Consider the following 49,497-nt stretch of genomic DNA (forward strand, 5'->3'; position numbering starts at 1 on the left):
CAAGTCGTTCAACGACGGGCGGGGGCAGGCCCCGCACCCTACTTCCTTTTTCGCAAACCACTTCGCGACGAGTATAAGTGCCGTCGGTGGTCCGCAACGCCCCTAGCAAAACTTTGCCGCTATTGCTGGTTTTTAGCAGTTTGGGCCAGCTGCCCGTGCAACGACGAATCCCGCACCATGAGCATGGGTTTGAGCACAATGCGCTGCCCGGTGAAGGTATCCGTGCGCTTGAGCAGCTGCAGAAATAGCTGCACCGCCGCTTCGCCCATTAGCTCGCCGCGCTGGTCTACCGATGTGAGCCGCGGCCGCACCATGGTGGTGAAGGGCTCGTTGCTGAAGCCGGCCAGTGCCATGGTTTTCGGCACCTGAATGCCGCTTTCCATCATCACTTGCAAGGCGCCGGCCGCGGCAAAATCGTAGGCGGAGAATACCGCATCGAGTTGGATGTTGCTTTCCAGCAGGTGCCGCATGGCGGCCACGCCGCCATTTTCCCGGGAGTTGGCCAGCGGCACCACCAGCGCTGCATCGTAGGGCAGGCCGTGGGCCAGCAGGGCATCGTGGTAGCCCTGGTGCCGGTTGAAGGTGATGTTGAGGTGCTGCGGGCCCGCGAGGTGGGCAATGCGCCGGCAGCCCTGCTCAATGAGGTGCTTCGTGACCTGGTACGCCCCGAGGTAGTCGTCCAGCACCACGCCGCACACGTTCGGCAGTTCGGGCATGCGGTCAAAAAACACCAGCGGAATGCCCTTGCGCCGCACCTGCTCGAAATGCGCAAAGTCCAGCGTCGTGTTCGACATCGACACCAGCACGCCGTCGACCTGGGCTTTCAGCAAGGCGTTGATGTGCTTTTTTTCCCGGTCCACCTCTTCGCTCGACTGGCATATCATCACGTTGAAGCCCGCTTTGCTGGCCAGCTTTTCGATGCCGTGCACCACCGCCGGAAAAAACGCTCCGTTGATATGCGGCACAATCACGCCCAGCATGTTGCTGCGCCCGCTTCGCAAGGACGCCGCCAGGTTATTAGGCTGGTAATTGAGTTTTTCGGCCAGCGCCCACACCTGTGCCTTGGTCGCATCACTCACGTCAATGGCATTGTTCAGTGCCCGCGAAATGGTGGAAACCGAGAAACCCAGCTCCGCAGCTAAGTCGTGGATGGAGATACGTTTTTTGCCTTTGGCCATGTGCTTGTCTCAAAAATAGCTCGAAAGCCTTACTTCCCGGCCAAAGGTGGGGCAGTAGAACACGTACCAACCGGCCAGTCCCTTGGCGACCAGCACTGCAGCATTCCGACATGGTGGGAAGCAGCAGGCTTTCTCGATTTTATAAACAGCGCTGCTTGCAAAAAGGAACATCGACGGAATAACAGCGTCAAAAGCGGCCGGCTGTGGTTCAGACTCTGTTGGTGGGCTAAGGTAAGCGCATTTGCCGGGCCGGCCCAAGTGCCCACAAAGGAGCTTTATCGATATTCTGGCCGGTTCTGCCGATGAAGTAGCCGTGGGGTGTAGTGGCTACTGGTTGTAATACAGCGAGTTGGCCGCAATGGGCTAAATGCCCGCTCTTCACCCTGGCACAGGCCTTGCATTTGGAGTTGGCAGACGCGCCTACCAACAACCTCCCTTTACCGCCGCTTACGCATTGTGCTTCCCGGCTTCATCTCATCACTTCTTCCCCCATTCTTTTGTCATGAAAACCTCCCTGCTTTCGCTCGCAACCGCCGCCATCTTATTTGCTTCTACCGCTGCTTCGGCCGCCAGCCCTTTCGATCACAACGACCCCCGCCGCATGTCGCCTCCCGAACGGGCTCGTTACGAAGCCGCCCTGCGCAGCCAGCGCGAAAACGAGCGCCGCCTCGCCCTGGAACGGGCCCGCAACGAAGCCGCGCAGCGCCGCATCCAAGAGGAGCAGCAGCGCCGCCAAGCCCAGGAGCAGCGCGCCCGCCTCGAAGCCCAGCGCCGCGCCGAGCAGCAGCAAGCCGCCGAGCGCGCCCGCTATGAAGCCCAGCACCGCAACGACCGGCACGATGACCGCCGCGACTACCACGGCCGCTAGTCTTCGAAAGACCAATAAGCAAAAAGCCCCTTCCGAATGCCGGAAGGGGCTTTTTGCTTAGTAACCGCACGGTCATGCTGAGCGCAGCCAAAGCATCTCTACTGCACAAGTAATTCATTTGCTATTGCGGTAGAGATGCTTCGGCTGTGCTCAGCATGACCGTTCTTTATTGCCCGGTTGAGTCTGTTACTTGCCCAGCTTGGCTTTCAGGTTCTCGTCCAGCGCTTCCAGGAATTCCTCGGTGTAGAGGTAGTCGCGGCCGTGCTCCACCTTATTGCCGTGGATGCAGACGGCGAGGTCCTTGGTCATTTTGCCGCTTTCTACGGTTTCGATGCACACCTGCTCCAGCGCGTGGCAGAAATCGATGAGCTCCTGGTTGCCGTCGAGCTTGCCGCGGAACTCCAGGCCGCGCGTCCAGGCGAAGATGCTGGCAATCGGGTTGGTCGAGGTCGGCTTGCCTTTCTGGTGGTCGCGGTAGTGGCGCGTCACGGTGCCGTGGGCGGCTTCGGCCTCCATCACGGTGCCATCGGGCGTTACCAGCGTGCTGGTCATCAGGCCGAGCGAGCCGAAGCCCTGGGCCACGGTGTCGCTCTGCACGTCGCCGTCGTAGTTTTTGCAGGCCCACACGAAGTTGCCGTTCCATTTCAGGGCCGAGGCCACCATGTCGTCAATCAGGCGGTGCTCGTAGGTGATGCCGGCCTCCTTGAACTTGGCCAAATAGTCCTGCTCGTAAATCTCCTGGAAGATGTCCTTGAAGCGGCCGTCGTACTTCTTCAGGATGGTGTTTTTGGTGCTCAGGTACAGCGGCCAGCCTTTCATCAGGGCCTGGTTGAAGCAGGCGTGGGCGAAGCCGCGGATGCTTTCGTCGGTGTTGTACATGGCCAGGGCCACGCCATCGCTCTTGAAGTTGTATACTTCAAACGACTGCTCGGCGCCGCCGTCTTCGGGCGTGAAGGTGATGGTGAGCTTGCCCTTGCCCTTGGTCACGAAATCGGTGGCGCGGTACTGGTCGCCGAAGGCGTGGCGGCCGATGCAAATCGGGGCCGTCCAGTTCGGTACCAGGCGGGGCACGTTGCTCATCACAATGGGCTCGCGGAATACGGTGCCATCCAGGATGTTGCGGATGGTGCCGTTCGGCGACTTCCACATTTGCTTCAGACCAAACTCTGCTACCCGCTCCTCGTCGGGCGTGATGGTGGCGCACTTAATGCCCACCCCGTACTGCTTGATGGCGTTGGCCGAGTCGATGGTCACCTGGTCATTCGTCTCGTCGCGGTACTCAATGCCGAGGTCGTAGTACTTGATGTCGAGGTCGAGGTAGGGCAGGATGAGTTTGTCCTTGATAAATTTCCAGATGATGCGCGTCATTTCGTCGCCATCGAGCTCCACTACGGGGTTTGCTACTTTGATTTTGGTCATGTCCACTACGGGCTTGGGGGTTGGATGTGTAATGAGCGGCCGCGGCCACCCGGCTAAAAAACGGCAGTCCGGGCGTCGGCAGCAGCGGGTGGGCCTGCTGCAAAACCCTGCCTGCAATTACTAGCAAAGGTATTCACGGGGCGCGGGCATTCGCTATCGATTGCGCAGTCTTTCCGCACCTTCTGCCGCGGCGAGCAGTGAGCCGAGCGACAGCGGCTTTGGCAGTACTTGGCCAAAAACGGTGTAGCTTTCCCGACGGGAAAAATGCCTGATTGGCCGGCGTTGAGCGGCCGCGATAAAAAATGGAACGGGAAAAACTGATTCGTTTTCTGCTCAGCTCCGGCCTGATGAGCCGGCCCCAGGCCGAAGAAATTGCCGGGCAGTTCCAGCCCCGTACGCTGGAAAGGAATGCATTTTTGCTCCAAGCCGGCCGGGTGAGCGACGAGTACCTGTTTCTGGACCGCGGCCTGCTGCGCGCCTTCGTGCACGATGCCGACGGCAACGACGTGACGACCGGCTTCTTTTCCGGCGGCCACGTGGCCCTGGAATTCGCGTCGTTTTTCAACCGCACGCCTTCGCAGGAACACCTGCAGGCCCTCACCGACTGCGCCGGCTGGTTCATCACCTACGCCCAGCTCAATGCCCTGTTTCATGCGCGGCCGGAGTTCCGGGAGTTTGGCCGCTCCGTGCTGGTGCGCGGCCTCATCACGCTCAAAAGCCGCATGCTGAACCAGATAACCGAAACGGCCACGGCCCGTTACGAAAGCCTGCTCAAAACCAATCCCGAAATCCTGCTGCACGCTCCGCTCAAGCATGTGGCCAGCTACCTGGGCGTCACCGACTCGTCGCTGAGTCGCATTCGGGCCGGCGCGAAAGAGGCGGGCGGGACGTAATTTCTTGCCATTTGGCAAGGGCCAGTGGGGGAGGACCCCGGTTCCTTTGTAGGGCACTCAAAGCCCTGATTTCCTGATTTATGGAACACGTACCCGCTGCCCTCGGCCTCGCATTTGGCCTCGCTAATGCCCTTGCGGTGGTACTTTTTTATCGTGCTACCCGGCAGTCGCGGCGCACCTTGTATGTGCTGCTGGTGTGGCTGCTTTTCCAGGCCGGCCTGGGGCTGAGTGGTTTTTATGCGGCCTCGCCTACCACACTGCCGCCCCGGTTGCTGCTGGCGCTGGTGCCGCCTCTACTACTGATAATGGGCCTGGTGCTTACCCGGCCCGGCCGGGCCTACCTCGATGGCCTGCGGCCAGACCGGCTCACACTGCTGCACCTCGTGCGGGTGCCTGTGGAGCTGGTGCTATTGGGCCTGTTCCTGCACCAGGCCGTGCCGCAGCTCATGACGTTTGAAGGCCGCAACTGGGACATTCTCTCGGGTCTGAGCGCCCCGCTGGTGTACCTGCTGGTTTTCCGGCGCAAGCAATTGGGGCCCCGGTTTCTGCTGGCGTGGAATGTGGTTTGTCTGGGCCTGCTGCTCAATATCGTGACCAATGCGGTGCTCTCGGTGCCTTCGCCCTTGCAGCAGTTTGCGTTTGAGCAGCCCAATGTGGCCATTCTGCATTTCCCGTTTGTGTGGCTGCCGAGCTGCGTGGTGCCGCTGGTGCTGCTGGCCCACGTAGCGGCCATTCGGCTGCTTGTCCGTGAGCTGCGAGCAGGCCGGCCGCAAGGGTGAAGGGGACAGGTATTCCACGGTGAGCCCATGGTGGTTTTCTGGCTCGTGAACAGGCGGTGGACCGTAGCGCAAACTTTGTAGTTCGCGCACCTGAACGATACCCGAACAGCTTTAGCGGCGTGGCGACGCGAACTACAAAGTTCGCGCTACGGCCCCCACCGACCCTGAAACCGCTTTAACTTGCCGCTGTGAATGCTGCCCATAATTTGCTTCGACGCTCGTTAGTCGCGTCCCTTTTCTACCGTGTGCCCTTGCTGCTTTTTGTGCTGCTGAGCAGCCGCGCCACGCCACTACAAGCCCAGGCCGCCACCGACAGCATCCGGCTGAACCAGATAGGGTTTTACCCGCGGGGCCCCAAGCTGGCGGTGATAACCGGGGCAAAGAAGCCGGGCAAATTCTTCGTCACCACGCCCGACCACCGCACCCCCGTTTTTACCGGCACGCTGCAACTGGGCAAGCAGCTGCGCACCGCCGACTTTTCGGCCTTCCAGACGCCCGGCACTTACGTGCTCAGCGTGCCGGGGACGGGATTTTCCTACCCGTTCCAGATTCGGGCCCGTGTGCACGAGGCCGTGGCCAGCGCCGCCCTGAAAAGCTACTATTACCAACGAGCCTCCACAGAGCTACCGGCGCGCTACGCCGGCCGCTGGAGCCGTGCCGCCGGCCACCCCGACACACGGGTGCTGGTGCATCCATCGGCCGCCACCACCGAGCGCCCGGCCCAAACCGTGCTGGCCGCTCCCCGTGGCTGGTACGATGCCGGCGACTACAACAAATACGTCGTCAATTCCGGCGTCACGCTCGGCACGCTGCTGTCGTTGTACGAAGAATTCCCCGCGTACTGCGCCGCCCGCCGCACCAACATTCCGGAAAGCGCCAACGACCTGCCCGACCTGCTGGACGAAGCCCTTTGGAACCTGCGCTGGCTGCTGGCCATGCAGGACCCGCTCGATGGCGGCGTGTACCACAAGCTCACCAACCCCGCCTTCGATGCCTTTGTAATGCCCGCCGCGGCCCAGGCCCCCCGCTACGTGGTGCAAAAAAGTACGGCCGCCACCCTCGACTTTGCCGCCGTGATGGCCCAGGCCAGCCGCATTGCCGGGGGCTTTCCGCGCCAGTTGCCGGGCCTGGCCGATTCGTGCCTCCGCGCTGCTACGCAAGCCTGGCAGTGGGCCCAGATGCATCCGCAGGACTACTACCGGCAAAACGAAATCAACACGCAGACCGACCCGGACATCCAAACCGGCGAGTATAGCGACGACGAGCTGCGCGACGAGCGGGCCTGGGCCGCCGCCGAGCTGTTCATCACCACGCGCGATGCGGAGTACTACAAAGCCTTCCGGCCCGCCCTGGACCGCGCGCTGCCGCTGGCCTCCTGGGCGCAGGTGCAGGCGCTGGCGTTTTATTCGCTGGCCCGCTTCCGCGCCCAACTGCCCGCCGTGGCACGGCCCGATGCCGACCTCATCCGTCTGCGCCTGCTTACGCTGGCCGATACCCTGATTGCTGGTGCCGCGCAACGCCCTTACCAAACGGCAATGGGCCGCAGCACCGATTTTCAGTGGGGCAGCAACGGTTTGGCGGCCAACCAGGGCGTGGCCCTGCTCCAGGCCTACCGGCTCAGTGGCAAAAAAGCCTACCTGCGCAGCGCCCTCACCAACCTGGATTACCTGCTGGGCCGCAATGCCACGGGCTATTGTTTCGTGACGGGCTACGGCACCAAGTCGCCCCGGCACCCGCACCACCGCCCTTCCGAAGCCGACGGCATTGCGGAGCCGGTGCCCAGTTTCCTGGTAGGCGGCCCCAATCCCGGCCAGCAGGACGGCTGCAAATACCCTTCCGCCCGCCCCGAAAAGTCGTACACCGACCTCGTCTGCTCCTATGCTTCCAATGAGGTGGCCATCAATTGGAGCGCGCCGCTGGTGTACCTGGCGTTTGCCATTGAGGCGTATCAGGATGCATTGCCTTAAGGCGCTTGGTGCCTGAAGGCTCGTCATGCAGAGCGCAGCGAAGAATCTCGCGCCATCACTAGAGCGGTTTCGGGGCTGGTGTACCGTAGCGCGAACTGTGTCGTTCGCGTGCCAGAACGAGCTAGCGGCGCGGAGACGCGAACGACACAGGTCGCGCTACTGACCGCACGTATACTGACTGCGAAACGGCTCTAATTCTACGATTGGGTTACTCTCACATGCGAGATGCTTCGCTGCGCTCTGCATGACGTTCTGGTATTACTGACTACTGACCACGAAAAAAAATATGTCCGATTTTCGTTTGCGGGTGTTTCAGGCCGTGGCCCAGCACCTAAGTTTTACCAAGGCGGCGCAGGGCTTGTTTATCACCCAGCCCGCCGTCACCAAGCACATTCGCGAGCTGGAGCGGCAGTACGGACAGCGGCTGCTGGAACGCCGGGGCAACCGGGTGGCCCTCACCGAAGCGGGCCGGCTGCTGCTGGCGCACGCCGATGCCGTCATGGGCGCGCAACAGCAGCTGGAAGAGCGGCTCCATGCCCTGCGCGACCCCGACGAAGCGGCCGGCCGCCTGCGCCTGGGCGCCAGCACCACGCTCAGCCAATACGTGCTGCCTAGCCTGTTGCCAGCCTTTCAGCGGCGCTACCCCAAAGTAGAGCTGACGCTGCTCAACGCCAATTCGGAGCACATTGCCGAAGCCCTGCTGCACGGCAACCTCGACCTCGGTTTTGTGGAAGGCCGCTCCCGCTCCCGCGACTTGCACCACGAACTCCTGCTGCCCGATGAGCTGGTGGCCGTGCGCGCTGCTACCCCGGCCGGCCCCGCGCCGCTAGCGCTGGCCGAGGCGCTGGCCTGCCCACTGGTGCTGCGCGAGCGCGGCTCGGGCACGCTGGAGGTGCTGGAATTTGCCCTGCGGGAACGGAAAATCAAGCTTGCCAGCCTGTCGGTGGCTTTTTATTTCGACAACACCGAAGCCATTAAAAGCTACCTCGAAGCGGCGCCGGAGGCGTTGGGGTTTGTGTCGCGCAGGGCGCTGAGCCGCGAGCTGGCCACCGGCCACCTCGAAATAGTGCCCGTGACTAGCCTTCACCTCCCCCGTCAGTTTGACGCCGTGTGGGTGCAGGGCCAGCCCCTGACCCGTCCGGCGCAGCGGTTTCTGGTCTTCGTGCAGCAGCATGTCAAAGTCATGCTATAACTTTAAGTTATTTCATATAACATTTTAAGATAACCATGTAGCAGGGTGGCGCCGTAAATTCGAATGCTCATTACCATCCTCGCTATGCCTCGTCCCACCCTGTTGCCGCCCGCAGCCAAGCGTTTGGCCACCGCGCCCGTTTCTACGCCGCCTACTGGTTTCTTTGGCCGTTGCCATACGCCGCATCTGGTGCTGGGGCATGCCGTAACGGGAAGCCAGCTGGTATTTGGCACATTGCTGCTGTTTTGCCTCACGCCGTGGGCGTCGCCGCCCGTGGCGCTGGCCCTCGGACTGCTACTGGCCCAAACGGTGGGCAACCCCTTTAGCCGCCACACCAAGTGGTTCACCACCAGGCTGCTCCAGTACTCGGTGGTAGGGCTGGGCTTTGGAATGAATGCCCACGCGGCAGTGCAGGCCGGGCGCGAGGGCATTCTGTTCACGGTGGCGTCCATTGGCGGCACGCTGGTGCTGGGCTACGTGGTAGGGCGCTGGCTGGGGCTGGGGCGCCGTGTGGTACACCTCATTTCCTGCGGCACCGCCATTTGCGGGGGCAGCGCCATTGCCGCCGTGGGGCCGGTGCTGCGGGCCCAGGACGAAGAAATGTCGGTAGCGCTGGGCACGGTGTTCGTGCTCAATGCGCTGGCGCTGTTTGCCTTCCCGCCCATTGGCCACGCGCTGGCCCTGACGCAGCACCAGTTTGGCCTGTGGTGCGCCATTGCCATTCACGACACTTCGTCGGTGGTGGGCGCTGCCGCCGCTTACGGCGACGAGGCCCTGCAGGTAGCCACCACGGTGAAGCTGGCCCGCGCCCTCTGGATTATTCCGGTGGCCTTAGGTACGGCGCTCGCATTCAAGCAGAAAGGCGTGAAAGTGCAGCTGCCTTACTTCATCCTCGGCTTTGTGCTGGCTATGCTGGTTAACACCTACGTGCCGGCGGCCCGGCCACTGGGGCCGGCGCTGGTGGGCTTGGCCAAAACGGGCCTCACGGTCACGCTCTTTTTCATTGGCGCGGGGTTGTCGATGGCGGTCGTAAAGGCGGTGGGGGCGCGGCCGTATCTGCTGGGGGCGTTGCTGTGGCTGGCCGTGTCGTGTGTTTCTCTCTGGACAGTTCTGCGAGTCGTGTAGTACGCGCTAGCCGGTTAGCCACCAAGTGAACGGACCGAAGTAAAAAGGAGCAATAAATTATATGTAAAAAATTCTATCTGTTTTTGCTAATAATTGATTGTTAAGTTGATGTATTTATAATAATTAAAATTTGAAAAATAATAAATTGGCCGCTTAGTATAAATGATACTTTTTTTAATTACATTTATGTAAACCAATGGAATGCTATGATGAATACAAGGCCGTTTTACTCCAGTCATCCCGATGCTAAAGGGTCAACTATTTATCACACTCACCCGCTGTGCCGCATTGCTCAGCAGATAGCGCCCGAAGCCAGAATTGAGGGTATGGGCGAAGACCGGGAGCAATGTCCGTTTTGTTTTGTGCTGGGAGAGTTCCAGACCAACCGCGAGCAACGCCGACGGCAGCCCGTCGCCGCTTTGTATCATCCTGCCGTTGAGCAACGCGTAGCAGGCGAGCGGGCCGTAAACCGTCAGAACATGCGGCAAGCCCCAAGCCAGAGCAGCTCGTCCGGCTTCAACCAGCAGGCTTAGGCAGGGGGGCTGCGTAGGCTGGCCAGCTAGCATCTTTGTGGAGCAGTGGCTGGCACCAACTCCACTGCCGCACCTTTTGGCCTTTTTCTATACATTCTTTCGGGCACGCCGCTGGGTGGTGCGCCTGTTTTTTGGGGCTCTGGTGCTGCTGGGCATTGCCCTGCACCGAGACTACGGCATGAGCTGGGACGAACCCGCCGACCGACTCAGCGCCTTTGTAAGTGCCAAGTATGTAGCGTTGCGGGTGGCACCTGAGCTGGCGGCCCGGCAGCCGCGCTTGGCCGATATTCCGGACATCCGCTCGCACGCCGATGCCGACCACGGTGCCCTCTTTATGCTGCCGCTGGTGGTGCTGGAAGCCTTGTGGCCCGGCCCTGACCCCGCCGAATGGGCTTACCGACGGCACTTGGCGGTGTTCCTGCTGTTTGTGGCCGGGGCGTGGGGCGTGTACCGGCTGGGCCGCGAGCGGCTGGGTAGCTGGCGCTGGGGCTTGCTGGGGGCCGGCCTGCTGGTGCTGTCGCCGCGCCTGTTTGGCGAGGCGTTTTACAATGCCAAGGACCTGGTTTTTCTGAGTTTGTTCACGCTGGCCGTGCTCACGCTGCTCTGGCTGTTGCGGCAGCCCACGGGGGGGCGGGCCTTGCTGCACGCCGCGGCCACGGCCGCCGCGCTCGACGTGCGCAGCATGGGGGTAGTGCTGTTGCCGCTCACATTGGGGTTTGCGGCGTTGGAAATGGCGTACCGGCCGAAGGAGCGCCGGCCGCTGGCGGGCGCGCTGGCCCTGTACCTGCCGGCAGCAGCGGTACTGGTGGTGCTGGGCTGGCCCTACCTGTGGGAGCATCCGGTGGGCAATTTTGTGGCTGCGCTGCGCAGTTTCAGCCACTTTGGGCGATTGAAAATTGACGTGTTTTACCTGGGACAGTTCGTGTCGATTCGGGAATTGCCGTGGCACTACGCGCCGGTGTGGCTGCTCATTACCACGCCGTGGCCGTACGTGGCCCTGTTTGGGGTGGGGCTGGTGGGCATGAGCGGGGCGGTGTGGCAGGCGGGGCCGGCGCAGTGGCTGCGGCGCGCAAGCGCTCGATACGACTTGCTGCTACTGGCCTGGTTCTTCGGTCCGCTGCTGGCCGTGATGGTGCTGCATTCGGTGCTGTACGACGGCTGGCGGCACCTCTACTTCATCTATCCGGCTTTTTTGCTCATTGCCGTGCAGGGCTTGCAGTGGCTGTGGCGAGCTTGGCAAACAAGGCTCGACGGAGCGCCAACCGACCGAGCGCGGCGGGTGGCCCTCGGGGCCGTGCTGGCAGCTTTGGCGCTGGGTACGGCGCAAGTCGGCTGGCGCATGGTGGCCGAGCATCCGTTCCAATACGTGTACTTCAGTTTTCTGCCCGGCCGGGCCATTGAGCAGAATTTTGAGCGCGACTGGTGGGGGCTCTCCATAAAGCAGGGCCTAGAGTGGGTGCTGGCCCACGATGCGCGCCCGCAGGTGCCGGTGAGCATGGACGCCCGCACCGAACTCACCTTGCAAATCAACGCCAAGATGCTGCCTCCGGCCGCCCGCGCCCGCCTGCGGGTGGTGTCGCCCGATTCGGCTGTGGGCGGCTATTTCCTGAGCATTCACCGCTGGCATCCGGGGCCGTACCCCGCCAGCATGGGGCAGCCGGTGCACACCATTCGGGTGGGCGGGGCAACTATTCTGACGGTGCTGCGGCGGCGCTGAGTAGGCGGCGGGACGTTTCTTTGCGTTCAGGTTGTCCTGCTTTTTAGTTGTCAGTTGTTCGAGGTCGGTTGTTCGCTTCAACGTAAACCCCTCGACTGAAATTAACAACAGACAACGAACAACGAGCAATTATACAACTACCTTATGCTGCTGCTTGAAGTGACCAATGCCCGCCTGGCGCGACAATTTATTGAATTACCTGCCCGCCTACACAAGGATGTGCCTCACTACATTGGGCCGCTGGAAAACGAGGTAGAAGTCGTCTTTGACCCGGTCAAAAACCCAAAATTCACCAACGGCGAAGCCATTCGCTGGGTGCTGACCGATGCCGGTACGGGCGAGGTGGTGGGGCGGGTAGCGGCGTTTCTGAACCGCGACGCCGTGGACGTGCAGAACGCCGACCTGCCCACCGGCGGCCTGGGCTTCTTTGAGTGCATCGACGACCAGGCGGCGGCCAATGAGCTGTTCGACGCCGGGCGCAAGTGGCTGCTGGCGCGCGGCATGCAGGCCATGGACGGCCCCATCAACTTCGGCGAGCGGGACCGGTTCTGGGGCCTGCTCATCGATGGCTATGACCTGGAGCCGAACTACGGCATGTTCTGGCACCCACCGTACTACCGGCAGCTGTTCGAAACCTACGGCTTTCAGCTCTATTTCAAGCAGTACACTTGCTACCGCACCACCGAGGCGCCACTGCACCCCAGCTTCGCCAAGCGGGCCGAAGAGCACGCCGGGGCGTACCGTTTCGAGCATGCCCGCAAGCAAAACCCCGAGCGGCTGGCCCAAGATTTCCACCACGTGTATAACCTGGCCTGGGCCCGGCATTCAGGCGTGAAGCACATGACGCTGGACCAGGCCCGCCGCATTGTGCGCGAAATGAAGCCCGTGCTGGACGAGCGCCTGCTGTGGTTTGCCTACCACGGCCAGGAGCCGGTGGCTTTTTTCATCAGTCTGCCCGAGCTCAACCAGATTTTCAAGCACGTGGGCCGGCGCCTGAACCTGTGGGGTAAGCTACGTTTTGTGGTAGCCCAATGGCGTTTCATGCGGCGGCCCGACAAAAAAATGTTTGGCATCATTTACGGGGTGGTGCCCGAGCACCAGGGCAAAGGCGTGGACGCCGCGATGCTGGTATACGCCCGGCAGGCCTTCATCGACGCGGGCTATGCCGACCTGGAAATGAACTGGATTGGCGACTTCAACCCGCGCATGCTGGTGACCATCCGCTCTATCGGCGCCAAAATCATCAAAACCCACGCCACTTACCGCTACCTCTTCGACCGGGAGCGGCCGTTTGAGCGCATGCCCATCATTCGGTGAAATACTGCTTGGCAAACGTCATGCAGAGCGCAGCGAAGCATCTCGCGTGCAACAGTATTTCAATCACAAGAAAAGATTTAGAGCAGTTTCGGAGTCGGTGTACCGTAGCGCGAACGGTGTAGTTCGCGTCCCCGCGCCGTCTTATCGAAGCGACTGGCGCGAGGACGCGAACTACAAAGTTCGCGCTACTTCCAGCGCCTGTACACCGACTCCGAAACCGCTGTAGAGCAGTTTTCGGGTTGGAGTACGGATGTAGAGACGCACTATTTTGCGTCTCGTCGTTGAACGGAATCGTGCAACGTTACTCCCGCGAGCTGTTCAACGACGAGACGCAAAATATGGCGTCTCTATCCCGTTCAAACGACCATACACTGACTTGAAACCGCTCTAAATCAACAAAGCGGGAGAGATACTTCGCTGCGCTCTGCATGACCGTTTTTCAGGCCTTCAACCTACCATTCATTGCCTAGAATGGATATCCGATGGCCAGGTTGAAGCGGCCGGTGGTGCTGGCGGGCTTGCCGTAGGGGGCTTGCAGCGGAAGGGCATAGTCGAAGCGGATGACGAAAAACTGCACGTCGATGCGCAGGCCCACGCCATAGCCCACGGCCAGCTGGCTGAGGAAGGTGCTGGTGTTGAACTCGCCGCCGGGGCGGGCCTCATCTTTGTTGGCCAGCCAGATGTTGCCGGCATCTACGAACACGGCGCCTTTCACGTAGGGCACCAGGTCCTGGCGGTATTCCACGTTGCCCTCGAGGCGGATGTCGCCCACCTGGTCGTAGAAGCTGTTGAGGTTTTGCTCGGTGCTGACGGGGTGGTAGGTGCCGGGGCCGATGCCGCGCGCCGCGAAGGCCCGCACACTGTTGGGCCCGCCGATGCCGTATTGCTTGGGGTAGGGCAGCACGTCGGAGTTGCCGTAGGGCATGCCAATGCCGGCCTGGAAGCGGGCCACAATGCGGTTGCCGGACGTCGGGTTGGGGCTGATGCGGTAGTACTCGCGCACCTCAAAATCGAACTTCAGGTACTGGCTGAATTCCTGGCCGGCAATGGTGTACTTGCCGTTGGCATCCTTGGCTTGGCCGATGCTGCTGGCAATGCCCTGGGCCACGTTGCCGCTGCCCTCCACCTGCCCGCTGAAGTAAATCTGCTGGCGGCGCTGCTCCAGCACCTGCTGGTTGTAGGTGTAGCGGTAGGAGCTGGCCAGGATGAACTGCTGCTGGAACGCGCTTTTCAGGAAGCGGCGCTTGGCCAGCAGCGTGTCGAAGGCCGCCGTGGTGTTGGCCAGGCGCACATAGGTGATGTCGATGGGCCGGATTTCCTGCTCGTTGGTAATCTTGGTTTTGAAGCTGTAGCCGTAGTTCAGGTTGAAGAAATCCTCGTTGAAATACCCGGCCCGGTTCACCGTGCGGTAGCCGGCCCCGATGATGGTGCGGGGCTGGAAATCGGAGTTCGGCAAGTGCACATCAAGCAGCGGCAAATCGGGCACCACGAGGCGCGGGATGAGCAGCTGCGCATTCAGCCCCAGCTCGTAGCTGGTGAGGCCAATGCCCCCGCTGCCACTGCCCGTCTGGGTTTCGGTCGAGGCCACGGCGTTGATGAGCAGCTGCTCGCCACCGCGCAGGGCCGAGCGGTTGCGAAACGACACCGTGACGCCGGGGCCGGTGAAGCCGTTGCTTTTCGACACCAGCTGCAGGTCGGCCCGCAGGCTCTTCTTCTTGAGCTGGGTCATCAGCACGTCGGCATCCAGCCGGGCGCGGCCACCGGAGTCGCCGGCAACGGCGGGCTTCATCCGGATTTCCACAAATTTGAACGTGTTCAGGCTCATCAGGCGGCTGATGGTCTGGTCGCGCCGTTTGCGGCGGTACAGGCTGTCGGGGTAGAGGAAGGTGGCGCGGGTGATGGCGCTGGCCTTGAATACTTTCTCGTCGGGAAAGTACTGGTATTTTCGGAACATCAGCGGCTGCCGAGTGGTGGTATCGGTCAGCACGTAGTTGGTATTCAACTTTATTTGGTCGAGCCAATAGGGGCGGGTGGCCTTGGCGGGGGCGGTGGGCTTCACGCGCAGGTACACGTTCACCTGATTATGCAGCGTGCTGTCCACCTGAAACAGAATGTAATCGGGCGCGAAGTAGAAATAACCCTCGTTTTTCAGCACGTTGTCGATGCGGACCCGCTCGGCGGTGAAGGTGTTCAGGTTGTAAGCATCGCCCACTTTCAGCAGCGTGCCGGGCTGGGTGGCGCGCACGGCCGCGTTTACCACCGTGTCGCTCTCCGGAAAGTGGATTTCCTTGATGGTGTACGCCTGGCCCGTGGTGGCCGTGTAGTCTACCTGGGCCGTTTTGGCCTGGGTTTTCACCTCGTGGCTCACCGTGCCATGAAAGAAGCCGTTGTTATAAAGCCGGTTGGTAATCAGTCCCTCCGTGGCGCTGATTTTTACGTCTTTCAGCAGCACCGGCGCTTGCCCGAATTTATCGGCCAGGAACTTGCCGAAGCCTTTTTTCTTGCCCACGCCCAGATGCCAGAAATACAGTTTGGGCCGCAAGCCCAAAAAGGAGGAATTGGGCTTGGGCGTAATAACCGATTCCAGTTCGGTTTGCAGCGTCGACTTTTTGGATAGCTTCTGAGGGCTTTTGATAATGACCTTGCTGCCGGTGTATAGCATCTGGCCCTCGGGAATGTAGCGCAGCCCCGAGCAAGCCGATAATAGAATGAAGAATGAGAAATGAAGAATGAGGAATTGAGGGCGGAGCGAGCGGTAGAAGGAGGTGGCCGCGCCAAGCCGTACCCGTGCTTTTGCGCGCAGCAAAGCAGCCAGCAGCGCAATGCTACGGAATGAGTTAGTTAAACGGTACTTCAAGTTGTTATAATTCTTCATTCCTCATTCTTCATTCCTCATTCTTCATTCCTCATTTTTTAGTCGTGCGCGTGGTATCAACGCCAGCCACGGGTTGGGCTTGCACCGAATCCTTGGCCGCTTTTTTGTCGGCTTTTTCCTGCTTGCGGTTCTGCTTGCGCTCGGCTTTGATGTCTTTGGGCACCTTCGAAAACAGCTCCTTCAGGTCGCGGTAGTCGCGCTGGAACACCAAGGCCGCGCCCGTCCGGATGATGGCACCGTCGATGTCCTCGTAGCCGTTCTGGCGGAAAACGCGCAGGCGCAGGCGACCATCGCGCAGCACGGTGTATTCGATGCTCACATCGCCGGCAAGGTTGCTGGCGCTGCTCTGGCCGGTGGTGGCCTGAGTGCCGGTGTTGCCGCTCAGGTTGATGTCGGTGCCCACGCGCACGGTGAGGCGGTTGTTGAGCAGCTGGCGGCGCACGGCCACGTTCAGGTCGGTGCGGCTGCGGGCCTCGCCGGTGCTGTAGTCGGCTTGGTTGGTTACGCCCAGGTCGAGGCCTAGGCCGGAGAGGTATTTGTCGGTCAGGTTGTTGAGCTGGTCGGTGAGGACGGCGCTGGCGCTGCCGCGCAGCTGCGTGGCCACCAAGCCCTCGCCGCTGCTGGTCTGGAAAGGGTTTTGCGCCACAAACCGCCCCAGAATCAGCAGGGAGAATACCTGCTTGCTCAGTTCGGAGGTCTGGTTGGGCTGGCGCAGCTGGGCCAGCTTGGCCTCTACCTGCCCATTGAGGGCACCGCGCTGGGCTTCAGGCAGCGTAATATCGAAGCCGATGGTGGGCTTGCTGAGTTGGTCGGTTGCTTTCAGCAGCACGTTAAACGGCAGGCGGTTGCGCGAAACCGTTTGGCTGGTCGGGTCGTCCTCGCCCTGGCCGGCCAACAGCTCGGCCGGCGCGGCCTGCACCTTGTAGATGGCCGTAATATCAAGCGTGGCGTTGTACGGGTCGCCATCCCAGGTAATGCTGGAGCCGCGGGCAATGATGAAATCACGCTGGGCCAGGCTGTACAGCGACAAATGGTATTGCCCGCGCGCCACGTCCAGTCGGCCGCTCAGGGTGATGGTGCCATCGGGCGCAATGTTGGTGTTGAGCGTACCATCGGCCCGTACGCGCAGGTTGTCGCCGCTGGCCGGGTCGATGACGATGGTGAACGGCGTGCGGTTCGTCACGGTCACTACGGCCGTGATGTCGTAGCCGGTAGCGGACACCTTCATGGTGTCGAGCGGAAGCTTGCGGGAAAGCATTGTATCGAGCGGGGCGCTTTTGTCCACAAACTCCACGATGCCCTCGCGTTCCACCGTAGTGGGCGTGGCACTGGGCGACTCCACCGTGAGGTTAGAGCCCTGTACCACCGTCACGCGGGTATCAACCTTAATAAGGGTCATCGGCCCGGTCAGGCGCGTATCCGAGTCGAGTACCAGCCGGCCGTAGAACAGCTGGTTGTTGTCGCGGGTGTTGCGCACGGCCAGGAAATCCTTGGTCGTGGCCCGCATGTCAAAGGAGTAGTTAAGGAAGTCCTTGGTCAGCAGGTAGCCATTCACCACAGCCTTGTTCGAGGCCGAATCCAGCACCGTGAAGTTGTTGAAGGCAATGCCCCGGTCATCGAACGTGAGCGACTGGTTGGGCAGGCGGAAGGGCGAGCCCAGCTGCGGCACGATGAAGCCGGCATCGTCGGAAGTGTTGAGGGTGCCGCGCACCACCGGCGCGCTGGGTGCGCCCGTCACCGTGAGCTGCCCGCGCACGTAGCCCGTGGTATTGCGCACCTGCCCAACCGAAAAAGGCTCCACCAGTTTCAGGTTGAGTCGGTTGGCATCTACCGTCAGGTTGAGCGGCGTGGCACTGCTGGCAAGGTAGGTGCCGCGCACCTGCACGTCGTTGCCGGCGCCGCCCACCGTGCCGGCCGCGCCCCCGGTCAGGCGGGCATCAATGTCGTAGCGGCTGGGCGCGGGGTTGGTGGCGTTGAGGGTAATATCACCGATGGACGCTTTCTGGAAAACCAGGTTTTTAATTGTGGCATTGGCTGTAAAAGCCTGGTTGGGCTTGCCCAGATTGTCGATGCGGGCCGTGCCGTTCAGCTGGCCGGCCACCAGCGAGTCCTGCTGCTGCACAATTTTGGCCAGCTCGGCCAGCTCGAAATTGGTGAACGTAACGCCCAACGGCGACGTCGCCACCTGCGGGTTCTGGCTTTGCAAGGCCAAGCTGCTGCGGCCGTTGGTCAGGCGCAGGCCATCGGCCACCACTTCGCCGCTGGGGTAGTAGCGCACGAAGTTGTTGGCGCCGGCCGTCCAGTTTTCGTAGTTAATCACCTGCTGGGGGGCGGCCTGAAACTCGTACACCACGCTGCTGTTGCGGCCACCGCCCTGGGCCAGGGCCTGCACGGTGCCAGCCAGCGCCAGTCGCTCGCGGTTGGCTGAATCGCCGAGGATGGCCGCGCGGGTAAACACCTTGTTGTTGGCAATGTTGCCCACCAGACTGGGCCGCCGCAGCCGGAGCGTAGTATCCTGCGCGGCTTGGGCCAGGTGCAGGGTGTAGTCGAGCTTGCTGGCGTCAGAATCCACATTCAACCGCAACGAATCGAGCTTGTAGTTCTGGTATCGGATGACGGGAATGCTGGTGTTGGCCGTAAGGCGGGCCGCCTGCCGCGAGTAGTCGCCGGCCAGCGTGAAGGGCGAAATCTGCTTGAGGCCCGGCACCAGCTTGGTGGCCAGCTTAGGGTCTTTCAGCTTCAGCGAATAGGTGAAGTGCCGGTCGGCGGTGCTGGGCACGTAGCGCACGCCGGGCAGGTCAAAATACCGGTCGATGTGCTGCTGCAATTCGGTGGCAATGTCGCCCAGGTGCACGTTGCCATCGAGGTTGACGTTGGCAATGTCGGAGGTAATGACGGCCAGCGTCCGGTTGGCATTCTGCACGATGCGGCCATTCAAGGAGTCGAGTGCGAATGGCTGGTTGTCGCGCACTATCACCACATGCCGGCCGCTGAAGGTGCCGTTCAGCGAGTTCAAATCGGAGCCGCGCAGGTTGGCCACCAGGTCGCCCTGCACCCGCAGGTCGCCACCGGAGTAGAAGCCCAGCGCCGTGAGGTTGGCGCCACGCAGGTTCAGCTTCGTCACCTCGTAGGTGGGGTTGCGGGCGTCGCGCAGGTTCACTACGGCCTGCAAATCCAGGTTCAGGTTGGGGTCGTTTTTGCTGCTGGCATTGATGACGTAGCGGTTGCGGTCGAGGTCCACGGTGGCCGTCACGCCGTGGTAGGTGTAGTTGTTGTAGCGGGCGCTTTGCACGTTGGCCTGCACCCGGCCCACCAGCGAAGCCGGGTCTTTGAGGTCGCCGGTGGCATTGATGCGGCCCGATGCCGTGACGCGGCCCAGCTGCGGGTTTTTCAGCAGCTTGCCAAAATCGAACCCGCCCACCGCGAAGGTGCCCACCAGCGGCTGCCGCCCATTGGCCTGCGCCGCGCCCAGCTTCCCGCTGAAGGCCAGGTCGCCGTAAGTGGAGCGCAGCTTTAGGTTGGTATCGAAGGCCAGCGTGGTGGGCCGGCCCCGGAAGGTGCCGCTCACGGCCAGCGTGGGCGGAATGCTGATGTTGCTCGGGATGCTGCCCTTGGGCGCCAGACTCAGAATATCGGCCCGCGTGGTGTGGAAATCCTGAATGTCGAGGTCGGCGTAGAGGCGCGAATCGGTGTTGGGCAGGCCTTGAATGCGCCCGCGCCGGGCTTTCAGCACGGTGTTGCGCAGGCCCACAAACTCGAAGTTGCGCACCGAAAAGTCGCCCACGCGGCCCGCAATCTGCCCGTTCAGCAGCACCGACTGGTTGGGGCCGGTGTTGAACGGCGGCGTGCCGGCCAAATCCGGCGCCAGGTACAGAATGTCGCGGAAGCCCAGCCGCACGTCGCGCAAGTCGCCCTCAATCTTCAGGTTCGGCAGCTTTTTTACGTCGCCCAGCGCGGCCAAGCTCTCGTAGCCAATGGCCAACGTGCGCCGGATGCGGGTGTGCGGCGTCACCAAATCGAGGCTGTCGAGGCGAATCTGCACCGAGTCGTACACCACGTTGGCCCGCCACTTATCAATCTGAAAACCGCTCTTTTCCTGCCCAGCCAGGTTGTCGACCTTGCCTGTGGTGCGGTTTTCGGAATAGCTCAAATCGTGCGTATTCAGCACGAGGTTGCTGAAGTCGAGGTGGTTGTAGTCGAGCGCCGGCAAGCGGGTTTTCTGCTTGGGCTGGTTAAAGTTGTCGAACTTCACGGCTAGTCCGCTGATGTCGGACTGGTCGAGCAGCACCCGCCAGCCCGGCGTGGCGGCGGCCTGGCCGGTAGCGGCCTTGGCTTTGTCGGTGGCTTCGTCGAGTTTGCGCACGGCTTCGGCGGGGTTCACCACGCGCTGTTCCACGGGCACCTGCTCATTTTGGGAGTAGGCGAAGGTGGTGTTTTTTAGGGTCAGCTTGCCCAGGCTCACGCGCTGCTTTTGCAGGTCAATGTCCTTGGCCGTAATGTCGGCCAGGCCAATGTTGGTATTGATGTACTGCGCCGCCGGGTCGTTTTTATAAGTAAAATGCACGCTGTCGAGCGTGGCCTGGTTCAGCCCAAACTGCACGGTGAGCGGCTGGGTAGGCCCGGGGTTTTCCACTTCCGGCGCCGTTTTCGTTTGCACGATGCGGATGGCCGAGCGGTGCAGGGCCGCCTTATCCACTTTGTAGATGGACTTATCCACATCCACTTCGTCCATGTTGGCGGTGAACTCGCCGATGCGCGCCCGAATGTCGGAACCCGTCACCTGGTCGAGCTGCGTGAAGTAGATGTTGGTAAGCCGGGCCTTGCCAATGTCGTACTTCAAGCCCGACGACGTGGTATCGACCGGCGCCGTTGGGTCGGTAAAGGCGTTGATGATGAAGTCGTAGTTGTTCACCGAATCGGGCTCGGTGCGCGTGAGGCGCACGCGGCCATCGTTCAGCTCTACGTTCGACACGTTCACCTGCTTGTGCAGCAGCGCCCAGATGTCGAGGTCGACGCCAAGGTGGCCCACTGAAAGCAGGGTATCCCGCTTCTGGTCCTCCAGGTACACACCGTCGAGGTTGATGGCGTGGCGAAAATCGGTTCGGAACCTGGCAATGCGCACTTCCGTGCCCAGCTTGCTGCGCAGGTAGCTTTCGGCGCGCCGGGCCACAAAATCCTGCCCGGCCGGAAACTGAAGCACCACCACTACTGCGATAACCAGCAGCAGCACAAGGGCTATTAATCCCAATATTCCGTAAAGGGCACGACGCAGAAAAGTGGACAAAGCAGGAGGGAGGTAAGCAGCAAATGAATCGGGGTGGCTTTTCCAAACGCAAAACCATTGCCTGGGGTTGGAATACAGGGGTTGGTTCTCTGCCAGCGGCCCCATTCTACCGCCGGAGCCGGCCTTCGAGAAGCCGGATTCTGAGTTCAGCCGTTGAGCTGGGGCTTCGCGTAGGGAACATAGGTTGAAGCGCCGCCGCCGAACCTTCGGCCCATCATATACACAAAGCCTTATCTTTCGTCCCCCAAACCCCAGCGTTTCCCCTATGACCCTACGTTTTTCCCTTCCCTACCGCACTGCATACGGCCAGCGGCTGGCCGTGTGCGGCTCGCACCCCGACTTGGGCAGCTGGCAGCTTGACGCCGCGGCCGACATGCACTACGACGAAACCACCACTTGCTGGAGCATCGAAGTAACGATGCCCGCCGCCGCCGGGGAGCTTACCTATAAGTACGTACTGCGCGACGACAACACCGGGAGCGAGCAGTGGGAATATGGCCCTAACCGCCGCGTGGCCTACAACGCCGCCCGCACCCAGCGCCTGCATCTGGCCGACTACTGGCGCGTGCCCGGCCTCCCCGAAAATGAGCTGCTAACCGCCGCCTTCACCAAAGCCCTGTTTCGCCGCCCCGCTGCGGCCCCCGCCGCTAAAAAAGCCAAAGCTCCCGCCAAAGGCAGCAAAGCAGCTACTATCCAACCAGCAGCCGGCAACCCGGTGCCGGCTTCCGGCGAAACGACCTTTCGCTTGCTGGCGCCGCGCGTGGCCCCCCACCTGGGCCTGTGCATTCTGGGGTCCGACCCGGCGCTGGGCGCCTGGGACAACACCAAGGCCCTTGTGCTGTCGGATGCCGAATATCCGCTCTGGACTGGCACCGTGCAGCTCCAGAACCTGGCCGAGGACTGTCATTATAAGTACGCTATGTGGGATGCCGCTGCCGGCCACGCCCTCGACATGGAAGGCGGCGAAAACCGCGTGGTGCCGGTGAGTCATGACTTCAGCGCCGCTCACGTCTTCAACGACGAAGCCTACCGCTACCTCGACGCCTGGCGCGGGGCGGGCGTGGCGCTGCCCGTGTTTGCCATGCGCAGCCAGCAAGGCCTCGGGGTAGGGGAGTTCTCCGACCTGAAGCTGCTGGCCGACTGGGCCGTGCAAACCGGCCTCAAGCTGGTCCAGATTCTGCCCATCAACGACACCACGGCTACCCATACCTGGGTCGATTCGTACCCGTACGCCGCCATTTCGGTGTTTGCTCTGCACCCGCAGTTCATTCACCTCGAAGGCATCGCGCCGCTCAAAGACAAGAAAGCTGCCCAGGAGCTGGCCGAGTTGAAAGCAGAGCTCAACGCCAAGGATTTCGTGGACTACGAGCCGGTGATGAATGCCAAATGGAAGTTTCTCAAGCTCCTCTATAAGCAGGAGAAAAAAGCCTTTTTGGCAAACCCCGAATACCGGGAATTCCTGGCCGGGCAAAGCAGCTGGTTGGTGCCTTATGCCGCTTTCTCGGCCCTGCGCGACCGTTTTGGCACCGCCGACTTTCTGCAGTGGCCCGTCGAGTTCCGCAAGCCGCAACGCCTGACCGAGCTAACGGCCGAAACCGCGCCGGACTACGACGAGTACGGCCTGTTCTTCTTCACCCAGTTCCACCTCGACAAGCAGTTGCGGGCCGCCGTCGACTACGCCCGCTCGAAAGGCGTGGTGCTGAAAGGCGACCTGCCCATTGGCATCTACCGCCACTCCGTGGATGCCTGGAGCCAGCCCGAACTCTACCACATGAACGCGCAGGCCGGCGCCCCGCCGGATGATTTCTCCACCACCGGCCAGAACTGGCGCTTCCCCACCTACAACTGGCAGCGCATGGCCGAAGACGGCTACCTCTGGTGGAAGCAGCGCATGGGCCACCTCGCCCGCTACTTCGACACCCTGCGCATCGACCACATCCTCGGTTTCTTCCGCATCTGGGAGATGCCCATCGAGTCGGTAGAAGGCTTGTTGGGGCATTTTTCGCCGGCCCTGCCCATGCACCGGCACGAGATTGAGCGCCGCCTGGGCTGGTTCGATTACGCCCGCCTCTGCGAGCCCTACATCCGCTGGCACATGCTTCAGGACATATTCCAGGGCGAAGCGCAAGCCGTGTTCGACGAGTACATGAACGACGCCAGCTACGGCCGCATCCACCTCAAGGAGCACGTCAACAACCAGCGCAAAATCGAAGCTTACATCGCGGAGAAGGTTAAAAGTAAAACGGCAGAGCTGACGGCCGGAGCTGACCAGGCAACGGTTGAACCTCAACTGCTAACGGAGCTTGCCGATTACTTTGCCTGGCTGCAAAAAGGCCTGTTTGCCCTGGTGAATGAGGTACTGTTTGTGCCCGCCGGCGACGACTTTTACCACCCGCGCATTACCCTGCACAAGAGCTACTCGTTCCGGGAGCTGGACGGTGACGAAAACCGCCGTCGCCTCTACGACGACATCTACATCGACTTCTTCTACCACCGCCACGAAGAGTTCTGGCGTCAGCAGGGCCTGGTGAAGCTGCCGCCCGTGCGCTACGCTACCGACATGCTCATCTGCGGCGAGGACCTGGGCATGGTGCCCGCCTCCGTGCCCGGCGTGATGAAGCAGCTCGGCATTCTGGGCCTCAACATCCAGCGCATGCCTGGCGACCCCACCACCGAATTCGGCCACCCCGACCACGCCGCTTACCTCAGCGTCGTCACCACCAGCAGCCACGACATGAGCACCGTCCGCGGCTGGTGGGAAGAAGACCGGGTGCGCACCCAGCGCTTCTTTGAAACCCTGCTCGGCCACTGGCGCGAGGTGGCGCCCTTCTACTGCGAGCCTTGGGTAGCCCGCGAAATCCTGGTGCAGCACCTGCACTCGCCCGCCATGTGGGCCATCTTCCCGCTCCAGGACCTGCTGGCCATCGACAGCCACCTGCGCCGCGCCAACCCGCACGAGGAGCAAATCAACGTGCCCAGCAACCCCGAGCACTTCTGGAAATACCGCCTGCACCTCCCCCTGGAGGAACTGGTAGATGCCGTGGGCTTCAACCTGCCGCTACGCGAGCTGGTGGCCGCCAGCGGGCGCGTGTAAGCGCCCGCATCGGGTCAATATATTGAGTGAACAGTTTGCTGCTGGCTCAGCTCTTCCCCATGCCGCATAGCTGGCAGGGGAGAGCTGAGCCAGCTTTTTTATTGCCTGGTTGGAGCGTTCAGAAGAACTAAATAAGGAGATTTAGGCTACAGCTAATAGAGTGATAAATAGGATATAAATTATAATAAATAAAATTAATAAAAAAGCTAATAGTCTTAAATCCGAGCAGATAATTGAAATCGTATCTGTGTATTCGTGGCGGCTGAGCGTTACCTATGAGCGTTATAGCTCGCTTATGATTACATCTGATGTGGACATATCTAATGTCATTCCCGGTGTAAAAATTTTGTATGGAATATGGTTTTGTTGATAAGCGCCCTTCTTTGCGAATTTCACACTGATTTGCTTTCGCTGAGCGGCGAATGGCAAGCAGAATTAGTGAGGAGTAAGGCCATTTTATTATGTCTTGCGCGCGGTTGATTACGCGTCAGTCGGTGAACCGCATAAGGGGTGCCTTTACCGATGAAATACCGCGGTTTATCGAAAAACCCGCGCCCAAAATTCAAGCAATAGGGAAATTTGCGGAGTTATGAAAGTTGACTTTCATTTTTCGGCCTAACGACACACACACCATTTTTTATCGCCATTTCGGAGTTTTTATGAAAATAACCTTACCTCTTGCGGCCATGGCCGCACCCAGGGGCCGGGGCATTCCCACGCTTGCCGGACCGTCCTGGTACCGATGGAAGCCCGCCCTGCTCACGCTGCTGTTGCTGGTGAGCAGCTTGCCGGCGGTGCTTGCGCAAACGACCTGCGGGCAGAGCGTTACGTTTAACTACGCCACTGCGGCAACCGGCAGCCGCAAATCCTTCACCGAAACGGTGGGTAGCACCACGCTCACCACGGGCGGGTACACCTCCACGGTGGCGGGCACCAACACCAACCTGTTTTCGGTAGGCGCCGACGCCGTGCTTGGCACGGGTAACTACTTGGTGTGGAAGCAAAACGACATTGGGGTGAACGGGGCAAACGTCTCGACGGTCACGTACACCTTTAGCCGCCCACTGACCAACTTCCGCATCCGAGTGACGGATATTGACCAGGACGTGCAGCCCACTTCGGCGACCCCAGCCGACTTCATCGACCGGATAACCTTTGATGGCTACGATGCTGCTACGGCAGGCAACCTGGTGACGCTGACCACCGCCGACGTGACGGTGGGCACCAACGGCGCAAACCGGTTCGTTGGTTCTGGCTCGGGCCTGACCGCTGCCACCACCCCTCAGCTCAAGGCCAACGCGGTAACGGGCATTGCAACGAGCAACGCCGACCGGGGCAGCGACGTGACCGTGCGCTTTCCCAGCCCAATTCAGCGCCTTGTGCTTACCTATGAAAACATTGCCCCGGCCAACACCACCGCCGACCGTACCCAGACCACGGGCATCGTAGACCTTGCCTGGTGCGCTCAGGCCGATATTCAGACCACCGTGACGGGCCCCACCAGCGCGGCGGTTGGCTCGTCGGTGTCGTACACCGTGACGACCCAGAACTTGTCGAGCGATGCGGCGGCTAATGGCGTGGTGCCAACCCTGACGCTGGCGCCCGCCCTGCCGCTGGCCAGCCTGACGCTGCCGACGGGTGCTAATTACAACTCAACTTCCGGCGTGGTCACTTTCGCAACCATCAACAACCTGGCAACGGGCGCGGCCAACGCCGTGACCAACGTTGTGCGCTTTGTGATGCCAAACTCGTCGGTGAGCGGCACGGCCCGCAACACGGCCTCGCCGGACGACCCCACGCTGGCGAACAACAACGGAACCAGCACGTCGGCCCAGATAACGACGACGGTGGCGGTGAACCAAGCGCCGGTGGCCAGCAACGTGACCAACTCGCCGAACCTGCCTAACAGCAGCCCGGCTACCGCCATTTCTCCCTTGGTGGCAACCGATGCCAACGGCAACGGTTCGATAGTTTCGTACACCCTCGTTACCATTCCAGACCCCACCACGCAGGGCGTCCTCTACGTAAACGGTGGCCCCGCCCGTGCCGGTCAGGTGCTCACCCCGGCCCAGATTGCCCAGCTCAGCTTTGCGCCGGTGGGCACGTTCGTGGGCAATGCCACTTTTACTTACCTGGCTACCGACGACCAGAACGCGACTTCCAACACGGCTACCTACACCATTCCGGTGGTGGCTGGCTCGGCCGATGTGGTGACCACCATCAGCGGTCCGACCAGTGCTTCGGCCGGTCAGACGGTGTCGTACCAGGCCATCAGCCTGAACAACGGCCCTAACTACGCCCAAGGCGTAGCCGCTACCATTCAGCTGACCGCCGGCACTACCGGCGTGACCGTGACCAACGGCAGCTACAACCCCGCCACGGGCCTCGTGACTTTCGACGCCGTGGGCCTGGCCAGCGGCGCTTCGGTGGTGAACACCGTGAGCTTTGTGGCGCCCACGCCCAGCGGGGCCAGCACCACCGTCACCGGCAAAGCCATAAGCACCGCCACCACCGCCGACGGCACCGCAGCCAACAACAACGGCACGGCCACCGCCGCCAACGTGACCACGACGGTTAACGCGGCCAGCTCTGCGTCCAACCCAGCCCCCTGTTCTTCGACGTTCAGCACGGCCACTACGCCCACAGCGGCCATTGGCAACCAGTATTACGCCGTGTCCAATCAAGCGACCACGGCCGGGACCACAAATCAAATTATACTGCCGCGCTTTAACCTCGGTTATGGTGGCAGCACGGCTGCTATCAACAACGGCGACCTCTTGCTGATAGTGCAGATGCAAGGGGCCGAAATCGACGGTTCCAATACCACGAGCTACGGTAGTGGTTTGGCGGGTGCGCCCGTGAACGGTAATCTGAATAACACCAACTTTACGGCGGGCCGGTACGAGTATGCCATTGCCAGCGGTTACAATGCTCCTAAAAACAACTCAGATGGTAGCGTCACTTTGTCGGCCGCTTTGCGCAACGCCTATTCGAACGCCGATGCTACCACTTCTCTCGGTCAGAGCCGGTTCCAAGTAATCAAAGTGGCTTCGTACCAAAGCTTAGCACTGAGCGGCAATATGTCGTTGCAAACTTCGACGGGCGGTCAGGTTTGGAACGGTCGTATTGGCGGGGTCATTGCACTTGATGTATTGGGAACCCTTAATTTCGCTGGCTTTAGCATTGATGCTTCAGGCGCTGGTTTCCGCGGCGGTGGGGGCCGCGAGTTGGCTGGCGATAACACGGCCAGCAGCACCGACTACCGCAACGTGGCCACCAAAAACGTGCATGGCGCCAAAGGCGAAGGCACCGCGGGTACTCCCCGCTACCTAAACAACGGCGGCACCGCCGCCGCCGACAACATCGACGAGGGCTACCTGAACGGTAGCCAAGGCCGGGGCGGCCCCGGCAACGCTGGTGGCGGTGGCACTGATGCCAATGCTGCGGCTAATGACCAGAACACTGGCGGCGGCGGCGGTGCCAACGGCGGCCAGGGTGGCCGGGGCGGCAACTCGTGGTTCAGCAATCAACCGGTTGGCGGCGAGCCAGGGGCCGCATTCCCGGTGGCCAGCACCAGCCGCCTCGTGATGGGCGGCGGCGGCGGCGCGGGTACCACCAACAACGGCACCGGTGACAACAACAACGGCTTTGCCAGCAGCGGCGCCGCTGGCGGTGGCATGGTATTCGTGCGCGCCGGCTCGATAGCTGGAGCAGGTTTCATTAAAGCCAACGGCGCGAGCGCCAACAACAGCGTGCTCAACGACGGCAGCGGTGGTGGCGGCGCGGGCGGTTCCATCGTCCTCACGTCCAACAACACGGCCGGCCTGCCCAACATTGTGCTTCAAGCCAACGGCGGCAACGGCGGCTCCAACACGCCGGGCACGGCTACGGACCCCCACGGGCCCGGCGGCGGCGGCGGCGGCGGCTTTATTTTCACCAACGGTACCGTATCGAGCGCTTCGTCGGCCAACGGCGGCAGCAACGGCGTAACCCGCTCGTCTACTTCGTCGATTGCTTTCGGTGCTGAGCCCGGCCAGGCCGGGGTCATCAATACCCGCATTTCCAACGTTATCACGAACACCACGGCCGCCATCAACTGCGCGGTCGACCTGGTGTCGGACCTGACGGGTCCTACCACGGCGGCCATTGGTTCGACGGTGAACCTGAACGTGGACTTTTATAACAACGGTGGCGTAGATGCCAACAGCAACGTGCCCCGTACAGTAACGCTGGTTGCAACTGGTGGCGCTTTGTCGGGTATTACCACAACCAGCTCCACGGCCACGGTATCTGCCGCTGTAGTGAGCGGGAGCGGCGCTACGGCAACCTATACCTACACCATTACATATCCGGCAACCAGCCTTACGGCTGGAACCACGACATCATTTGGTGTTACGTATGTTGTAGGGGCGTCGACGTCGCGGGTAGTGGCGAACTCCAACGTGACCACGAACGGCACGCAAACCGACGCCGTGTCGGGCAACAACGCGGACCAACTGACCACGAATATTTCGGCTAATGCCGACGTAACGACCACGCTCAGCGGCCCCACTACGCTGTATGCCGGGCAGCCTTCGGGCACGTACACGGCCACGTTTACCAACAACGGCCCAGCCTCGGCAAGCGGCGTGACGCAGAAGGTGACCCTGCCAACTGGCGTTACCAGCGTGTTGGTAAACGGGGCTAGCTACACGCCGACGGGCGGTGTTATTGACTTTGGCAATGGCACCACCACTTCGCTGGCTTCGGGTGCTACCAACACGTTCACGTTCAGCTTCACGGCGCCTACCACGCCCACGGCTACCGGCTCGACCCTGGCGTTGACCAGCAACGTGACGACGAGCACCAGCCAAGGCGGCATCACCGCCAATGATGCGGCGTCGCTGGCCCTTACCGTACTCGGCACAGCCGATGTGCGGGCGACCATCTCGGCGCAGGCCGCCACGGTAACGGCCGGAAATACGGGGCAGTTCAACGTGACCTTTAGCAACATCGGGACCGCAGCGGCCGATAACACGACCCTGCAAGTGCAGTTGGCCCCGAACCTTGCCAACGTCACCATGGGGGCCATTACGGGTTTCACGGCCAGCTATAACAGCAATACCGGTTTGGTAACCTACACGCCCACCACCGCGCCGTATTCGGCCGCTACGAATTTTACCAGCGGCACCGTTGCCATCACCTTCACGGCCCCCACTACCGGCCCGGTAACGGCCACGGCCGCGATTGGCACCACCACCAACGAAGGTGGCCTGACGGCCAACAACACCAACACGGCCTCTATCAACGTTACGCCCAAGTTCGACCTGCAGACGCGCATCAGCGGCCCCACGTCGGTGCCCGCCAACGGCGTGGTGACCTACAATGTGCTGACCTTTAACGCCAGCAACGGTGCTACGACGACGAGCACCCAGACGGTGGGTTCGATTTCGCCGGCCACCAGCGTGGTGCAAACCGTGCAGCTCCCCGCCAACCTGACCAACGTGTACGTGTCGAACGGCGGCACCTACGATAAGAACTCCGGCCTGGTGACGTTCCCGACCCTGCCCAGCCTCGCGCCCGGTGCCAGCCTGAACAACGTCATCAGCTACAGCCCCACGGCCGCAGCAGCCGCCTTTACCGTGACGGCCACGGCCACGCCCAACACGGCCGCAGCCGGCGAGCTGAACATTGCCAACAACACGGCTTCGGTCACGACCACCGTCACTACTGCCACCACGCCGTCGGCTAACCTGTACACCCAGATTACGACGCCCAATGCCAACGTGGCCAGCGGCTCAACCGTGACGTTTACGGTGAACTCGGGCAACAACGGCCCGTCTTCGGTCACCGACCTCACCCAGACCGTTTCGTTGCCCCTCGGCCTGAGCGGTGTAACGGTGAGCGGCGGGCCGGCCGGTTTCACAGCCAGCAATGCCAACTACGATGCCACCACGGGTCTGGTCACTCTGCCCACCATCACGGGCCCGGTAACCCCGGCCACGGCTTATACCTACACTATCACGGTTCAGGCGCCCACCAGCGGGTACATTGTGGCGACTTCGGCCATCGGCTCGGCCGTATCGGACCCCATGCCCGGCAACAACGTTTCGAGTGTTGATGTGACGGTAAACCTCACCAGCAACGACATCGCCACGGCCATCACGGGTCCCCAGACGGCGGTTGCCGGCCAGGCCGTGACGTACACCGTGACCACTACCAACAACGGCACCGTGCCCGCCAACCCCACGCAGACGGTGTACATCCCGGCCGGCCTGACGGCTGCTCAAGTGACCTTCACCGGTCCCAATGCCACGACGGCTTCGTACGATGCTACGACCGGCCTGGTCACGTTTGGGCAGGTGCTGAACCTGGCTCCCGGCGCACTGCTGGAAAACACGGTGACCTACCTGGCTCCCAACGTAGCGACGCTGACCAACGTGGCGTCCGTAGCAGGATACCGCGCCGATAACGTGCCGGCCAACAACACGGCCACGGCTACCACGACCATCCTGCCGAATAATGACTTCACGGTGGCCATCAACGGCCCCGCGACGACGGTAGCCGCCGGCAACCTGGTAACCTACACCGTGACGACGACCAACAACGGGCCATCGTCCAGCAATGGCCAGACCACAACAGTGCAGTTGCCAACTGGCTTGACCGGCCTGACGGCCGTGTCGGTATCGGGTGGCGGTACTTACAACAACACGACGGGCGTCGTGACCTTCCCGGCCCAAACCAACCAGGCACCCGGAGCGGCCAACGCCATCGTAAACACCATCACCTTTACCTCGCAGTACGTGCCTGAAATCACGGCTGCCGCTACGGTAACGCCGACCACGGCCAGCAACGACCAAGTCCTGAGCAATAACTATGCGGTAGCCACGACGGTGCTGGGCGTGCAAACGGCAACGGTGGCCGACATCCAAACCACGGTTGCGGCCAACGTAGCTGTGCAGACGGCCGGTTCGCCGGTCATCTTCACCGTGACGACAACCAACGCCACCCTCAACACGGCAGCTTCGCAGGTTGCTCAGAAAGTGCTGTTGCGCGCCGGCCTGACCGGGGTCACCATTACCGGTCCTAACGGTGCCGCCACCGCCAACTACGATGCCACCACGGGCGTTGTCACCCTGCCGGTGGTGAACATGGCTGCTGCTGCTTCGGCCACCACGTACACGTACACCATCACGGTGAACGCGCCGGGCGCTGACCCCCTCACGGCCACGGCCGTGGTGACGGACAACACGTCGGACCCGAACCTGAGCAACAACGTGGCCAGCGCCACGGTATCGGTAGCATCGAAGGTTGACGAGCAGATTGCGCTGGTGGGCCCCACGCAGGCACAGCCCGGCTCCCTTGTGACGTACATTGTCACGGCCAGCAACAACGGCCCTTCTACGGCTACCGATGTAAGCTATACCGTGCAACTGCCCACCGGCCTGACCGACGTGGTGGTATCGGGAGACGGCGCTTATAATGCTGCCACCGGCGTAGTAACCTTTGGAACGCTGAGCACCCAGGCGACCGGCACCGCGGGCCAGGTATCGAACACGATTACCTTCACCGCGCCTACCTATACTTACACCGCCACGGCCAACGTAGTGGCTGACGGCGACGCGGTGTTGACCAACAACACGTCGGCCGTGACGACCCAGGTGAACTACCTGCCGCTGGCCCTGGCGGTGGTAAACGGCTTGCAGGCGCCGGAGGGCAACACAGCAGGTCAGTTGACCCTCTCGCCCGTACGTGGCACCGATACCGACCCCGGCACGGTGACGCAGTACGTCATTACGTCTCTGCCAACGGCCGCGCCCAACGGCGTGGTGCCGGGCGTGCTGTATTACAACGGCGCGGTGGCAACAGTGGGCACCGTGGTGACGGATGCTTCCAAACTCACCTTCGACCCAGCCGCCAACTTTGTCGGCAACGCCTTCTTCACGTACGCCGCCGTCGACAACCAGGGCGGGCAGTCGCTGCCGGCGCTCTACACCATTCCGGTAGGTCAGGACAACAACTCGGTGTACACGACGGTAGTACGCGGGGGCAATGCCAACACCTACCAGAACAACGACGTGGTGGCCTACGGCATCGACACCAACGGTGCAGCTTACAGCGCAACGGGTGTGATTTATGACCCCACCACCAGCCGCACCGGCGCCCTGGCCAGCGGCACTGTCAACGGTATCCAGTCGGCATCCATCACCGCTGCCAACACGGCTAGCTTAGCTGCGGTGGGCATTGTGTTCAATTCCACCACGGGCTTGTTCACCGTGAGCGACCGCACGAAACTGCCCCGCGTTGGCACCACCGTCCCGGTAACGGTGACGACCATTGACCTCTTCGGCGGTACCAATACCCAGGTTGTTAACATCGTGCTCGGTGTGAACCCCCTGCCGGTGGAGCTGACGGATTTCACGGCCACCGCCGTGAAAAACGTAGATGCCGCGCTGGTGTGGCACACGGCCTCGGAGAAGAGCAACGACTACTTCGACGTAGAGCGTAGCCTCGACGGCACGGCGTTCGAGAAAATCGGCCAGGTGAAGGGCCAGGGCAACAGCACGATGCCGACGGCCTACGCGCTGACCGATGCCGGCATCGGGCCCAAAGCGCAGGGCTTGGTGTACTACCGCCTCAAACAGGTCGACGCCGACGGCACGGCCACCTACTCGCCCGTGCGTACGGTGAACTTCACCAAGTCGGCCGAGGCCCCAGCCATCAGCCTGTGGCCGAATCCGGCCACGGCTAGCACGCAGCTAGACCTGCACCTATTGCCCGCCGGCACCTACCAAGTACGTATGCTGGATGCTACGGGCCGGGTGGTACTGGCCACGGTGCTGGAGGCCGGCCTTAGCCACGCGCTGGACCTGAATACCGTAGCCAGCGGCACCTATCTGGTGCAGGTTATGAGCCAGAGCGCTGGCCAGTCGCTGAAGCTGACCACGCGTTTCGTCAAGGAGTAGCGGAGTTCTGCTAATCCGCTTAAAAGAGAAAGGCCCTTCCCATTTTGGGGAGGGCCTTTCTCTTTTCTATTCTCTACGGCTTCGTACCCAATCCCAACCTGGCCCGAGCGGAAGACCAGTTGAATGAGGTGGTCTGGCTGAAACGGACAGCGCAAAGTCTTAACTTTCGTTGCCCATGACCAAGAAACTGAATTCTGGCGGCTTGTCCGCCGCCCGCAAGAAATACACGCCCGCCTTCAAGGCCGAGTGCGTCCGGCAAGTAGCGGCCGGTGCCCGGCAAGCCGACGTGGCCCGTACCCAATTTTGCCGGCTCTGCCAAGCCCTGGCAACGCCATGCGCTTAGAACAGCCGTACCTAGCAGCGCGGAGCGCGACGAAATCAAGCATTTGCGGGCGGAGCTCAAGCGCGAGGAAATGGAGCGCGGCATTTTAAAAAAGTCGTGACCAGCAACCATTCGAGGTGCGATATTTTCCAGTGCCCTCAGTCATGAGCTGCTATCGGTTCATCGGGTACTGCTGCGACTCGTGGCCCGTGCACGTGTTGTGCCACATGCCGGGCACCAGCTACCCAGGCTACTACCAGTGGCGGGGCCGTGCCCAGCCCACGGCCGCGCCATAGCAGGCGGCGATGCAAGCCGCTTTCACGCGCCACGCCCGGCGTTATGGCATCCGCCGCCTGCGGGCCGAATTGCGCACCGAGGGCCATGCCGTGGGACGCTATGCACTGCGCTCGTGCGCGGCCGTGGCTGACCCGGCCGCTGTGGTGGCCGAAAACCGCTTGCTAGGCCAGCCAATCCCCAACGCCCCGCACCAGGAGTGGGTAGGCGATATCACTTATTTGCCACTGGTTGGCGGGCGCTGGTGTTACTTGGCGACGTGGCGCGACGCTTGCTCGCGCCGGGTCGTAGGCTGGCAGGCCGCCCAGATGCCCACCGAACTCGTGCTGCTGGCTCTGGAACAGGCCCTGACGCCGCGCCAACCCGTGCCGGGTTTGATTATCCACGCCGACTGGGGAGCCAATACACCAGCGCCGCCTGCCGGGCCCGCGTCGCGCAAGCCGACGCTCTTGCCAGCTTCAGCCGGACCGGTAACCCCTAGAGCGGTTTCGAGGTCGCCATATAGTAGCGCGAACTGTGTAGTTCGCGTCGCCGCGCTGTTCGGCTGTCGTTCTGGGACGCGAACTACAAAGTTCGCGCTACTGCCGTTGCTCCGGACTATACACTGATGCAGAAACCGCCCTAAGAAAATGCCCAAGTCGAAGCCGGCTGGATGACCCTCAAAACCGAATTATTGCCCGACAGCAGCCCGTTCACACAGCAGCCCGTTCACCTTGCTGGAAGAAGCTCAATTAGAAGTTGCCTCGTACCTCGGCACCTGCTTCAACCTCGACCGTCGACACTCTGCGCTCGGCTACTGCTCGCTCCACCAATTTCAACACGAGTTCATAACAACCCTGCCTTAGCTCACTGTCCGTTTTTACTGAGCTACCCCAGAACAATACCAATTGCTGGTGCATGGCCAAAGCAGGGGGCAGGTTATTGCCCTCGCCAAGCGCCTGATGAAAGAATAAGGCGGCGGTGGGATGACCAACAGGCGGCCATAAAAAAGCCCTTTTCATTATGAAAAGGGCTTTTTTATGGCCAATTGGCAAGGCTAGTCATAACCTCTGCGCGGCAGATTAAGTTAGCATAGCCGAATTTCTTCCTTTCCAAATGGAGTGTACTTACGACGTACTCATTATTGGGGCAGGCAGCGCCGGTCTTGCGGCTGCACTTACCCTGGGCCGCTGCCTGCGCCGCGTATTGCTGGCCGACGGCGGCCCGCCGCGCAACGAGGCCTCGCCCGGCGTGCACGGCTTTCTGACCCGCGACGGTATCCGGCCGGCCGAGCTGCTGCGCCTGGGGCACGAGCAACTGCGGCCCTACAAAACCGTGGAGGTGCAATGCCTGCAAATTGAAAGCATTGCGCGCCAGGGACGGGGCTTTGTGGCCACTGGCCACGGCACCGCCGACGATGCCCCCGTCATGGTTACGGCCCGTCGGGTGTTGCTGGCTACCGGTGTGTCCGACATATTGCCCGCCTTGCCGGGCTTCCGCGAGCTGTGGGGCAGGGGCGTGTTGCACTGCCCGTACTGCCATGGTTGGGAAGTGCGCGGCCGTCCGCTGGCGGTGTATGGGCAGGGCCGCACCGTGACCGGGCTGGCCCTGCTGGTCAGTCGTTGGAGCCCTGATGTCATCGTGGTGACCGACGGGCCCGGCCACCTCACGCCCAATGCCCGGCGCCGGCTGCGGCGCGAGAAAATTGGCATTCGGGAAGAGCCCGTAGCCCGGCTTATCGGCTCGGCCGGGCAGGAGCTGCGTTGCATAGAGTTTGCCGATGGCAGCCAGCTGGAGCGGGCGGCCCTGTTTCTGCACGCGCCGCAGCACCAGCGCAGCCCATTGGCCAGCAACCTTGGCGCCCGCTTCACCAACAGCGGAGCCGTATGGGTCGATAAAAATGCCCAAACGTCTGTTCCCGGCATCTACGCCGCCGGCGACACCACGCCTGGCACGCAGCAAGCCCTGCTGGCAGCAGCGGCCGGCAACCAGGCCGCCATCTGCCTCAACGAAAACCTGACCCGCGAAGAATGCCCACGCTAATAAAGTGCGTGAACGGGAGCCTTAGAGGCTATCCAATCAGGCCGTCCTGCTGAGCGCAGTTGCAGCACCTCTCCCGCAATAGTAAATAAATTACCCACCCGGTAGAGAGGCTTCGACTGCGCTCAGCAGGACGGCCTGATTGGATAGCCTTTAATAGGCCGCTCAATAAGCCGTTCAACCTTCCGGAAATCCCAGCCTCCGCGCTAATGACGGGCCAGCCGCGTCAGGATATATAATGCGGCGCGGGCCCGCGTTTTCACGGTGGCCAGCGGAATGCCCAACTGCTCGGCTGTTTCGGTGTGCGTGCAGCCGCCGAAATATAGCAAGTCGATGACTTCGCGCTGCTTGGGCTTGAGTTGGAGCGTTAATTCGCGCAGTCCAATGTGCTCGGGGTTGAACGTGGACGGGGCCAGCGCGCGCTGCGCTCCGCCTACTTCCAGCGATTTGGTGTCGCTGTGGAAGCGGTGCCGGGGGCTGCGTAGGGCATCAATGGCTTGGTTGCAGCACACCCGCACCATCCAGGTAAACAGGCGGCCGCGGGCGGCGTCGTAGCGGTCAATGCTCAGCCAGACTTTCAACAAGCCTTCCTGCAATACGTCCTGAGCCAGTGCCTCGTCGCGTACCAGGCGCAAAATCACGTGGAGCAGGTTTTTCGCATATTGGTCGTGAAGGATGCGGAGTGCTTTTTCGTCGCGGGCTACCAGCCGTTGCACCAATACTTCTTCGTCCGTCGCCGTAGGCAACGCCGGAGTTGGTTTCATAGAGAGGGAAATAGCCCTCCCTGGCCCGGAAAATGCAGAAGGGAGCCAGGAAAAAGCATTTACAGAAAGGATAACCGGACAGAAATACGTAAGTGTGAGAAATAGAAAGGCGTTAGCGGTGAAAAAGTTAGAGGACTAATAGAATAATGAATAGTAGCAGGTCAGCGAAAACCTACGGCGGACTTCTGCAAGCGGATTGCCCGGCCCTGCATAAAATTTTTGCCAACACCCAAGGCGGGGTTTGCCTACGAGCAGGCCAGCATTGTTCGCCACTTCCAGTGCTTTTGTCGTAGGGTAAATCCCGTTATTGCTGACCATGCCCCCAACCATTATTGCCCTGCACTGCTGGGCCATCTCCGGCCGTGAGTACGACGTGCTCCGTTCCCTGCTCTCTGCTGATACCCAATTGCTGACGCCCGATTTGCCCGGCTTTGGCGCCCAACCTGCACCCGCCAGATTCGACTATTCGGTGCGGGCGTATGTGGACTGGCTGGCTGCCTATGCCCGGCAACAGCAGGTGGCCGACTTCACGCTTATCGGGCACAGCATGAGCGGCAAGATGGCCCTGGCCTGGGCCAGCCGGCGGCCGGCCGGGCTGCAGCGGCTGGTGTTGCTATCGCCCTCGCCACCGGCCGGCGAACCCATGTCGGAGGCCGACCGCGCCGCTTCATTGGCCGCTTTCGGCAAGCCCGAGGAAGCGGCTAAAACCTTCCGGAAAATCACCCGACGGCCCCTGTCGGCCACGCTCCGCGCCCAGGTCATCGCCGACAACCTGCGCACAACCCAGCCGGCTTGGGACAAGTGGCTGGAAGAAGGCACCCGTGAGGACATCAGTGCCCTGATGCCGCTGCTGGCGGTGCCCTGTCATTTGCTGGTGGGGGAGGGCGACGAAGCCATTACACCGGCCAGCCAGCAACGGCTCACGCTGCCGCTGCTGCCGGCCGGCACGCCTTTTACGGTAATACCGGGCGCTGGCCATTTGCTGCCGCTGGAAGCCGCGCCCGAGGTACTGGCGGCCCTGAAGTAACGACCCGGCTAAGCGCGACGAGCTTATTCCAGCGCCCGGCTGCGGAACAGCAGGAAGCCCAAGTGCCCGTACACGCTGAAGCGCTCGGAGGCATCGTCGTAGAAGCGGGCGTGTACGGCCAGCGGGCCCACCGGCGTCTGGAATATCAGGCCGGTGCTGGCGGTGAGGCGGGGCCGGTCGAAGCCGGACTGGCGCACGGCCACCTGCATATCGCCTTGTTTGAGGGGCTGGGCGTTGACATGCACGTACACTTCGGTGCGCCACTCCAGCTTTTTGAGGAAGGGCTGGGTGTAGCGCAGGCCCACGGCCGCGTAGCGGGCCGAGCGGTAGCTATCCAGAAACATGGTGCGCGAATCGGGCAGCGGCGCAAACACCGGCGCCGTGGTTTGCGACGAGCGGTAGTTCGAAAACAAGCCCTGGGAACTGGCCATGAGCTCGCCAAAATACCCAAAGGCGTGGCGGTCGCCCTTCAGGGCGAAGTAGCGCTCCACGGTGGCCCGGAACTGCAGCCACTCGTGGTGCCGCGAGCTGGCTTCCTGCTCGGCCGTGGAGCCGGGCGTGTAAGTAGCCGAGCCCGTGACACCCCGCAGCGTGTACACGTAGCGGTGGCCGCTGGTGGCGTATTGCTTGCGGTTCAGCGTATTGCGGGCCAGGCGCAGCGCAGCGGTGGCACCCCGAAATACGGTTGCGTCGAGCACGTCGGCCGTGTTGATGGTGCTGGAATTGGTGTACTCGTCTTTGGTCACGAAGGTGGCCAGGTCGAGGAGCAGGCGGCTGCGGTAGGTGGGGCTCACGCCAAACTGCCCGCCGAGCTTGGTGTCCTGTTGCCGCACCTGCGTGTTAAGCACGTCGCGCCCCAGCACGCCACCGGTGTTCTGGTAGTCCCACTGGTTATACGTCACTTCAGGCTCAAAGAAAAACGCGTACTTGGCCGGCACATTGATGCGGAACGAGCCGTGCGCCCCGTTGTAGAAGCGGCCCAAACTCACGTCGGCCGAAGCGGTGTAGAGCAGCTTGCGCAGGTAGCGAAATTCGACCCCAAAAAAAAGGTTGTCGATGGGCCGGTTCGAGAGCACGAAGCCGATTTCGGTACTCACGTTGTTGTTGCGCTGGGCATCTACGCTGAAGATGTAGCCCTTGCGGGCCGCGTCGTAGCGAATGCGCGGGTAGATGTTCTTGAAGTAGTCGTCCGACGCCAGCCGGTAGTAGCCTTCCTCAATGTCGTCGAGCGAGTATTCGCGGCCCGTCTTCCGGAAAAACCGCGCGGCGTACTCGTTCTGGTCGGGCCGCAGGCCGCGCACTTGCACGTCGATGAAGCGCGGCGTGGGCGCCAGGCCCTGGAAAGCCGTCCGCCGCTTTTGCAGCGAAGTCGAATCGACGCGGCGCTCGATGCGGGCCTTTATTTTGTCCATGCTGCGCTGGGCGGCCGTGTCGCCTTCGGCAATAAAGTCCTTCACCCGGTCAAAATCGCCCACGCCCATGCCTTCCAAATTGGGCTGAATGTAAATGCCGTTTTTGCCCACGCTCAGGGTGTCGGCCACGCTGGTACCCAGAAAGGCCACCGTGCTGGCCAGCAAGGCGTCGTCATTTTTGGGGTATTTCTTGAAGGCCACGTCGCCCACGTTCACCCCGATGATGATGTCCGGGGCGAAGGTTTTCTTCATGGTGTTGGTAGGGAAGTTGTCGTACACCGCGCCGTCGTAGTAGTACTTGCCGTCGAGGTTGCGAATGGGCCGGAAGGCCAGCGGAAACGACATCGAATTGCGAATGGCATCGGAGAGCGAGCCCTTGCTTTGCTCCACCACCTGCCGCGTAAACACCTCCGAGGCCATGCAGCGGAAGGGCACAAACAGCTTGTCGAAATCGTAGTTGCAGCTGGCCGAGGCCGGAGCCAGCAGCCGCGCCAGGGCCAGGTTCAGATTCAGGTCGTTTACCAGGTTGGTGCTCACCCGCGCTTTCAGGGTCGAGTCGATGGCAATGCCCAGGCGCAGGGCCGAGGGCGATGGTTCGGCCGTGAGAAAGTTGAAGGTTTTGCTTTCCAACGGCTTGCCCGAGGTCCAGCGCTGGAACTCGGGGCTGAGCACAATCTGCTCAATCTCATCGGGCGAGTAGCCGGCTGCGTACATGCCGCCAATCACGGCGCCCATGCTCGTGCCCACGATGTAGTCGATGGGAATGTGGTTTTTTTCGAGCTGCTTCAGCACGCCTACGTGGGCCAGGCCCTTGGCGCCGCCGCCGCTGAGCACGAGGCCCACTTTCTGGGCCTGCGCGGTAACGAGAGAAGTGGCTGCCAGCAACAAAGCCAGCAGTAGTCGGGTGCAGAAGTGGGGCATAGAAAACCAGAATGGAGCTGCGCCGGAACCAGCGCTTCTGCCGCTGGTACGCCGTGCCGGGCCGTGGGGTTTTGCCCGGTGCGCGGCGGCTTTTTTTCAAGTGCGCCCAATGGTTGCTGGCTTCGTATTCCGTTGAATAAGAATGCTGCTCCGCGCCGTACTATTGAGGACCAATTAGAGCGGTTTCGGCATCCGTGTACAGTCCGAAGCAACGATAGTAGCGCGAACTTTGTAGTTCGCGTGCCCTGCGCCCTTCAAGAAGGTCAAACGGCGCGGCGACGCTAACTACAAAGTTCGCGCTATTATACAGCGACCCCGAAACCGCCCTAGGCTGCCTGGTAGCCCACGCCGCGCACGGTTTGCAGGAAATCGGGCGCGGCGTAGCGGGCCAGTGCCTTGCGCACATTCATGATGTGCACGTCGATGTAGTTTGAGCCCTCATTGGTCCCTTTGCCAATGTGGGCCCCCAACTGCTCGCGGGTGAGAGGCCGGCCGCGGTGCCGCAGCAGGTGGTGCAGCAGGTCGAACTGCGAGCGGCTCAACTCCACGGCCTGGCTGCCGTGGCGCAGGCGGCGGCCCGCCAAATCCAGTTCAAACCCTTCGCCGAAATGAATGCGTGGCCGTTGGCGGCCGTAGCGCTGCCGGGCAATGGCGCGCAGCCGCCGCTCCAGCTCCACCAGCGGCACCGAACCGGCCAGGCAGTCGTCGGCACCGGCGGCGAAGCCGCGCAACCGGTCCTCCACCTCGTCGGTGCCAGTCAGTATAATAAAAGCGGCCGAGTGGTCGTCGCGCCGGGTGGCTTCGCGCAGCAAGGTCAACCCGTCGCCATCGGGCAGATGTTGGGCCAGCAGCACGAATTCGAAACGTCGACGGGCCAGCTGCTGCCGGGCCAGGGCGGCAGTGGGAACTGCCTCTATCATGTAGCCGGCCCGGTGCAGGAAGCGCTGCGTGACCGGGCGCCGGGCATCGTTGGGTTCGACGAGCAGAATTGCCATAATCGGACTTATTGAGTTGGTTGGGCCAGCACCCGCACGTGGGCGTGCATGCCGGGCTTGAGCTGGTGGCCGGGGTTGGGCAGCGTGCAACGCGCTTTCAGCACCTTGCTGTCGTGGTCGAGCAGGTGGAATAACTTGTCGATGCGACCGTGCAGGGGCTGGTCGGGGTAGCTCAGCGTGGTGATTTCCAGGGCCTGGCCCCGATGCACCTGCGTCAGGTCCGATTCAAAAACGTTGGCCATCACCCACACGCTGTCGAGGTTGGCCACGGTGAAGGCCGCCTGCAGGTTGGCGGCTGTGAAGCGCAGGCCGGCCGCCAGGTTTTTCTCGGTGATGAACCCCGCAATGGGTGCCCGCAGCTCGTATAGGCCGTCTTTGCCCACGCCGTACACGCCGAGCTGCTGCTGGTTTTTGGCGGTAGTGCCCGTGGCGCGGGCCACTTCGATGCGGGCCTTGTACACCTCCTGCTCGGAACTCAGGCCGGCCTGATACAGCTCCTCGACCACGGCTAGGTTCTTACGGGCCACGGCCAGGTCGGCGGTGCCGGCGGTGTGCTGGTTTTGGAGGTTGGCAATTTCACTGCTTCTGAGCACGGCCAGCACCTGGCCCTGGCGCACCTCGTCGCCCAGCTCCACATTAACGCGCACTACCTCGCCGCCCACGCGCGGAAATACCCGGGCCATGCGGTTGCCATCGGCCGCAATTTCGCCGCTCAGCTCCAGCGCGGCCACCGCTTCCGGCGCTGACTGCGCACTCGTGCTGGCCGCCTGCTGGGGGGCGGGCGGGGTCAGCTCTTCGCTGGCTTCTTCGCAAGAGCTGAGCAGCGCCCCCAGCAGCGCACAGCCAATAAGGGCCCGAAAGGAGTGGGCCAACCAGGCCCGGCCGGGCGTGGCGTTGGCAGATAATGGATGTAGTCTGGTCATTGGTCAGCAGTGGAAAAGCTGCTGCAAGACTACAGGCCCGGCATTAGAATGCGATTAGAAACCCATGAAAAGCATCCTTTATTCTTCCTTTTTTCGCCTCATGCCGTGGGCAGCACCACCACCACGGTGGTGCCGTGGCCCAGTCGCGAGGCCAGGTGCAGTTGCCCGCCGTGCTGCTCAATAATCTTGCGGGCCAGCGACAGGCCCACGCCGTGTCCTGCCACGGGCCGCGCATTGCTGGCCCGGAAAAACGGCTGAAACACCTGCGGCAACTCTTCTGCCGCAATGCCGATGCCTTCGTCACGAATGCGCAGGCGCACTTCGCCGGGCTCGTATTCCAGCGTCACGGCCACCGGCTGGGGCTCCGAGTATTTGAGCGCATTTTCCAGCAGGTTGGTGAGGGCGCGGCTGAGCAAAGGGCGGTTGCCGGTTAGCTCCAGCTGTTCGGGCTCGGCGGGCAGGTGGCCGGTGTGCAGGTGCAGGCGCGGGCGCTGGGCCGGCGCGATGGCTGCGCAGGCCTCGGCCAGCAGCTCATCCACGCGAATAAGGTCGGCCTGCTCGGGCAGGTGCATTTCGGCCTGGGCCAGTTCCAGCAAGTGATTGAGCAGGGCTTTGAGCTGGGTGAGGTCGGTCAATAAGTCGTGCAGGGCGGCGCGGTAGGCGGCAGGCTCGCGGTCCCGCGTCAGGGCCAGCTGCGCCTCGCCGATGCTGGCGGCCAGCGGGGTGCGCAGCTCGTGCGAGGCATTGCGCACGAAGGCCCGCTGAGAGTCGAAGCTGCTTTCGAGCCGGTCGAGCAGACGGTTGAAGGTTTGGGCCAGGCGCGACAATTCGTCCTGCTCACGGCCCGACAGGTTTTCGGTCACGCGCCGGTGCAGGTCGTGGGCCGTGATGCGGTCCATCTGGTCGTTGAGGGCCGCGATGGGGGCCAGCGCCCGCCCGGCAAACAGCCGCCCGGCCCCGTAAATCAGCAGCAGGCTCAGCACAAACAGCGAGGCCATAATGGTGGCCAGGTAGCGCAGCCGGGCGTGGCCGTACACGTTTTCGGCCCCGGCCACCACCACGTACTGCCCCTGGTTGTCGCGGTAGAAAATGCCTACCGCCTCCCGTGGCCCGTCCTCAAAGTATTCCTCGTGCCCTTCCTTGATGCGGGCCAGCACTGCGGGCGGCACTTCCAGCCGGGCATCCTCGTGCACAAAGCGCACCTCGCCCCGGGCATCATACAGCTGAATGATTTCGCCGGTGAGCGTGCGCTGGTAGCGCTTCTGAAACTCCTGAAACGCCGAGCTGCGCAATTCGTCCTTCTCCAGAAAAATATAGGCCGCCACCTCCGCCCGGTCGCGCAGGCGCTGCCGGAATTCGCGCTGTCCGTAGTCGGCCTGCAGCACGAAAGCCGTGGTGAGCACGCCCAGCAGAATGAAGGCCACCACGCCCACAAATAGCCAGGTAAGGCGGTTGCGAATGGTCATGGGGTAGGTCAGTTGTTTGTTGTCGGCTGTTCTTTATCAGCGTAAAAGAACGTCATGCCGAGCGCAGCCGAGGCATCTCGCCTCGCATCGCTCAACGATTGAGTTACTACCACACGCGAGATGCTTCGACTACGCTCAGCATGATGTTCTTTTACCTTGTCAACGGCCAACTAAAAAGCTACTCCTGGCGCAGCACGTAGCCCGCCCCGGTCACCGTATGAATGAGTTTGGTGGCAAAGCCGTGGTCCACTTTCTTGCGCAGGTAGCTCACGTACACGTCAATCACGTTGCTGCCCGCGTCAAACGACTCATCCCAGCCCTGCTCTGCTATTTCGCCCCGGCTCAGCACGCGGCCGGGGTGGTGCATCAGCAGCTCTAGCAAGTTGAACTCGCGGGTGGTGAGGCGCAGCGCCTGCCCGGCCCGCGTCACGGTGCGGCTGGGAATGTCGAGCACCACATCGGCAAAAGTCAGGCGCGAGCCTTTGGGCTGGGCCGCGCTGCCGCGCCGCGTGAGGGCCCGCACCCGCGCCACCAGCTCAGCAAAATCGAAGGGCTTCACCAGGTAGTCATCGGCCCCGCCGCCAAAGCCTTGCAGCTTGTCGGTGGTGGTGCCCAGAGCGGTGAGCAGCAGCACGGGCACTTGGGTATCCTGCCCCCGAATGGCGGCCAACACCTCCAAACCGCTGCGGTGGGGCAGAATGATGTCCAGAATAATTAAGTCAAAAGGTTGTGTGAGGGCCAGTTGCTGACCCAGCTGGCCATCGGCCGCTACCGTTACCTCAAATTGCTCTTCCTCCAGCCCCCGCCGAATGAGGGCCGAAAGCCGGGGGTCGTCTTCAACCAGTAAAATGTTCATGCTTGGAAAGGGTTAGGGCCGAACGCGCCCCAAAGGTCGGCGAAGCCGGCGTTTCCTCAGCCAGCAGGTGCCGCGCCCTGCGCCGGAAAGCCCACAGTCACGGTCAGCTGCAGTTTCTCCTCACGGAATGCCAGCTGCAGGCCCAGTCCGTGCGCCAGCCGCCCCGCAATCCAGAGGCCCAGGCCGGTGCCGGGGGCCAGCGGGTCGGCCTGGTACCAGGCCGTGGTGAGCTGGGCCAGATGCGCGCCTAACGGAGCCGCCAGCTCATTTTCCAGGCTAATAACCGGCCCCTTGTCAGCACCTGCCTGCAGCCGGAGCGTGACGCCGGTGCCGGGCCGAGCGTGCTTGCGGGCGTTGTCGAGCAGGTTGAGCAGCAGGGTGGTAAGCTGGTCAGCATCGGTGCCAACGGTGAGGCGGGCGGCGGGGGTTTCCTCATCGGGCAGCACAATGGTGAGGGCCCGGCCCGCCGCCCGGAAGCGCGGCAGCTCCCGGTCGGCCAGCAGTAGAAGCAGCTCATCCAGGGCCACCGGGCGGCGGGTGGGCGGGGGGGCGGTGTCGCTGCCCAGCCGGCCCACCAGCAGGAAATCATCCACGAGGCGACCTAGCCGAGCCAGCTCGGCATCATGGCCGGCCAGGGCGGCGCGGGTGGCGGGCGGCAGGGCCGGGTCGCGCCCGCTCACGTCGAGGCCGGTTTGCAGGGTGGCCAGCGGCGTGCGCAGCTCGTGGGCGGCGGCGGCCAGAAAATTGGCCTGTGCCGTGGCCTGCCCGCGCAGGCGGTCCAGTAGCTGGTTAAGGGTTTCGGCCAGTTCCTGCAGCTCATCGCCGGTAGCTGGCACGGGCAGCGGCGCAATATCCTGGGCCTGCTGAATGCGGCGGGCCTGGGCCGCCATGCGCCGCAGTGGCCGCAATACCGCTCCGGCCACCAGCAGGGCCAGTGCTCCCGCCAGGGCCGCGCTGCCCAGCAATCCGAGCAGCAGCGTGCGCCGCACCCGCGCCAGGGCCGTTTCGAGGGGGGCGGCGGGGTGGGCCAGCCACAGAATAAGGCGGCCGGTGGGAGCCGCTTCCTCGGCCCCCAGACCGGGCGCGGCGGCGGCGCGGGCCACCGCCACCACCCGCCGCTGGCCCAGCTCGGTGCCCGGCGCGGCCGGATGCGGCAGGCGGGCCGTATCGGCTGCCGGCCACCGGGCCGAGCGGAAAAGCTCCCGCGCTGGCTGGCCGGGTTCGTCAAACACCAGGCGCATCACCTCGCCAGCTTGGTCGGGCAGGGGCAGGGTGGGCAGCGGGTCGAGGCTGACGCGGCTTAGGAGCTGGCTGGCCCGCAGGCGCAGGCGGTCATCATCGGCGCGGGCCAGCTGGTGGCCCAGGCTGCGATACTGGTAGCCGCCCGCCACCAGCGTAGCCAGCCCAAACACCAGCCCAAATACCAGTAACAGCTGCCCACGCAGGCCCAGCCGGAACCGGCGCGGGGTGGGTAAGGCAGGAGAGGTGGTCATTCAAATAGAAGTAAATCGTACAACAAAACGTCATGCCTCACGACGCGAAGCATTCCAAGCTCTAATAAGCTATTTGAGCTAACAGAAACGGTCATGCTGAGCTTGTCGAAGCATCTCTACCGGGGGACTAATTCATTTGCTGTTGCGGTAGAGATGCTTCGACAAGCTCAGCATGACGTTCTGAGGAATTTTCCTATATGCTCTAAGAAACTGTTTGCGTTAGTCGTTTTGCTTGATTTTACCAATGTATGAGACGTGAGACATGAAATTGATTCAGCCGCTTTTCTCGTGTCTAACGTCTCGTGTCTCTTGTCTAAAATAAAAGTCTGCTGCCGTAGCCCTCAGCCTGCCGTACCCGGTTCGCGTAGTCGGTAGCCTTGGCCAATCACCGTTTCCAGCAGCGCCGGGGCCGGCGCAAAGTCCCTGTCAAGCTTGCGGCGGAGCTGCGAAACGTGCACTTCAATCACATTGGAGCCCATGTCGTAGTCCACGTCCCATACTTTTTCAGCGAGGCGGGTTTTGCTCACCACGCGGCCGGCATTGCGCAGCAATAGCTCCAGCACGGCAAATTCCCGGTTGGTGAGCGTGATGGTTTTGCCGGCACGGGTCACCACCCGGCCCAGCGGGTCGAGCACGAGGTCGGCCAGGTGCAGGGCGTCGGCCCCGGCGGGCCCGGCCGTTTTGCGCCCGATGATGTGCAGCCGGGCCAGCAGCTCATCAAAGGCAAAAGGCTTGCGCAGGTAGTCCACCGCGCCGGCTTCCAGGCCCGTCACCACGTGCCGCGTGTCGGTGAGGGCACTGAGGATGATAACGGGCGTTTGGATGCCGAATTCGCGCAGGTTGCGCAGCACGTCGAGGCCACTTTGGCCGGGCAGCATCAGGTCGAGCAGCACCGCGTCGTAGGGGGTGGTGGCGGCACGCTCCAGGCCTTCGGGGCCGGTGGCGGCTACCTCGGCCACATGCCCGGCCTGCACCAGCCCTTGCTGAATGAATCCCGCCAGGCGGGCTTCGTCTTCGACAATGAGAATGCGCATGAAAGAGAATGGGAACGGGATTTCAAAAAGTACTTAGAGCATGTAGGGAAAGTCTTCAGCCCGTCATGCTGAGCTTGTCGAAGCATCTCTACCGCGCCATTTGACCCGTTCGACGAAGCGGGAGAGATGCTTCGACAAGCTCAGCATGACGTTCCAATAATATTTCTCCGACTTTCCCTACAAGCTCTTATTGTTGCTAACGCACCAGGTACTTCACGCCGGCCAGCGTGAGGGTTTCGGCGTGCACTACGCGGAGGGCAGCAGCGGTGCTGGCGCGGGCTTCGCCTGGGTGGGCAGCGCGCAGGTTGCCGGCAGCCTCCAGGGCCGTTCCCACGGTCAGCTTATCGCCGAGCTGCTCCAGCGCCGTGGGCGGCAGCTGCACCACCGTCTGGTCGCTCAGCACCACGCCCCGCACGCGGCCTTTCGGGTCGCGCCGCAGCTCCTTAATGGTGCCTTTGGCAGTGGCCGCCGTTTCGGTGGGGGGCGTGGCGGGTGGCGTGGGGCGGGCATCGTGCACCGTCTGTCCGCCGCTGGCAAGGCTCACGAAGTGGAAGTGGCTGCGGCCATCGGGCCCGGCAGTGCGGAAGCCCGTAACGGTGGCGGCGCTGCCTGCTTTGGCCGCCGCCAGCAGCTGCTGGCCCAGGTGGCGCGGAAAGCGCACCGTATCGGCGGCGCCGCTCTCGGGACGCAGCACGAAGGCGTCGTACACCTGCTCGTCGTTGTTGGCCAGGTAGGTGGTCAGGGTGCCGCGCAGGTCACTCAGCACCTGCACCCGGCCGCCACGTTCCCCTTTAGGGCCGTGCTCGCCTTTGGGGCCGCGGCCTCCGGGGCCATGCGGGCCTTTGGGGCCGTGGGGTGGGCGAGGGCCCTCGGGGCGGTCAGGGCCGTCGCCGGGGGCGGGCGGCGGCACGGCCGCAGCCTCGGCAGTAGCAGCAGCCTTGGAAGTTTTGGTTTTGACTTTGGTGACGGTTTGGGCTTCGGCTTGGATGGTGCCGGCCAGCAGGGCGGCAGCCAGCAGGGCCACCGAATAAAAGGGCTTGTTCATGGTAAGAGATTCAGGGGGTGAAAAATGGAAGGTGTGTCGGCCAGCTCCGGTTGCTTTCCGACGCTACAAAATTTCTACTGCCCCCTGAGCCGGGGCTGAACTCCATATTAATTTTTCTTCAGGCCCCGGAGTGGCCGGGCCTCGCTCACCACTTTTTGAAAATGACGTACACGGCCGCCACCAGCAGCACGAACCCCACTACGTGGTTCCAGCCCAGCTTATCGGTCTTGAACACGAACACGGCGCACAGCGTGAACACCGTGAGCGTAATCACTTCCTGAATAACCTTGAGCTGAAACAGGCTGAACGGCCCGCCATTTTCCTCGAACCCCAGCCGGTTGGCCGGCACCTGAAAAATGTACTCGAACAGTGCCAGGCCCCAGCTCACCAGGATAACGCCAAATAGCCCCAATTTGGCAAACCAAGCCATTTTCTTGAACAAGTGCAGGTGCCCGTACCAGGCAAACGTCATGAATAAATTGGAAATGGTGAGTAGGATGAGAGAATAAACGCCTTTCATGAAGAGGGGAATTAACAGAAAATAAGAACGACCTGCTGAGCTTGTCGAAATGTCTCTACCGCGTAAGCCCTTCAATCGTTGCAATGCAGCAGTAGAGATGCCTCGACAAGCCCGGCAGGTCGTTCTTTTGCTTTCTCAATTGCATCTCACGGCTTCAGTTCCATGGCTACCCTCGACCCCGGCATTGGCGAGAAGTTCTCGCGCCGCACCAAGCGAGCTATCAACCACGACGGTACGTTCAATGTGCGGCGGCGCGGCGGCCCCCACCGTCACGACCCTTACCAATGGCTGATTACCATGGAGTGGTGGCCGTTTATCGGCATGGTCGTCACCTTTTTTACGGTGCTCAACGTGGCGTTTGCCTTCGCCTACATTTCCCTGGGCCTCGACGACCTGCCCGGCGTGGCGGCTCCGCACGGCTGGTGGCAGGACTTTCTCAGCGCCCTGTTTTTCTCCATCCAAACCTTCACCTCCGTTGGCTACGGGCACGTGTACCCCGGCAGCAATGGCACTGGGTTTCTGTCCAGCGTCGAGGCCTTGGTGGGCGTGCTCACGTTCGCGCTGGCCACGGGCCTGCTCTATGGGCGGTTTTCGCGGCCCACTGCCCGCATTCAGTTCAGCCACACGGCCATCATCAGCCGCCGGGCCGATGGCCTGCCGTGCCTGCAGTTCCGCATTGCCAACCAGCGCAACAATATCCTCATCGACCTGCAGGCCCGCGTAATACTCAAAAAAACCGACCCGGCTACCAACAACCAGACCTACGCCCTGCTGCCGCTGGAGCGCGATACCATCAGCTTTTTCCCGCTAACCTGGACGCTGGTGCACGACATTACTGCTAAAAGCCCCCTGCACGGCCTCGGTCCAGCCGACTACGAGCGGCTGGACCTGGAAATTATCATTCAGCTAAAGGGTTACGATGACACATTTGCCCAGGATGTGCACGCCCGCAACTCCTACATTCACGACGAAATTGAGTGGCACCGTCGCTTCATCCGGGCCTACGAGGTGGCCGAAGACGGCATCGTAGAGGTCAATCTGGACCAACTGCACCTGACGGAAGCGCTGGCTTAACGGACAATAAGCGGTGAGCGGTGAGCGAAAGAAGGTCATGCTTCGGCTGCGCTCAGCATGACGTTCTTTCGCTCACCGCTCACCGCTCACCGCTCACCGCTCACCGCTCACCGCTCACCGCTCACCGCTCACCGCTCACCGCTCAC

The 49,497-nt window shown here is 62.1% G+C and carries 31 protein-coding genes; 16 read left to right on the forward strand and 15 right to left on the reverse strand.

Annotated features, from left to right (window positions below; all coding sequences use genetic code 11):
* Positions 1 to 119: 119 nt before the first annotated feature.
* Positions 120 to 1,178, reverse strand: coding sequence for a LacI family DNA-binding transcriptional regulator (locus JKL48_RS19915; RefSeq protein ID WP_201986624.1), 1,059 nt, complete (start codon positions 1,176 to 1,178; stop codon positions 120 to 122).
* Between the two features lie 502 nt (positions 1,179 to 1,680).
* On the opposite strand from JKL48_RS19915, the gene JKL48_RS19920 reads away from it, so the two are divergent.
* Complete coding sequence (locus tag JKL48_RS19920; RefSeq protein ID WP_201986626.1) at positions 1,681 to 2,046, forward strand: hypothetical protein; 366 nt, start codon at positions 1,681 to 1,683, stop codon at positions 2,044 to 2,046.
* A 186-nt stretch (positions 2,047 to 2,232) separates the two neighbouring features.
* On the opposite strand, the gene JKL48_RS19925 is transcribed toward JKL48_RS19920, so the two are convergent.
* Complete coding sequence (locus JKL48_RS19925) at positions 2,233 to 3,465, reverse strand: NADP-dependent isocitrate dehydrogenase (RefSeq protein WP_201986628.1); 1,233 nt, start codon at positions 3,463 to 3,465, stop codon at positions 2,233 to 2,235.
* A 302-nt stretch (positions 3,466 to 3,767) separates the two neighbouring features.
* Between JKL48_RS19925 and JKL48_RS19930 the strand changes: the two genes are divergently transcribed.
* The 7 genes from JKL48_RS19930 to JKL48_RS19960 all read left to right on the forward strand — a co-directional run bounded on the left by JKL48_RS19930 (position 3,768) and on the right by JKL48_RS19960 (position 12,988).
* Positions 3,768 to 4,358, forward strand: coding sequence for a Crp/Fnr family transcriptional regulator (locus JKL48_RS19930; RefSeq protein WP_201986630.1), 591 nt, complete (start codon positions 3,768 to 3,770; stop codon positions 4,356 to 4,358).
* Positions 4,359 to 4,438: 80 nt separating this feature from the next.
* Positions 4,439 to 5,137: a hypothetical protein gene (locus JKL48_RS19935; protein WP_201986632.1), complete on the forward strand. Its 699-nt coding sequence runs from the start codon at positions 4,439 to 4,441 to the stop codon at positions 5,135 to 5,137.
* A gap of 245 nt (positions 5,138 to 5,382) precedes the next feature.
* A complete protein-coding gene (locus JKL48_RS19940; RefSeq protein WP_317191975.1) occupies positions 5,383 to 7,104 on the forward strand; it encodes a glycoside hydrolase family 9 protein in 1,722 nt (573 codons plus the stop codon).
* A 286-nt stretch (positions 7,105 to 7,390) separates the two neighbouring features.
* Positions 7,391 to 8,296 (forward strand): LysR substrate-binding domain-containing protein, encoded by a 906-nt coding sequence (locus JKL48_RS19945; protein ID WP_201986634.1) that lies wholly within the window; start codon positions 7,391 to 7,393, stop codon positions 8,294 to 8,296.
* Positions 8,297 to 8,380: 84 nt separating this feature from the next.
* Positions 8,381 to 9,421, forward strand: coding sequence for a YeiH family protein (locus JKL48_RS19950; protein ID WP_201986636.1), 1,041 nt, complete (start codon positions 8,381 to 8,383; stop codon positions 9,419 to 9,421).
* 609 nt (positions 9,422 to 10,030) lie between these two features.
* Positions 10,031 to 11,671, forward strand: coding sequence for a glycosyltransferase family 39 protein (locus JKL48_RS19955; RefSeq protein ID WP_201986638.1), 1,641 nt, complete (start codon positions 10,031 to 10,033; stop codon positions 11,669 to 11,671).
* Positions 11,672 to 11,815: 144 nt separating this feature from the next.
* Positions 11,816 to 12,988 (forward strand): hypothetical protein, encoded by a 1,173-nt coding sequence (locus JKL48_RS19960; protein WP_201986640.1) that lies wholly within the window; start codon positions 11,816 to 11,818, stop codon positions 12,986 to 12,988.
* Positions 12,989 to 13,454: 466 nt separating this feature from the next.
* Here JKL48_RS19960 and tamL read toward each other — a convergent pair whose 3' ends face one another.
* Both tamL and JKL48_RS19970 read right to left on the reverse strand, forming a co-directional pair.
* Positions 13,455 to 15,845 carry a translocation and assembly module lipoprotein TamL gene (gene tamL, locus JKL48_RS19965; protein ID WP_201986642.1) on the reverse strand — a complete coding sequence of 797 codons (2,391 nt, stop codon included), beginning with the start codon at positions 15,843 to 15,845 and terminating at the stop codon, positions 13,455 to 13,457.
* Positions 15,846 to 15,894: 49 nt separating this feature from the next.
* Positions 15,895 to 21,093: a translocation/assembly module TamB domain-containing protein gene (locus tag JKL48_RS19970; RefSeq protein WP_201986645.1), complete on the reverse strand. Its 5,199-nt coding sequence runs from the start codon at positions 21,091 to 21,093 to the stop codon at positions 15,895 to 15,897.
* A gap of 319 nt (positions 21,094 to 21,412) precedes the next feature.
* Between JKL48_RS19970 and JKL48_RS19975 the strand changes: the two genes are divergently transcribed.
* The 5 genes from JKL48_RS19975 to JKL48_RS23830 all read left to right on the forward strand — a co-directional run bounded on the left by JKL48_RS19975 (position 21,413) and on the right by JKL48_RS23830 (position 34,410).
* Positions 21,413 to 24,241 (forward strand): 4-alpha-glucanotransferase, encoded by a 2,829-nt coding sequence (locus JKL48_RS19975; RefSeq protein WP_201986647.1) that lies wholly within the window; start codon positions 21,413 to 21,415, stop codon positions 24,239 to 24,241.
* A gap of 659 nt (positions 24,242 to 24,900) precedes the next feature.
* Positions 24,901 to 33,186: a T9SS type A sorting domain-containing protein gene (locus JKL48_RS19980; protein ID WP_201986649.1), complete on the forward strand. Its 8,286-nt coding sequence runs from the start codon at positions 24,901 to 24,903 to the stop codon at positions 33,184 to 33,186.
* A 175-nt stretch (positions 33,187 to 33,361) separates the two neighbouring features.
* Positions 33,362 to 33,529: a hypothetical protein gene (locus JKL48_RS19985; RefSeq protein ID WP_201986652.1), complete on the forward strand. Its 168-nt coding sequence runs from the start codon at positions 33,362 to 33,364 to the stop codon at positions 33,527 to 33,529.
* 143 nt (positions 33,530 to 33,672) lie between these two features.
* Complete coding sequence (locus tag JKL48_RS23445; RefSeq protein ID WP_262896017.1) at positions 33,673 to 33,804, forward strand: hypothetical protein; 132 nt, start codon at positions 33,673 to 33,675, stop codon at positions 33,802 to 33,804.
* Positions 33,805 to 33,813: 9 nt separating this feature from the next.
* Positions 33,814 to 34,410: a DDE-type integrase/transposase/recombinase gene (locus JKL48_RS23830; RefSeq protein ID WP_201986654.1), complete on the forward strand. Its 597-nt coding sequence runs from the start codon at positions 33,814 to 33,816 to the stop codon at positions 34,408 to 34,410.
* A gap of 123 nt (positions 34,411 to 34,533) precedes the next feature.
* Here the strand turns inward: JKL48_RS23830 and JKL48_RS19995 are convergent, their stop codons facing one another.
* Complete coding sequence (locus tag JKL48_RS19995; protein ID WP_201986656.1) at positions 34,534 to 34,803, reverse strand: hypothetical protein; 270 nt, start codon at positions 34,801 to 34,803, stop codon at positions 34,534 to 34,536.
* Between the two features lie 94 nt (positions 34,804 to 34,897).
* Here JKL48_RS19995 and JKL48_RS20000 point away from each other — a divergent pair, with 94 nt between their 5' ends.
* Positions 34,898 to 35,824 (forward strand): NAD(P)/FAD-dependent oxidoreductase, encoded by a 927-nt coding sequence (locus JKL48_RS20000; RefSeq protein WP_201986657.1) that lies wholly within the window; start codon positions 34,898 to 34,900, stop codon positions 35,822 to 35,824.
* 203 nt (positions 35,825 to 36,027) lie between these two features.
* On the opposite strand, the gene JKL48_RS20005 is transcribed toward JKL48_RS20000, so the two are convergent.
* Positions 36,028 to 36,585 carry an RNA polymerase sigma factor gene (locus tag JKL48_RS20005; RefSeq protein ID WP_201986658.1) on the reverse strand — a complete coding sequence of 186 codons (558 nt, stop codon included), beginning with the start codon at positions 36,583 to 36,585 and terminating at the stop codon, positions 36,028 to 36,030.
* Positions 36,586 to 36,901: 316 nt separating this feature from the next.
* Between JKL48_RS20005 and JKL48_RS20010 the strand changes: the two genes are divergently transcribed.
* Positions 36,902 to 37,612, forward strand: coding sequence for an alpha/beta fold hydrolase (locus JKL48_RS20010; protein ID WP_201986659.1), 711 nt, complete (start codon positions 36,902 to 36,904; stop codon positions 37,610 to 37,612).
* Between the two features lie 23 nt (positions 37,613 to 37,635).
* On the opposite strand, the gene JKL48_RS20015 is transcribed toward JKL48_RS20010, so the two are convergent.
* From JKL48_RS20015 to JKL48_RS20055, 9 genes are all read right to left on the reverse strand, one after another.
* The gene (locus tag JKL48_RS20015; protein ID WP_201986660.1) at positions 37,636 to 39,945 is read right to left on the reverse strand and encodes a patatin-like phospholipase family protein; all 2,310 of its coding nucleotides are present in this window, start codon (positions 39,943 to 39,945) and stop codon (positions 37,636 to 37,638) included.
* Positions 39,946 to 40,271: 326 nt separating this feature from the next.
* Positions 40,272 to 40,940 carry a response regulator transcription factor gene (locus tag JKL48_RS20020; protein WP_201986661.1) on the reverse strand — a complete coding sequence of 223 codons (669 nt, stop codon included), beginning with the start codon at positions 40,938 to 40,940 and terminating at the stop codon, positions 40,272 to 40,274.
* Positions 40,941 to 40,948: 8 nt separating this feature from the next.
* Positions 40,949 to 41,863: an efflux RND transporter periplasmic adaptor subunit gene (locus JKL48_RS20025; protein ID WP_201986662.1), complete on the reverse strand. Its 915-nt coding sequence runs from the start codon at positions 41,861 to 41,863 to the stop codon at positions 40,949 to 40,951.
* Between the two features lie 98 nt (positions 41,864 to 41,961).
* A complete protein-coding gene (locus JKL48_RS20030) occupies positions 41,962 to 43,329 on the reverse strand; it encodes a sensor histidine kinase (RefSeq protein ID WP_201986663.1) in 1,368 nt (455 codons plus the stop codon).
* A 178-nt stretch (positions 43,330 to 43,507) separates the two neighbouring features.
* Positions 43,508 to 44,185 (reverse strand): response regulator transcription factor, encoded by a 678-nt coding sequence (locus tag JKL48_RS20035; protein ID WP_201986664.1) that lies wholly within the window; start codon positions 44,183 to 44,185, stop codon positions 43,508 to 43,510.
* A gap of 56 nt (positions 44,186 to 44,241) precedes the next feature.
* Positions 44,242 to 45,678: a HAMP domain-containing sensor histidine kinase gene (locus tag JKL48_RS20040; RefSeq protein ID WP_201986665.1), complete on the reverse strand. Its 1,437-nt coding sequence runs from the start codon at positions 45,676 to 45,678 to the stop codon at positions 44,242 to 44,244.
* Between the two features lie 341 nt (positions 45,679 to 46,019).
* The gene (locus tag JKL48_RS20045) at positions 46,020 to 46,712 is read right to left on the reverse strand and encodes a response regulator transcription factor (protein ID WP_201986666.1); all 693 of its coding nucleotides are present in this window, start codon (positions 46,710 to 46,712) and stop codon (positions 46,020 to 46,022) included.
* A 196-nt stretch (positions 46,713 to 46,908) separates the two neighbouring features.
* Entirely contained in the window at positions 46,909 to 47,757 is an 849-nt protein-coding gene (locus JKL48_RS20050) for a hypothetical protein (RefSeq protein WP_201986668.1), read from the reverse strand.
* A gap of 145 nt (positions 47,758 to 47,902) precedes the next feature.
* Positions 47,903 to 48,277 (reverse strand): DMT family protein, encoded by a 375-nt coding sequence (locus JKL48_RS20055; protein ID WP_201986670.1) that lies wholly within the window; start codon positions 48,275 to 48,277, stop codon positions 47,903 to 47,905.
* Positions 48,278 to 48,439: 162 nt separating this feature from the next.
* On the opposite strand from JKL48_RS20055, the gene JKL48_RS20060 reads away from it, so the two are divergent.
* Positions 48,440 to 49,351 carry an ion channel gene (locus JKL48_RS20060; protein ID WP_201986672.1) on the forward strand — a complete coding sequence of 304 codons (912 nt, stop codon included), beginning with the start codon at positions 48,440 to 48,442 and terminating at the stop codon, positions 49,349 to 49,351.
* Positions 49,352 to 49,497 lie beyond the last annotated feature (146 nt).

Origin of the sequence: Hymenobacter rubidus (genome assembly GCF_016734815.1) — a bacterium.
Lineage (GTDB): Bacteria > Bacteroidota > Bacteroidia > Cytophagales > Hymenobacteraceae > Hymenobacter > Hymenobacter rubidus.

Coding starts and splice junctions, on each gene's coding strand:
- JKL48_RS19915 (WP_201986624.1), bottom strand. CDS start 1,178: ATGGCCAAAGGCAAAAAACGTATCTCCATCCACGACTTAGCTGCGGAG.
- JKL48_RS19920 (WP_201986626.1), top strand. CDS start 1,681: ATGAAAACCTCCCTGCTTTCGCTCGCAACCGCCGCCATCTTATTTGCT.
- JKL48_RS19925 (WP_201986628.1), bottom strand. CDS start 3,465: ATGACCAAAATCAAAGTAGCAAACCCCGTAGTGGAGCTCGATGGCGAC.
- JKL48_RS19930 (WP_201986630.1), top strand. CDS start 3,768: ATGGAACGGGAAAAACTGATTCGTTTTCTGCTCAGCTCCGGCCTGATG.
- JKL48_RS19935 (WP_201986632.1), top strand. CDS start 4,439: ATGGAACACGTACCCGCTGCCCTCGGCCTCGCATTTGGCCTCGCTAAT.
- JKL48_RS19945 (WP_201986634.1), top strand. CDS start 7,391: ATGTCCGATTTTCGTTTGCGGGTGTTTCAGGCCGTGGCCCAGCACCTA.
- JKL48_RS19950 (WP_201986636.1), top strand. CDS start 8,381: ATGCCTCGTCCCACCCTGTTGCCGCCCGCAGCCAAGCGTTTGGCCACC.
- JKL48_RS19960 (WP_201986640.1), top strand. CDS start 11,816: ATGCTGCTGCTTGAAGTGACCAATGCCCGCCTGGCGCGACAATTTATT.
- JKL48_RS19975 (WP_201986647.1), top strand. CDS start 21,413: ATGACCCTACGTTTTTCCCTTCCCTACCGCACTGCATACGGCCAGCGG.
- JKL48_RS19980 (WP_201986649.1), top strand. CDS start 24,901: ATGAAAATAACCTTACCTCTTGCGGCCATGGCCGCACCCAGGGGCCGG.
- JKL48_RS19985 (WP_201986652.1), top strand. CDS start 33,362: ATGACCAAGAAACTGAATTCTGGCGGCTTGTCCGCCGCCCGCAAGAAA.
- JKL48_RS23445 (WP_262896017.1), top strand. CDS start 33,673: ATGAGCTGCTATCGGTTCATCGGGTACTGCTGCGACTCGTGGCCCGTG.
- JKL48_RS23830 (WP_201986654.1), top strand. CDS start 33,814: ATGCAAGCCGCTTTCACGCGCCACGCCCGGCGTTATGGCATCCGCCGC.
- JKL48_RS19995 (WP_201986656.1), bottom strand. CDS start 34,803: ATGAAAAGGGCTTTTTTATGGCCGCCTGTTGGTCATCCCACCGCCGCC.
- JKL48_RS20000 (WP_201986657.1), top strand. CDS start 34,898: ATGGAGTGTACTTACGACGTACTCATTATTGGGGCAGGCAGCGCCGGT.
- JKL48_RS20005 (WP_201986658.1), bottom strand. CDS start 36,585: ATGAAACCAACTCCGGCGTTGCCTACGGCGACGGACGAAGAAGTATTG.
- JKL48_RS20010 (WP_201986659.1), top strand. CDS start 36,902: ATGCCCCCAACCATTATTGCCCTGCACTGCTGGGCCATCTCCGGCCGT.
- JKL48_RS20015 (WP_201986660.1), bottom strand. CDS start 39,945: ATGCCCCACTTCTGCACCCGACTACTGCTGGCTTTGTTGCTGGCAGCC.
- JKL48_RS20020 (WP_201986661.1), bottom strand. CDS start 40,940: ATGGCAATTCTGCTCGTCGAACCCAACGATGCCCGGCGCCCGGTCACG.
- JKL48_RS20025 (WP_201986662.1), bottom strand. CDS start 41,863: ATGACCAGACTACATCCATTATCTGCCAACGCCACGCCCGGCCGGGCC.
- JKL48_RS20030 (WP_201986663.1), bottom strand. CDS start 43,329: ATGACCATTCGCAACCGCCTTACCTGGCTATTTGTGGGCGTGGTGGCC.
- JKL48_RS20035 (WP_201986664.1), bottom strand. CDS start 44,185: ATGAACATTTTACTGGTTGAAGACGACCCCCGGCTTTCGGCCCTCATT.
- JKL48_RS20040 (WP_201986665.1), bottom strand. CDS start 45,678: ATGACCACCTCTCCTGCCTTACCCACCCCGCGCCGGTTCCGGCTGGGC.
- JKL48_RS20045 (WP_201986666.1), bottom strand. CDS start 46,712: ATGCGCATTCTCATTGTCGAAGACGAAGCCCGCCTGGCGGGATTCATT.
- JKL48_RS20050 (WP_201986668.1), bottom strand. CDS start 47,757: ATGAACAAGCCCTTTTATTCGGTGGCCCTGCTGGCTGCCGCCCTGCTG.
- JKL48_RS20055 (WP_201986670.1), bottom strand. CDS start 48,277: ATGAAAGGCGTTTATTCTCTCATCCTACTCACCATTTCCAATTTATTC.
- JKL48_RS20060 (WP_201986672.1), top strand. CDS start 48,440: ATGGCTACCCTCGACCCCGGCATTGGCGAGAAGTTCTCGCGCCGCACC.